39 protein-coding genes and 1 pseudogene are annotated in these 45,000 nt (G+C 57.0%); 14 read left to right on the forward strand and 26 right to left on the reverse strand.

Going from position 1 to position 45,000, the window contains the following annotated elements; all coding sequences use genetic code 11:
- Positions 1–1,955, reverse strand: a 1,955-nt coding sequence (gene glyS / locus VGC33_RS11580; protein ID WP_331120908.1) for a glycine--tRNA ligase subunit beta, incomplete at its 3' end; no start/stop codon positions are given.
- A gap of 10 nt (positions 1,956–1,965) precedes the next feature.
- On the reverse strand, positions 1,966–2,880 hold the full coding sequence (gene glyQ / locus VGC33_RS11585; RefSeq protein ID WP_331120909.1) for a glycine--tRNA ligase subunit alpha: 915 nt from the start codon (positions 2,878–2,880) through the stop codon (positions 1,966–1,968).
- Positions 2,881–2,973: 93 nt separating this feature from the next.
- Between glyQ and VGC33_RS11590 the strand changes: the two genes are divergently transcribed.
- From VGC33_RS11590 to VGC33_RS11630, 9 genes are all read left to right on the forward strand, one after another.
- Positions 2,974–3,405 (forward strand): N-acetyltransferase, encoded by a 432-nt coding sequence (locus tag VGC33_RS11590; protein ID WP_331120910.1) that lies wholly within the window; start codon positions 2,974–2,976, stop codon positions 3,403–3,405.
- A 233-nt stretch (positions 3,406–3,638) separates the two neighbouring features.
- Positions 3,639–4,673 (forward strand): LacI family DNA-binding transcriptional regulator, encoded by a 1,035-nt coding sequence (locus VGC33_RS11595; RefSeq protein WP_331120911.1) that lies wholly within the window; start codon positions 3,639–3,641, stop codon positions 4,671–4,673.
- 107 nt (positions 4,674–4,780) lie between these two features.
- Positions 4,781–5,089, forward strand: coding sequence for a BrnT family toxin (locus tag VGC33_RS11600; RefSeq protein ID WP_331120912.1), 309 nt, complete (start codon positions 4,781–4,783; stop codon positions 5,087–5,089).
- Positions 5,067–5,384, forward strand: a complete 318-nt coding sequence (locus tag VGC33_RS11605; RefSeq protein ID WP_331120913.1) for a BrnA antitoxin family protein — start codon at positions 5,067–5,069, stop codon at positions 5,382–5,384. Before VGC33_RS11600 ends, VGC33_RS11605 begins: the two co-directional genes overlap by 23 nt.
- A gap of 241 nt (positions 5,385–5,625) precedes the next feature.
- Positions 5,626–6,369 (forward strand): sugar phosphate isomerase/epimerase family protein, encoded by a 744-nt coding sequence (locus VGC33_RS11610; RefSeq protein ID WP_331120914.1) that lies wholly within the window; start codon positions 5,626–5,628, stop codon positions 6,367–6,369.
- A 251-nt stretch (positions 6,370–6,620) separates the two neighbouring features.
- A complete protein-coding gene (locus VGC33_RS11615) occupies positions 6,621–7,886 on the forward strand; it encodes an MFS transporter (RefSeq protein ID WP_331120915.1) in 1,266 nt (421 codons plus the stop codon).
- 93 nt (positions 7,887–7,979) lie between these two features.
- Positions 7,980–8,954: a glyoxylate/hydroxypyruvate reductase GhrB gene (ghrB, locus tag VGC33_RS11620; RefSeq protein ID WP_331120916.1), complete on the forward strand. Its 975-nt coding sequence runs from the start codon at positions 7,980–7,982 to the stop codon at positions 8,952–8,954.
- 158 nt (positions 8,955–9,112) lie between these two features.
- Positions 9,113–10,111 (forward strand): AI-2E family transporter, encoded by a 999-nt coding sequence (locus VGC33_RS11625; protein WP_331120917.1) that lies wholly within the window; start codon positions 9,113–9,115, stop codon positions 10,109–10,111.
- Between the two features lie 186 nt (positions 10,112–10,297).
- Complete coding sequence (locus tag VGC33_RS11630; protein WP_331120918.1) at positions 10,298–11,566, forward strand: valine--pyruvate transaminase; 1,269 nt, start codon at positions 10,298–10,300, stop codon at positions 11,564–11,566.
- Positions 11,567–11,707: 141 nt separating this feature from the next.
- On the opposite strand, the gene ibpB is transcribed toward VGC33_RS11630, so the two are convergent.
- Positions 11,708–12,172, reverse strand: coding sequence for a small heat shock chaperone IbpB (gene ibpB, locus VGC33_RS11635; RefSeq protein ID WP_331120919.1), 465 nt, complete (start codon positions 12,170–12,172; stop codon positions 11,708–11,710).
- Positions 12,173–12,287: 115 nt separating this feature from the next.
- Positions 12,288–12,701 (reverse strand): small heat shock chaperone IbpA, encoded by a 414-nt coding sequence (ibpA, locus tag VGC33_RS11640; protein WP_331120920.1) that lies wholly within the window; start codon positions 12,699–12,701, stop codon positions 12,288–12,290.
- Between the two features lie 288 nt (positions 12,702–12,989).
- Between ibpA and VGC33_RS11645 the strand changes: the two genes are divergently transcribed.
- Positions 12,990–13,340, forward strand: coding sequence for a YceK/YidQ family lipoprotein (locus tag VGC33_RS11645; protein ID WP_331120921.1), 351 nt, complete (start codon positions 12,990–12,992; stop codon positions 13,338–13,340).
- A 24-nt stretch (positions 13,341–13,364) separates the two neighbouring features.
- Here the strand turns inward: VGC33_RS11645 and VGC33_RS11650 are convergent, their stop codons facing one another.
- The 16 genes from VGC33_RS11650 to VGC33_RS11725 all read right to left on the reverse strand — a co-directional run bounded on the left by VGC33_RS11650 (position 13,365) and on the right by VGC33_RS11725 (position 32,159).
- Positions 13,365–14,414, reverse strand: a complete 1,050-nt coding sequence (locus VGC33_RS11650) for a LacI family DNA-binding transcriptional regulator (RefSeq protein ID WP_331120922.1) — start codon at positions 14,412–14,414, stop codon at positions 13,365–13,367.
- Positions 14,415–14,568: 154 nt separating this feature from the next.
- Positions 14,569–15,477 (reverse strand): N-acetylneuraminate lyase, encoded by a 909-nt coding sequence (locus VGC33_RS11655; RefSeq protein ID WP_331120923.1) that lies wholly within the window; start codon positions 15,475–15,477, stop codon positions 14,569–14,571.
- Positions 15,478–15,530: 53 nt separating this feature from the next.
- Positions 15,531–16,877, reverse strand: coding sequence for an MFS transporter (locus tag VGC33_RS11660; RefSeq protein WP_331120924.1), 1,347 nt, complete (start codon positions 16,875–16,877; stop codon positions 15,531–15,533).
- A 30-nt stretch (positions 16,878–16,907) separates the two neighbouring features.
- The gene (locus tag VGC33_RS11665) at positions 16,908–17,732 is read right to left on the reverse strand and encodes an SDR family oxidoreductase (RefSeq protein ID WP_331120925.1); all 825 of its coding nucleotides are present in this window, start codon (positions 17,730–17,732) and stop codon (positions 16,908–16,910) included.
- Positions 17,733–18,018: 286 nt separating this feature from the next.
- Entirely contained in the window at positions 18,019–19,368 is a 1,350-nt protein-coding gene (locus VGC33_RS11670; protein ID WP_331120926.1) for an MFS transporter, read from the reverse strand.
- A gap of 184 nt (positions 19,369–19,552) precedes the next feature.
- Positions 19,553–20,497 (reverse strand): dihydrodipicolinate synthase family protein, encoded by a 945-nt coding sequence (locus VGC33_RS11675; protein WP_331120927.1) that lies wholly within the window; start codon positions 20,495–20,497, stop codon positions 19,553–19,555.
- On the reverse strand, positions 20,494–22,155 hold the full coding sequence (locus VGC33_RS11680) for a signal transduction protein (protein ID WP_331120928.1): 1,662 nt from the start codon (positions 22,153–22,155) through the stop codon (positions 20,494–20,496). The genes VGC33_RS11675 and VGC33_RS11680 overlap by 4 nt, the downstream gene beginning before the upstream one ends.
- 25 nt (positions 22,156–22,180) lie before the next feature.
- Complete coding sequence (locus tag VGC33_RS11685; protein WP_331120929.1) at positions 22,181–23,770, reverse strand: FGGY-family carbohydrate kinase; 1,590 nt, start codon at positions 23,768–23,770, stop codon at positions 22,181–22,183.
- Positions 23,771–24,218: 448 nt separating this feature from the next.
- A complete protein-coding gene (locus tag VGC33_RS11690) occupies positions 24,219–25,157 on the reverse strand; it encodes a 2-hydroxyacid dehydrogenase (RefSeq protein WP_331120930.1) in 939 nt (312 codons plus the stop codon).
- A gap of 15 nt (positions 25,158–25,172) precedes the next feature.
- On the reverse strand, positions 25,173–26,486 hold the full coding sequence (locus VGC33_RS11695; protein ID WP_331120931.1) for an MFS transporter: 1,314 nt from the start codon (positions 26,484–26,486) through the stop codon (positions 25,173–25,175).
- A 127-nt stretch (positions 26,487–26,613) separates the two neighbouring features.
- Complete coding sequence (dgoD, locus tag VGC33_RS11700) at positions 26,614–27,762, reverse strand: galactonate dehydratase (protein ID WP_331120932.1); 1,149 nt, start codon at positions 27,760–27,762, stop codon at positions 26,614–26,616.
- Between the two features lie 278 nt (positions 27,763–28,040).
- A complete protein-coding gene (locus VGC33_RS11705) occupies positions 28,041–28,808 on the reverse strand; it encodes an SDR family oxidoreductase (RefSeq protein ID WP_331120933.1) in 768 nt (255 codons plus the stop codon).
- Positions 28,809–28,908: 100 nt separating this feature from the next.
- Entirely contained in the window at positions 28,909–29,532 is a 624-nt protein-coding gene (locus tag VGC33_RS11710; RefSeq protein WP_331120934.1) for a 2-dehydro-3-deoxy-6-phosphogalactonate aldolase, read from the reverse strand.
- Complete coding sequence (locus VGC33_RS11715; RefSeq protein ID WP_331120935.1) at positions 29,519–30,412, reverse strand: 2-dehydro-3-deoxygalactonokinase; 894 nt, start codon at positions 30,410–30,412, stop codon at positions 29,519–29,521. Before VGC33_RS11715 ends, VGC33_RS11710 begins: the two co-directional genes overlap by 14 nt.
- Positions 30,409–31,107, reverse strand: coding sequence for a FadR/GntR family transcriptional regulator (locus tag VGC33_RS11720; protein ID WP_331120936.1), 699 nt, complete (start codon positions 31,105–31,107; stop codon positions 30,409–30,411). The genes VGC33_RS11715 and VGC33_RS11720 overlap by 4 nt, the downstream gene beginning before the upstream one ends.
- Positions 31,108–31,466: 359 nt before the next feature.
- The gene (locus tag VGC33_RS11725) at positions 31,467–32,159 is read right to left on the reverse strand and encodes a FadR/GntR family transcriptional regulator (protein ID WP_331120937.1); all 693 of its coding nucleotides are present in this window, start codon (positions 32,157–32,159) and stop codon (positions 31,467–31,469) included.
- Between the two features lie 284 nt (positions 32,160–32,443).
- On the opposite strand from VGC33_RS11725, the gene VGC33_RS11730 reads away from it, so the two are divergent.
- Both VGC33_RS11730 and uxuA read left to right on the forward strand, forming a co-directional pair.
- Positions 32,444–33,751, forward strand: a complete 1,308-nt coding sequence (locus VGC33_RS11730) for an MFS transporter (protein ID WP_331120938.1) — start codon at positions 32,444–32,446, stop codon at positions 33,749–33,751.
- A 48-nt stretch (positions 33,752–33,799) separates the two neighbouring features.
- A complete protein-coding gene (gene uxuA / locus VGC33_RS11735) occupies positions 33,800–34,984 on the forward strand; it encodes a mannonate dehydratase (protein ID WP_331120939.1) in 1,185 nt (394 codons plus the stop codon).
- Positions 34,985–35,068: 84 nt separating this feature from the next.
- Here the strand turns inward: uxuA and yidA are convergent, their stop codons facing one another.
- From yidA to dnaA, 6 genes are all read right to left on the reverse strand, one after another.
- A complete protein-coding gene (gene yidA / locus VGC33_RS11740) occupies positions 35,069–35,884 on the reverse strand; it encodes a sugar-phosphatase (RefSeq protein ID WP_331120940.1) in 816 nt (271 codons plus the stop codon).
- Positions 35,885–36,048: 164 nt separating this feature from the next.
- Entirely contained in the window at positions 36,049–37,740 is a 1,692-nt protein-coding gene (locus VGC33_RS11745) for an ankyrin repeat domain-containing protein (protein ID WP_331120941.1), read from the reverse strand.
- A gap of 288 nt (positions 37,741–38,028) precedes the next feature.
- Positions 38,029–40,443, reverse strand: coding sequence for a DNA topoisomerase (ATP-hydrolyzing) subunit B (gene gyrB / locus VGC33_RS11750; protein ID WP_331120942.1), 2,415 nt, complete (start codon positions 40,441–40,443; stop codon positions 38,029–38,031).
- Positions 40,444–40,461: 18 nt separating this feature from the next.
- On the reverse strand, positions 40,462–41,556 hold the full coding sequence (gene recF, locus VGC33_RS11755) for a DNA replication/repair protein RecF (protein ID WP_331120943.1): 1,095 nt from the start codon (positions 41,554–41,556) through the stop codon (positions 40,462–40,464).
- 24 nt (positions 41,557–41,580) lie between these two features.
- Complete coding sequence (dnaN, locus tag VGC33_RS11760) at positions 41,581–42,681, reverse strand: DNA polymerase III subunit beta (RefSeq protein WP_331120944.1); 1,101 nt, start codon at positions 42,679–42,681, stop codon at positions 41,581–41,583.
- A 3-nt stretch (positions 42,682–42,684) separates the two neighbouring features.
- The gene (dnaA, locus tag VGC33_RS11765; protein ID WP_331120945.1) at positions 42,685–44,085 is read right to left on the reverse strand and encodes a chromosomal replication initiator protein DnaA; all 1,401 of its coding nucleotides are present in this window, start codon (positions 44,083–44,085) and stop codon (positions 42,685–42,687) included.
- 643 nt (positions 44,086–44,728) lie between these two features.
- On the opposite strand from dnaA, the gene rpmH reads away from it, so the two are divergent.
- Positions 44,729–44,872, forward strand: coding sequence for a 50S ribosomal protein L34 (gene rpmH, locus VGC33_RS11770; protein ID WP_162368595.1), 144 nt, complete (start codon positions 44,729–44,731; stop codon positions 44,870–44,872).
- Between the two features lie 17 nt (positions 44,873–44,889).
- Positions 44,890–45,000: pseudogene (gene rnpA / locus VGC33_RS11775) on the forward strand (ribonuclease P protein component); the annotation flags it as partial.

A 45,000-nucleotide genomic window follows, 5' to 3' on the forward strand; every position in this document is an offset into this window, starting at 1 on the left:
AAAAAGGCGTCCACCGGCTCGCGCAGGGTGGCCAGTTCGGCCAGCGCCTCCTGGTAGCGGCCCGCGGCAAACAGCGGCTCCAGCTTATCGCGCAGCACCGTAAGGTGCGTCGCCAGCTGGATCTCCGCCGCGTCTTTCAGCACCGAAGCCCGCACGTCGCCGTTCAGGGTGTCGGTGGCCTTGGCCAGGATATTGGACACGCGCTTGTTGGCGGCCGCCAACGCGGCGGCGGCGTCCAGGGTGCGGAAATAGGTGACCGCGCGCATGCGGGCGTCGAAATCCGCCGGCCGGGTAGGCCGGCGCGCCAGCACCGCCTGGATGGTGTCGACGCTGTGGCCCGCTTCCTGGTACCAGGCGCGGAAGCGGCCGAGCATAAAGTCGACCACATCATCCACCACCCGGGCATTGGTGAGTTTTTCACCGTACAGGCGCGCGGCTTCGGTGGCCAGGGCCGATAAATCCAGCGGCAGGTTGTTCTCGACGATAATGCGCAGCACGCCCAGCGCGGCGCGCCTGAGGGCAAACGGATCTTTATCGCCTTTCGGATGCTGGCCGATGCCGAAAATACCCGCCAGGGTATCCATTTTCTCGGCGATGGCCACCGCCGAGGATACCGGCGTAGACGGCAGGGCGTCGCCGGAGAAACGCGGCTGGTACTGTTCTTTCAGCGCCAGCGCCACGTCTTCCGGCTCGCCGTCGTGACGGGCGTAGTGCATGCCCATCACGCCCTGGGTATCGGTAAACTCAAACACCATATTGGTCACCAGGTCGCACTTGGACAGCAGCCCGGCGCGGGCGGCGTGCTCCACGTCGGCGCCAATCCGGCCGGCAACCCAGCCGGCAAGCGACTCGATACGATCGCTTTTATCGCGCACCGTGCCCAGTTGCTGCTGGAACAATACGGTATCCAGCCGGGGCAGCCGGTCTTCCAGGCGTGTTTTCAAATCGGTATGATAGAAAAATTCGGCGTCGGCCAAGCGTGGGCGCACCACTTTTTCATTGCCGGATATCACCTGGATCGGGTCTTTGGATTCGATATTGGAAACAAAGATGAAGTGCGGCAGCAGCTTGCCCTGGGCGTCGTACACCGGGAAGTATTTCTGATCGCCCTTCATGGTATAGACCAGCGCCTCGGCGGGAACGGCAAGGAATTTTTCCTCAAAGCGGGCGGTGAGCACCACCGGCCATTCCACCAGCGAGGTTACTTCTTCCAGCAGGCTGTCGGTCAAATCGGCAATGCCGCCGATTTCCCTGGCCGCCGCCTCGGCGTCGCGCTTGATCTGGGCCTTGCGCAGATCGTAATCAGCCATCACCTTGCCGCGTTCCAGCAGCAGGGCCGGGTATTGGTCCGCATTGTCCAGCGTCAGTTCGGCCTCGCCCATAAAACGATGGCCGCGCACGGTGCGGGCGGAGTCTATGCCCAATACCCGCCCCGGGATCAGCTCGTCGCCCAGCAGCAGGACGACGGTATGCACCGGGCGGATAAACTGCGTGTCGCTGTCGCCCCAGCGCATCATGCGCGGGATCGGCAGTTTAGCCAGCGCGGTGGTGACCATGCCCGGCAGCAGGTCCTGTGCGCGCTTGCCTTTGACCGACGCCCGGTAGAGCAGCCATTCGCCCTTGTCGGTCACCTGGCGCTCCGCCTGGTCGACGGTGATGCCGCAGCCGCGCGCCCAACCCTCGGCAGCCTTGGTGGGTTTACCTTCGGCGTCAAATGCCTGGGAAACGGCGGGACCGCGTTTTTCAATGTTGCTGTCGGCCTGGGTGGCGCCGAGATTGAGTACCTTGAGCGCCAGGCGGCGGGGCGAGGCGAACCATTTCACCTCGTCATGGGGCAGGCTGGCGCCGTCGAGTTCGGCGGTAAACAGGGTGGCGAACGACTGCGCCAACTGGCGAAGCGCCTTCGGCGGCAGCTCTTCCGTGCCGATTTCCACCAGGAAAGTGTGTTGCGTCATGGCCGGCCTCTTATTTCTCGTTCTTATTGCACATCGGAAAACCCAGGGCTTCACGGGAAGCGTAATACGCCTCGGCGACCGCCTTGGTCAGGGTACGGATCCGCAGGATATAGCGCTGACGTTCGGTAACCGATATGGCTTTGCGGGCATCCAATAAGTTAAAGCTGTGCGCCGCCTTGAGAATACGTTCATACGCCGGCAGCGGCAGGGGATTTTCCAGCGCCAGCAGCGTTTGCGCTTCTTTTTCGTACTGATCGAAGCAGACGAACAGGAAATCGACGTCGGCGTATTCAAAGTTATAGGTGGATTGCTCCACTTCGTTTTGATGGAATACGTCGCCGTAGGTGGTCTTGCCCAGCGGCCCGTCGCTCCAGGTCAGGTCATAGACGCTGTCCACGCCCTGCAGGTACATGGCCAGGCGTTCCAGGCCGTAGGTGATTTCGCCGGTCACCGGACGGCATTCCAGCCCGCCCACCTGCTGGAAGTAGGTGAACTGGGTCACTTCCATGCCGTTGAGCCACACTTCCCAGCCGAGTCCCCAGGCGCCGAGCGTCGGGTTTTCCCAGTTGTCCTCGACAAAGCGGATATCGTTAATGGTCGGATCCAGCCCGACTTCTTTCAGCGAGCCGAGATATAATTCCTGGATATTGTCCGGGGACGGCTTGATGATGACCTGAAACTGGTAATAGTGCTGCAGGCGGTTGGGGTTTTCGCCGTAACGGCCGTCGGTGGGACGGCGCGACGGCTGTACGTAGGCGGCGGCAATCGGCTCCGGTCCCAGCGCCCGCAGGCAGGTCATGGGATGGGAGGTGCCCGCGCCGACTTCCATATCCAGCGGTTGGATAATGGTGCAGCCTTGACGCGCCCAGTAGTCCTGTAAGGTCAGGATCAGGCCCTGAAAGGTCTTGGGATCAAACTTTTGCATGTTGAATTCGCACGCGATAAAAGTGGATATATTAAGAATGCGCCAGTATACCCTCTGGCGGTAAGATATACAGCCCAATTAAGGAGTAAGGCGATGATCCGGCCGTTACTGCCCGCCGATATGCCCGCGCTGCTGGCGCTGTGGCTGGACAGCACCACCCGCGCCCATCCGTTTATCCGCGCCGGCTACTGGCGCGAGAGCCTGCCGTTGGTGCGCGACGAATACCTGCCGCAAGCCCGCAGCTGGGTGGATGAGCGCGACGGCGTCATCACCGGTTTTATCAGCGTGCTGATGGACCAGTTCGTCGGCGCGGTTTTTGTCGCGCCCCGCTACCATCGCCAGGGCATCGGCCGGGGGCTGATGGCGCAGGCCAAGCGATGCTATCCGGTATTGTCACTCGAGGTCTACCGGTTAAACCGCGCCGCCTGTCATTTTTATTACCGCCAGGATTTTCGCGAAATCGGCCAGGCGTTCAACGCCGAAACCGGTCATGTGCTGCTGACCCTGCAATGGCGCGCCGGTTAAAAGCGGTTGTTACCGCACCAGGATTGGCTATGCTAACGCTAGCCCGCGGGTTATCCATCCGGTGCGAAAACGTTGCCCACGCATGCGCTGGCGCGGCAAACAAAAAATGCCGCCGGGACGAAGAGGCGTCATCCGCCGACGCACGTTGTTCAATGGATTAATCAGCGCCGCCGGGGCGCGGATACCTTTACCCGCCGCGCAGGCGTTTGAGTTTACATCAGGAGAGATACGTCGTGAGCCAGCAAAAAGGGACCCGCGCATCGGGACGCGCCACCATCAGCGATGTGGCCAAAGCCGCCAACAGCGGCAAGACCAGCGTGTCGCGTTATCTAAACGGCGAGCTGAACCTGCTTTCCGAGGATCTGAAGGCGCGCATCGAAGCGGCCATCCTGCAGCTCAACTACCGTCCCAGCCAAATGGCCCGCAGCCTGAAGGGGGGCCAGACGCGGCTTATCGGCCTGATCATCGCCGATATCACCAATCCCTATTCCGTTGACGTGATGCGCGGCATCGAGGCCGCGTGCCGCCGGCACGGTTTTACCCTGCTGGTATGCAACACCAATAATGAAGTGAATCAGGAACGGCATTATCTTCAATTACTTAACGGTTACCAGGTGGAGGGGATCGTGGTGAACGCGGTGGGCATGCATGAGGATGCGCTCGCCATGCTGCAGCAGTCTTTGCTGCCGATGGTGCTGATTGACCGCAAAATTCCCGGCTTCGCCTGCGACATGGTGGGCCTGGACAACCGCGAAGCGGCGACCCGCGCCACCGGGCATCTGATCGAGCAGGGGTTTGAAGCCATTATGTTCTTAAGCCAGCCCCTGGGCACGGTGAATACCCGCATCGAACGGCTTCAGGCCTTTCGCGCCTGCCTTGCGGCGCATCCGGATCTGGCGGCGGAAGAGGCGGAATGCGCGCTGGACGATACCGACGCCCTGGCGACCGTTATCCAGGACTTTAACCGCCGCCACCGCGGCATGCGCAAGGCCATACTATCGGCCAACGGCGCGCTGACGCTGCACATCGCCCGCACCCTGCGGCGCCAGGGCCTGCACTGGGGCAGCGATATCGGCCTGCTGGGTTTTGACGAACTGGAGTGGGCGGAGCTTGCCGGCGTGGGCATCACCACCTTCAAGCAGCCGACCTATCAAATCGGCTACGCCGCGCTGGAACAATTGTTAAAGCGCATCCAGGGCGCCGATGAGCCGGTCTGCGAACAGGCGTTCAAGGGCGAGCTGATCGTGCGGGGGTCAACTACCCGTTAACCCGCCGCATCGTTGTCTTTTACGCTAGAGTCCAGATTTTGACGAAAAAAAAATTTTACGAATAAAATTGAGTCATATAACAACAAAAATGTAGTTACAAAAAAGTAATGTGTTTAATTTTCGAATGGGACTACGCTAAAAATCAGATCAACGAGAAAAAGCAAGGACTTAGCTTTGAATTGGCCCGGCATGTGTTTGCAGGCCCCAGCGCATTATCCATCCAAGACCGGTTAGAAGGCGGGGAATGGCGTTGGCAGACACTCGGCATGATCGCCGGCCAGATTGTGTTACTGGTGGCCCGTACTGCCAGGGAGCGGGATGAGGGCGGCCAATGGGTTGAAGTCATTCGCGTCATATCCGCCCGTAAAGCGGATAAGAAAGAGAGGAACCGTTATGAAAAAGCAAAATTCAGTTAATACCGCTCATCACCACAGCATTCCTCCATTAACTGAGAATCAAAAGGTGGAACTGGCCGCGTTAGCCAAAAAAGATGATCATGATATTGATTATGGCGATGCCCCCTCGTTGGATGATGAGGTGTGGGCTAATGCATCCCAAGGCCGGTTTTATAAGCCCGTTAAAATTCAAAAAACGGTCAGAATCGATGCCGATGTATTGGCATGGCTGGAAAAATCCGGGACTAAGGGATATCAGACGCGTCTTAATGCAATTTTGAGGCGGGCCATGTTGGCCGAGTGTCAAGGCTACTGATTTTAAGCCCCTTAGCGGGCTTGCGCCCTGCGAACGTCGTCACCGTAGGGTAGTGGACCATGGTGTTACCCTAAAAATCTCTCTATGGGCTTGCCTGCACTCGCTTGACTCTCAAATAAACCCCACCTGGTTAAATTAGTGACACCGATCATAAATCTGACATAACGGACTTCTCAATGGAACCGGTACCATCTACCGTAAAACCATCAGCGCGGAAATGGTATCCGCCCGGGAGTCCAAGATGAAACATGATGTGTTTGTGGTCACCGCCGCGTATGGCAATGATACCGTACTCGCCATGGGCGGGCAGCATAAGCTGCTGCCGGGTATCGCCGGGTCGGGCGCCAGCGGGGTGGAAATACGCCGCGAGCTGCTGACGGAAACCGACCTCACCCGCCTGCCCGAACTGGCGCGGGCGATAAGCGGCCATGGTCTGCGCTGCTTTTATTCCGCGCCCGAGGCGTTGTTTGCCCCGGATGGCACGCCAAACACATTATTGCCGCAACTGCTCGCCGAAGCAGGCCGGCTTGGCGCCGAGCGGCTAAAATTATCCTTAGGCCACTATTCCCCCGCATTTGATATCGCCACCCTGGGCAGACTGCTGATGTCCCAGCCCGTGCGGCTGATGGTGGAGAACGACCAGACCGACTGCGGCGCGTTGGCCCCCATCAACGCATTTTTGCGCCAGGCCCGGGAGGCGCGGCTGCCGGTCGGCATGACGTTTGACATGGGCAACTGGCGTTGGGTGGGGGAAGATCCGCGCGCGGCGGCGGTGGCGCTGGCTCCCTTTGTCGATTATATCCATGTCAAGGTCGCGCTTTCGCTGGATAACGGCTGGCGCGCCGTACCGCCGCAAACCGACGGGCGGGACTGGCGCCGGGTGCTGGCAAGCCTGCCGGGCGATGTGCCGCGCGCTATCGAGTTCCCGCTGGAAGGAGAGGATTTGGCGGCGGTGACCCGCCATTTTGTCGCGCTATTGCAATAAACCCGATTAAACACGCCGCGTCGGTTGGCGATGGTCGGCGCGTCACGGGATTGTGGCGCGTTGCAGGACCGAATGTGGCAGGGGGATGGAACCGGTACCAAATTGCTTTTTTTACCAACGTGCGCCTTATGGATCGCCCGGCAAGCCAATGGCGCGCGGCGCAGGAAACACGACAACAACATCTGAACATCCGCCACTACCCTACCCTGCGGCGGTTGCGACAGCAGCACTATCAACGAAGGAATACGTCTATGAGCTTAGCTAAATTAGCACCAAAACGTTGGTGGTATATTATGCCGATTGTTTTTATCAGCTACAGTCTGGCATATCTCGACCGGGCCAACTTCAGTTTTGCCTCCGCCGCCGGTATTAACGATGACCTTGGAATAACCAAAGGGGTATCGTCATTATTGGGCGCGCTGTTTTTTCTCGGTTATTTCTTTTTCCAAATCCCCGGCGCCATATATGCCGAACGGCGCAGCGTCAAAACGCTGATTTTCTGGTGCCTGGTATTATGGGGCGGATTCGCCGCGCTCACGGGCATTGTCAGTAATATCCCCATGCTGATGGCGATACGCTTTGCGCTGGGCGTGGTGGAGGCGGCGGTAATGCCGGCGTTACTGATTTATATCAGTAACTGGTTTACCAAAGCCGAGCGTTCGAGGGCCAATACCTTCCTGATTCTCGGCAACCCGGTGACGGTTTTATGGATGTCGGTGGTCTCGGGGTATTTGATTAACGCCTTTGGCTGGCGGGAAATGTTTATTTTCGAAGGCATTCCGGCGGTTATCTGGGCATTTTGCTGGTGGCTATTGGTTAATGACAAACCCGCCCAGGCGAAATGGCTGTCGGAAGACGAAAAACAGGCGCTGCAACGGCAGTTGGCCAAGGAACAGGAAGGCATCAAAGCGGTACATAATTACGCCGAGGCGTTCCGTTCGCGTAATGTGATTATCCTGTGCATACAGTATTTCGCCTGGAGCATCGGGGTCTACGGATTTGTATTATGGTTGCCGTCCATATTGCGCAACGGCATGGAAATGGGCATGGTGCAGGCCGGCTGGTTGTCCGCGGTGCCTTACCTGGCGGCCACTATTGCCATGATTATCGTCTCCTGGGCGTCCGACAAATTACAGAAACGTAAAATCTTCGTCTGGCCGCTGCTTTTGATAGGCGCGCTGGCGTTTATCGGTTCCTATCTGCTGGGCGCCCACCACTTCTGGGGTTCCTATGCGCTGCTGGTGATTGCCGGCGCCGCCATGTATGCGCCCTACGGGCCATTCTTCGCCATAGTACCGGAAATGCTGCCGCGCAACGTCGCAGGCGGGGCCATGGCGCTGATTAACAGCATGGGCGCCCTCGGCTCGTTCGTCGGCTCCTGGGTGGTCGGTTACCTTAACGGCGCCACCGGCTCGCCTTCCGCTTCCTATATCTTTATGGCGGTGGCGTTGCTGGTATCGGTATGGCTGACATTAATTGTCAAACCGGCGGAGAACAGGGTGCCGCGCATGGCGTAAAGCCGCCGTTGCCTGTTCCGTTAACAGGCAAAAATGGTATGCTGATAATAATTGATAGATGACTAATGACATGGCCTGCCAACGGAGATGATGATGAAACCTGCCGTAGTATTGTATAAAAAGTTGCCCGACGATCTGCGCCAACGTTTGGATGAGCATTTCAACGTTTCCGAAATCGAGAACCTGGGCGCGGAAACTATCCGCAAGCATGCGGAAATATTACAACAGGCCCAGGGTATTATCGGCTCCGGCGGTAAATTTGATAACACGTTGCTCGACCTGCTGCCCAACCTCAGGGCCGCGTCGACCATTTCCGCCGGCTACGATCAGTTTGACGTCGACGAGCTGAACGCGCGCGGCATTGTGCTGATGCACACCCCCAATGCCCTGACGGAAACCGTGGCCGACCTGCTGATGGGGCTGGTGCTGGCCACCGCGCGGCGCCTGGTGGATCTGGCGGAAAGAACCCGGGCGGGCAAATGGAAGGCCAGCGTAGACAGCACCTGGTACGGCACGGATGTGCATCATAAGACCCTGGGCGTGGTGGGTATGGGACGTATCGGCATGGCGCTGGCCCAACGTGCGCGCCTGGGCTTTTCCATGCCGGTGTTGTATAACGCCCGTCGCCGGCACGCCGAAGCGGAAAGCCGTTTTGACGCGGAGTATTGCGATCTGGATACCCTGCTGGCCCGGTCGGATTTTGTCTGTATTATCCTGCCGCTGAGCGATGAAACCCACCATCTGATCGGCCGCGAAAAACTGGCCTTAATGAAACCCGGCGCCATTCTTATCAACGCCGGACGCGGGCCGGTAGTAGACGAGGCGGCGCTTATCGAGGCGCTGGAAAACCACGCCATACGCGGCGCCGGGCTGGATGTCTACGAGCAGGAGCCGCTGCCGGCGACCTCGCCTCTGCTGCGCCTGCCGAACGTGGTAGCCTTGCCGCATGTCGGCTCCGCCACCGATGAAACCCGTTACCAAATGGCCGCCACCGCGGTGGATAATCTGATCGCCGCCCTGACCGGCCGGGTAAAGGAAAACTGCGTTAATCCCCAGGTCATCAAATAACTGCTGCGCCCGCCGTTCTTTCGTATCGATTCCCCGCCCTCCGGGGCGGGAAAAGCGTATCATGGCAACTAAAATAAATGCTGCCGGCATCAGCGCTAAGCTATGCTTTTCTTTGGTATGCGATAAAATGGAATCAAGCGGTATGGAAAGGAACAATAATGACCATTAGTCATACTCACATTAAAATCAGCACCTTTGTGCTGATGCTGCTGTTTATTGCGATCATTATCCCTTTGCACTTATTTCCCTGTTTTGTCGCGGGGTTTCTGGCGTATGAAATTATCTTCGCGCTGACCCCTTGGTTTGAGCGCATTATCGGTGGCCGTGCCCGCTGGGTAGTGGTAAGCATCATCGCCGTGGTGGTGGTGGTGGTAATGACGCTGTCCATCGTCAGCCTGGTGAGCTTCCTGACCTCTAATATTCAGCGCGGAATTGATTTAACCGCCGAGACCAACCGTATTTTTTCCGGGGTAAAAAACCGTCTGCCTGATATATTGCCCGCCTACCTGCCGGACAGCGCTGAAGAACTGAAAAACCAGGTATTCGCCGTGGTGGAAAAAAACCTGATTACCATCCGCAATATGGGGCGCAGCTTTTTACACGGCCTGATAACCATATTGATAGGGCTGATTATCGGCGCGATAATCTCGCTGAATAAACCGTCGGGACGCACCACCTACTTTCGCGAACAACTGCTGCAGCGCGTGCAAAATTTATCCAGCTCTTTTCGTAATATCGTTTTTGCCCAGATAAAAATATCCCTGGTCAATACCATACTGACCTCGATCCTGCTGCTGGTGGTCTTTCCGCTGTTCAAGGTGCACCTGCCCTTATCCAAGACACTGGTGGTGGCCACGTTTATCTTTGGCCTGCTGCCGATAATCGGCAACCTGATCTCCAACTTCCTGATGATTATCTCGGCGCTCTCCGTCTCGCTGCCGATAGCGGGCGTGGTGCTGGTGTACTTGATGTTGATACACAAGCTGGAATATTTCCTTAACGCCGAGATTGTCGGCAACCGCATCCAGGCCAAATCCTGGGAACTGCTGCTGGCCATGCTGGTGTTTGAAGCGGCGTTCGGACTGGAAGGCCTGGTTGCCGCGCCTATCTATTACGCCTACCTGAAGACCGAACTGCGTTATCTCGACCTGATCTAGGACCGGGGAATGGCGGGTGAACAGAGGGACCGACCGCGCAATGGTTTGCCAGGCAGGATGCGCAAATAATCCGGTTTACCCCATGGCTTTTCCTTGCCATAGTAGGCTTTCGGCAGCAGTTGCCCGGCATGGCGCCAAGGTCATGGCGGCACTCAGGCTAACGTCAACATTATTCAAACACATATTATGACCTATTCGCTTTTCGGTGAAAAATTTACCCGCCATTCCGGCATCAGCCAGCTGATGGCCGATATGAACGACGGCCTGCGCACGCCGGACGCCATTATGCTCGGCGGTGGCAATCCCGCCGCCATCCCGGAGATGGACCGTTACTTCCAGGCGTTGTGCCAGTCCATGTTGACCGACGGCGCCCTGGCCGAAGCGCTGTGCAACTATGACGGCCCGCAGGGGAAAAATGCGCTGCTGACCGCGCTGGCGGCCATGCTGCGCCAGGAACTGGGATGGCCGGTCAGCGCGCGAAATATCGCGCTGACCAACGGCAGCCAAAGCGCTTTTTTTTACCTGTTCAACCTGTTTGCCGGGCGCGGCCGGGACGGCGCCCTGCGGCGGGTGCTGTTTCCCCTGGCGCCGGAATACCTGGGTTATGCCGACGCCGGGCTTGAGGACGATATGTTCGTCGCCGCCAAGCCGACCATTGAGCAACTGCCGGACGGCCAGTTTAAATATCATGTGGATTTCGAGAATTTGCAGGTGGGTGAAGATATCGGGCTGATTTGCATTTCCAGGCCGACCAATCCCACCGGCAACGTCATTACCGATCAGGAGCTGTTGCGCCTTGACGCGCTGGCCCGCCGGCACCAGGTGCCGCTGCTGATTGATAATGCCTACGGTCTGCCGTTTCCCGGCATTATCTTCAGCCAGGCCACGCCGTTATGGAATCCCAATATTATCCTGGGCATGAGCCTGTCCAAGCTGGGGCTGCCGGGTGCGCGCTGCGGTATGGTGATTGCCAATGAAGACGTTATCGACGCCATCAGCAATATCAACGGCATAATCAGCCTGGCGCCGGGCGGCCTCGGCCCGGCGCTGGCCGCCGAGATGATCCGCCGCGGCGATTTAATGCGCCTGTCGCAAACGGTCATCCGCCCGTTCTATCAGCAGCGGGTGCTGCAGACCATCGCCACCCTGCGCCGCTACCTGCCGCCGGAGCGGTGCCTGATCCACAAACCGGAGGGGGCGATCTTCCTCTGGCTGTGGTTCCAGAACCTGCCGATTACCACCGAGGCGCTCTACCAGCGGCTTAAACAGCGCGGCGTCCTGATGGTGCCGGGGCATTATTTTTTCCCCGGGCTGGCAACCGACTGGCCGCATGCGCATCAATGCATGCGGATGAACTACGTGCCCGACGCCGGCAAAATTGAGCGCGGCATCGCTATATTGGCGCAAGAGGTGGAACGGGCGTTCCAGGAAACAGCGGCGGCAACCGGCCGCTAGCGCGGGGGATGCCGCCGCCGGCCGCCGGCAAAACCCGCCCCCTTTACCCGCAGACGCGCGTGGCGGGGTCAGTCGTTAGCCACGGTTTTTACCAACGAAAACGCCGCGCGGGTCTACCGCGCGGCGCTATTTTTACCGGAATTATTGCCGATCGGCCGTTGCGCCGTCAGCCTGATGCTCAAGCACCTGGGGCTGGGCGTTACCAATGGCTATCTTGCGCGGTTGCAGGGATTCCGGCACATGGCGTTCAAGCGCGATATGCAGCAACCCGTTGAGGAATTCCGCCTGCGTCACCGACATATGTTCCGCCAGGGTAAAGCTTAGGGAAAATTCCTTGCAGACCAGGCCCTGGTGCAAATATTCCACCTGCCGTTCGGCCAGGGCGGGTTTTCCGGCAATGGTCAGGCGCGTCCCTTCCACCTCAAGGGTCAGCTCTTCCTGCTTAAAACCCGCCAGCGCCAAAGTGATGCGATAATGGTTATCATCGCTTTTTTCAATGTTATACGGCGGGAAGGTAAAAGCTTCCTGATTGCCCTGCATGGAGCTGGCTAATTTATCAAAACCAATCCACTGACGCAGTAAAGGTGACAGATCATAATTACGCATGGTATCAACTCCTTCTATGAAGCGAGATTATTTTTCCCCAGCCCGCGGCTGGGATAGCCCCCGGTTAAGGCGGGCGGATGTTATTACATTAACGCGGCGGCCGGCCGCGATCGGTTTAATTGATTTCGATACGCCGCGGCTTCAATGTTTCCGGCACAACGCGTTCTAAATCAATATAGAGCAGGCCGTTTTCCAGATTCGCGCGTTTAATTTGGATGTGCTCGGCCAACTGGAATTTGCGCTCGAAATTGCGTTCGGCAATGCCCTGGTATAAATAGTTCCGCTCGGCGGGTTCTTGCGCATGGGCGCCTTTAACCGTTAATAAATTATCATGGGCGGTAATATCCAGCTCATTTTCGGCGAAACCGGCTACGGCAATGGCGATGCGATACTGGTTTTCATTTACCAGTTCAACATTGTAGGGAGGATAGCCGCCGTTGCTCTGGCTTTGTCCTGATTCGAGCAGATTTACCAGCCGATCAAAACCGATAGCGGAACGGTACAGGGGTGACAGATCATAATTACGCATAAAAAAGCCTCCAACATTCAGCGAGGTGACAAACAACCTTCCGGATGGACAGGTCAGTGACCTAAATACCCTTACGGCATACTTATCTACGGTCACATATATAAAATGGAGACGGTGGCCGCTTTTTCAAGCGAGGCCAAGAAAAAAATTTTCACTGTTTAACGAAAACTACAAGTCGCGCGCTCAATATCCATTACAATGATAGCGGTGGGAGCAGGTATTTAACAAAATACCCGGCGGGATGCTTAGCGTTAGTAAAATTACAACCCTAATGGATGTACAAGGACTATGTTAAAACAAGCATTTTTCATTGTGACAACAGGCTGTGCTTTGCTGGTCAGCAATGGATGTTCGAGCGTGATGAGCCACACCGGGCCAAGCCAGGGCTATTATCCGGGTACCCGCGGTAGTATAAAAATCATCGAGGATAAAGATACCAGTTGGGCCATGGTGCCGCTGGTGGCCATCGATCTGCCGTTCTCCGCGGTGCTCGATACCCTGCTGCTGCCTTATGATTACCTGCGCAAGGACAGTGATAAATCCGCCGACTCCCCCCGCGAGCGTATGCTGCATGGCGGCGTCAATAGCCCCGGCGGTTCTCCGCATAAAAACAAGGCCGGCGGCGCTCATCCGCTATAATATCCCGCCGGCGAAATGGAAGGCTCACGTTGGCCCGGCCGGGTTTTCATTACCCTGGTCCTGTTGACAGAACGCCGCCCGCCGGCGGTGCTTCAGCGTCATGGGGATAACCGACTTGACCGGCGCCGTTTCCCCTTCCATGGCCTGCGTCATCGCCCGGAACGCATGCTCGACCCAGGCATCTTCGTCCTGGCGCATCGACCAGGTGTTATTGGGGAGAAAACCCAGCATGGGGTGCTCATCGAAAGTACCGATATTCATCCCGGCGGGTATATAGCCATAATGCTCGCGCAGTACGTTAAGCGCCCCTTCCAGAACCGGCAGCGACGAGGCGATAAAGGCCGGCGGCGCGTCCCGGTGCTGTTCGAAAAAACGCTGCATCAGCAATTGGCCGTCTTCGCGCCGGTTATGCTGGGCGGTCAAAACCCAGTCCGCGTTTTCGCTGATGCCATGGCCGGCCAGCGCGTTGATAAACCCCTGCAAACGCTGTTTTATGGTCGGCTGCTGCATATCGCCGGCCATAAAAAACAACGGTAACGTCCCGGCATCAATCATGGCATGGGTTAACGCCGCGCTGCCGTTGACGTTATCGCTGACCACCAGCGACACCTGGCTATCGCTGAAATCGCGGTCGAGAAACACCAGGGGTTTGGTAAAACGCTTGATATGGTGATTCTGCGCCTGCAGTGACGAGGGCACCACGAACAACCCGTCGACATTACGTTGCTGCATGGTTTCCACCAGGGTATTTTCGCGCTCGGCATCGCTATAGGTACAGCTGGTGGTCAGCTGATATCCCGCTTCGCGGCAGCGTATTTCCAGCTTTTCCGCCAAGGTGGAGAAAAACAGGTTGGATAACCTGGGTATGATAAGGCCCAGGGTATCGGTTTTATTCAGCTTCAGGCTGCGGGCGGCGTGATTGATGGTATAACCGTATTCGCCCACGTAGCTGTCAATCTTGCTTTGCGTTTTGGCGCTGATACGGTATTGCCCGCCTTTACCGTTAAGCACAAGGCGAACGGTGGTGATTGAAATACCCAGCGCTTTGGCTATCTGCTCTACGGTCTTGGCCATCGTATTGGTGGATCCTATTAGCAAAACTCTTCGGATAAAGCAGTATAACGGACTGGCTAACTCGAATCAGCGGATAATTGCGCCAAATGCCTGCGCTTTGCTCAACAGAAGGTGATTTCCCTCTTTCGGGCAGGCGCCGACACCTCCTTTGGGGTCAGATATGGATCCCTTGTTCCCGCGCTTCCCGCGTCAGCAGCCGGGCAATATCGCCCAGCGGCTCGTGAAAAGCGGCCGCCACCGGCGCGAAGGGGGCGCGGCAGCGGGCGCTGGCGATGATGCCCATGTCGCGCAGGATAAATTTCAGCGCCGGGAATACGCTCGCCCGCACCAGCACGTCGATAACGCTATTGCATTGCGCCTGCAGGCCCCGGGCCTCGTCCTGGCGTCCCGCGCGCAACGCCTGCCATAACGCGCGGTAGCGCCAGCCCATGATATTAAAGGTACTGCCGACGCCGCCGTCGGCGCCGGTGCTGATGCCCGCCAGGAAGACCTCGTCATAACCGTTCAGTATCAGCGTTTGCGGAAATCGGCGCCTGATCTGTTCGGTTTGATACATATCAAGCGAAGTCTGCTTAAGGCCGATAATTCCCGGCGTCTCCAGCAGTTCCCGCAGGGAGTCCATGGCAAACGTTACCCCGCTCATCGCCGGGATATTGTAGACAATCAGCGGCACGCCCTGCGCCGCGGCCACGATATCCCGATAGTAGCCGATGATTTCCCGCGGCTGGTAAGGAAAATAAATCGGCGGGATGGCGGAAATGGCGTCATAACCGGCCGCGGCGCACACCGCCGCCAACCGTTGGCTTTCCCGGGTGCTGATGGCGCCCACATGGCCCACCAGGCGGCGTTTGCCGCCGCAGCGCCGGGCGACGAAGTTCAGGATTGCTTCCCGCTCCCCGGTGCTTTGCAATAGCGACTCGCCGGTGGATCCGCCGACGTAAATACCGTCGAGCGGTTGTTGCATAATGACCTCGAGCAGCCGCTCAAGGCTTGGAAAATCAATGGCGTCGTCCTCGGTAAAAGGCGTCGCCAGCGCGGCGTAAAGCCCGGCAAGTGCTGTCATAAAAGCCTCTAATCGGCGTTGATTAATAAAAAATGTTGTCGTTTAAACCAGGCTCAGCGCGTTATTTTCACCGACAGATCCGCCCGGTAGCTTTCCTTGGTGATGCACACGCAGCAGATGGTAATGGTCGCCATCACCGCCAGGAATAGCGACACCGGCCAGGAATCGCCGCCGGACCAGGCGATTAACAGGGTCGCGATCATCGGCGTCAGACCGCCGACGATATTGGCCAGTTGGAAACCCAGCGACACGCCGGTATAACGCACGTTAGTGTCGAATAATTCCGCAAAAAAGGCCGGCTGCACGCTAAACATCATGCCCAGGCCGACGGAGTAACAAAACGTGGTGGCGAAATAGAACATTTTCACCGAGCCGGTATCGATCATCCAAAACAGCGGGAACGCGAAAATCAGCGTAATGGCCGCGCCGGCGAGGTACACCGGCCGCCGGCCGATTTTATCCGACAGATACCCAAAGAACGGGAAGGTAAAAATACCGACGAAGCTTGCCAGCAATAAGCCGTTAAGGGCGGTCTCGCGGCTGAAGTTTAATTGCCGGGTGACATAGGACATAAAAAACGCCACCGTCAGCCAGCCGAGCACAATTTCGCCCATGCGCATGCCCATGGCGGTCAGCACCGCGCGCCAATGGTATTTCATTACCGCGATAATCGGGAACTCATGCTTCTGGTTCTTGGCTTCGCCTTCGGTAAAGACCGGCGTTTCCTCAATCTTGGCGCGGATATACAGGCCGACAAACATCAGGGCGATGCTGAGCAGGAACGGAATACGCCAGCCCCAGCTCATCAGCTGCGGCTCCGGCAGCCAGGCAACGATGGCAAACACCGCCGTGGCGATAAATAACCCCAGCACGTTGCCCAACTGGACAAAGGTGCCGAAAAAACCGCGTCGGTGCACCGGCGCGTACTCGGTGACCATGGTTGTGGCGCCGCCCCATTCGCCGCCGATGGCGAATCCCTGGCACAGGCGCAGGAAGATAAGCAGCAACGGCGCTAGATTGCCGATGGCGTCGTAGGTGGGCACCAGGCCGATACAGAACGTCGATCCCCCCATGATCATCAACGACAGCACCAGCGATTTTTTACGGCCGATTTTATCGCCGAAATGACCAAAAACGATGGCGCCGATGGGCCGGCTGACAAAGGTAATGGACAGCGTAAGCAACGACACAATCAAGCCCATAAACGGCGTAAGCGTGGGAAAGAACAATTTCGGGAAAACCAGCGCGGCGGCGGTACCATAAATAAAGAAATCATAAAATTCAATGGTGGTGCCGCTCAGGCCCGAACCCAGCACGGTCATCAATTTTTTATTGTGCGCTTTTTTTGCGTCAGCGCTGGCGCCGGTATCGGTCACGGTTGAATCAGTTAAGATAGACATAACTCATTCCTTTTATGGTGTAGGGGATCATTACCAGGCGGACCAGCCGCCGTCGACGGTCAGGTTCGAACCCGTCATATAAAGTGAAGCATCGGACGCCAGGAAGATAATGGCGCCGTTATATTCCTCCGGCCGGGCCATGCGCCCGATGGGAATGCGGTTACAATAATTTTCCACAAACTCTTTATCCTGATCGGCGCGGAACACACCGGACGGCGTCAGGGTATTGACTCGCACCCCTTTTTTGCCCCAATAGGTGCCCAAATAACGGGTGAGGTTATAAATGCCGGATTTGGATGCGCAATACGCCACCGGCTTGGTAAAGGCGCGGCCGGTTTTCTCTTCTTTATAGGCGTAAATATCCTGTACCGGCGACAGCATGCCGTAAATAGAGCCGACGTTGATAATCGACCCCCTGCCCGCCTGCGCCATGGCGCCGCCCACTACCTGGCAGCAGAGGAAAACGCCGGTCAGGTTGACATCAATCACCTCGCGCCATACCTCCTCGGGAAACTGCTCAAACGGCCCGCTGACCTCGGGCGGTGCGCTGGGCTGGGTATCGATGCCGGCGTTGTTGATAAGCACATGCGGCACGCAAAAACGGCGTTGCGTCTCGTCCAGCGCGTTCAGCAGGGACTGCCGGTCGGTGACATCCGCCCGCAGGGTAATCACCTTTTCCGCCAGTTCCACGCCAAAGGCCGCGCGCACTTGCTCCGCCGGGATGGCCTTACGGCTCCAGATAGCCACGCTTGCGCCCTGCGCCAATAACGCACGGGTAAACTCCTGACCCAACTGACCAAATCCGCCGGTGATGACCGCGGTTTTATGTTCCAGAGAAAAAAGAGTGTCTGACATGCATTGGCCTCAATCATAAGTGCGGTTAAGGGCGGGATGGGGCTGCCCTCGTTTTGCTAAGTCGAGTTAGCAATGTATCTAATGGCCCCTGCGCTGGCAAAGTGTTTTGTTAAGTTTTGTGATGCGGATCTAATCGAATATGTTAATACGATGATGCTCTTTTGCTGCGAACGGGCGCGAAACGCCGCCGGCCGCCGTATAGATGACGGCGGCCGGCAAAGGGTAACGATAAGGTGGCCGCAAGCCTGTTTTGGACCACAATCGGCGGCTGCGGCAGCCCCCGGAATCAGTGGTCGAGCGTCAGGTCGCGGCGCGAGGTTTCCGGCGCGCGCCAGGCGGCATAGGCGGCCACGAGCGCGGCAATCACCACATATGTCGCCACATAGGTCCAGTCGTCATGATCAAGCGCCGTCAATCCCTTGGCGATAAACGGGGTAAACCCACCGGCGACGATTGCGCCCAACTGGGCGCCGATGGAGGCGCCGCTGTAGCGCACCTTGGGACCGAACAGTTCGGTAAAAAAGGCCGGTTGTACGGCGTTAATCGAGTTATGGGCGATATTGATAAGCAGGATATACCCCAATACCATCAGCACAAAAGAGCCGCTTTCCAGTAACCAGAAAAACGGAAACGCCATGGCGGCGGCGAACAGCGCGCCGAAAATATAGATTGGCCGCCGGCCGACCTTATCGGACAACATGCCGAAAAACGCATGCATCGGAAACGCCAGCACGCAGGTGGTCATCACCACGTTTAGCATGGTCTGTTTATTCACCCCCAGCTGGGAGGTGGCGTAAGAAACGGCAAACACCGTGGCGAGAAAGAACGGCACGCTTTCGGCAAAGCGCAACACCATGATAAGCAGGATACTGCGCCATTGGTGTCGTACCACTTCCACCACCGGGCTGGTGGTTTTTTCGCCGGGCGCGGCGGTGGCTTTCTGCCGTTCGCGCTGCTGCACCGTTTTAAACACCGGCGTTTCTTCCAGGCGGCGGCGCATATACAGGCCGACCAGCACCAGCGCGAAGCTCAGCATAAAGGGAATGCGCCAGCCCCATGACAGCAGCTGATCTTCCGGCAACAGCGTAATGAGCGCAAAAATGCCGGTGGCCAGCAGTTGGCCGGAAAATCCGCCGGTTTGCGGGATGGATCCCAACAAGCCGCGCAGGTTGGCCGGCGCGCTTTCCACCACCATCAACATGGCGCCGCCCCACTCGCCACCCACCAGGAAACCCTGGGCAAAGCGCAGCACCACCAGCAGGATGGGCGCCCAAACGCCGATTTGCGCCCAGGTGGGCAGGCAGCCGACCAGAAACGTCGCCACGCCCATGCCGCCCAGGGTAATCATCAAGGTGTATTTACGGCCCAGGGTATCGCCCATATGGCCAAAGAATATGCCGCCCAGCGGCCGGGCGATAAACCCGACCCCAAAGGTGGCGAACGAAGCCAGCATCGCCGCCAACGGGCTGATGGTCGGGAAAAATATCTTGCCGAACACCAGGGCGCTGGCCAGGCCGTACAGCAGGAAGTCATAAAATTCGATGGTATTGCCAATCCAGCTGGAGATCACCACCCGGCGGATATTCGACCTGTCGAGCAGCTTGCGGTCCTGGGTTATATCAAGAGAAATAGACATGGGTTCCTCATTATTTCTTATCTGCCCCACCTGGGCGGGACATGTTATGGGTGGTGGCGCGCTGTCGCGCGCCACGGGCGTAGGGCAAATCTCGTCTTAAAACTCTTGTGGCCGGCGTATCGCCGCCGGACCGCTATAACCGTCGCCGATCCGAACGCCGGCCGGTTACTCGCCGGCGCCGGAATTACTGTCGGAGCGCCTGTAGCCGTATCTCGTCGCCCAGGCGCGCCATGCTGTCGACCGCCGCCGGGAAAAAGCTATCGTTAAACGCGCCGATGCCGCGTACCCGGCACTGCATGGTGGTAAAATTGCCGAGTTTCCGCTGCCAGTATTTAGCGCAGGCGGGATAATCCAGGCTCTCGATCATCGCGGCGGTGGCGAGATAATCGGCTACCCGCCGCGCCTGCTGCGGCTGGCTACGCCAGTTTTCAAACAGCCAGACATAGAGCTGCGGATGAAAATTCGCCATTACCCCGCTGTAGGCGTGGCAACCCGCCATCCAGGATGCCAGCAGGGTTTGGCTGTTGGCGTTGGCCAAATGCAGCCGGGTGCCTTGGGTCAGCGCCAGCCGGCGCTCCATGGTGGGTAAATGGCAACTGGTGTCCTTGATAAAGGAGTAGCGATCGCTTGCCGCGCACCATTGGACGATATCATCCGACAACAGGCGCTTATACGGCCAGGGACACTCGTAAATACCCAAATCCACCGTCGCCGGCAGCTGTTGCGTCAGTTGTTGCAGGGTCGCCAGCGTTTTTTCATCACTCTCGCCTTGCAGCGCCAGGCGGTTGCTTATCAGGATCAGGCCGTCGATGCCGGTCTGCGCCATGGCGCCGAGCTGTTCCACCTGCTGGCTCAGCCCGCTGGCGGTATGTCCCGAGGCAACCACCGGCACACGGCCGTCCACCTGGGCGACGATGCGACCGACCAGTTCGCGTGATTCCTTATCACTAAGGAAAAACATCTCGCTCGACTGACAATCGGCGAACAGGCCGTGCACCCCGGCCGCCAGATACCACTCCACCAGCTTTTCAAGCGATACCCAGTCTATCTCGCCACGCTCGTCAAACGGCGTTAGCATCACCGGCCAGATGCCGGTGTATTTTTCCTCGTCCCGCGCCGGTCGCGTCATGCCCGTGACCCCGCCAGCAGATCGACCGCGCTGCCCGCCGCCCTTACCCGGATGCCGAGCGTCAAGGCCTGGGCGACAAACGCCTGGTACACCTCCGCCAGCAGATCCTGATCGACATAGGCCAGGGTCAAATGGTTGCTTTGATGGCCCGCCATCAGGTCGTCGCGTCCGATGCCGTCCAGCACCGCATTCAGCAACGGCCACTCATAGTTGGTGGCGCGGCGGCGGCGTTCGAATTCCTCCGGCGGCAGCTCAACGGCGGTACCGGTGCCCATATGCATCACCACTTCCGTGCCTTCATAGTGGGCGCGCGCCCAGATAAACCGCCCGGCCTTGCCCTGCCCGGCGATGGTCGAGCCGCCATAGGGGAAAAACATCGACGGCTGACGATAACCGGTGGCGCCGGCAATGCCGCCCTTCAGTTGGGCGAACGGCACCGCGCCGGAAATTTCCAGATCCCAGAAGAAAGTGCCCTGGTACTCGCTGCCCCAGCGGATATCGTGCAAGGTGGTCTCGGCGGGCAGTCCCAGCCCGTCCAACAGGCGCCACATCATCACCTGCGGGATGGCGCTGCCCATATCCACTTCATTGATGCAGGGTATGGCTTTACCCGGCCAGATAATGTCGCCCCGCTCGTCGGGAATGGGGAAACGCTCGGCATTGCCGATAGCGCCTTCGGCAAAATCGGACGCGGCGCAGCAATCCTTCAGCCCTTGCTGATACTGCACCCCAACCGCCGACAGGCCGAAGCGTTGCACAAAGCGCGCCATGGCAATCATCATCGCGCACTGCTCCAGTACCTGCGGCCGGGTCAGTTCTTTGGCGCCGTCGGTGCCGAATTCAAATTTCATGCCCCGCTGCTCATACCAGGCCAGGCATTCCTCGCGCAATGACGCCGGCACCTTGGCCATTTCCACCAACAGCGCCGATTGCGACAGGGATTCCAGCGGAATACCGGCATTCACCAGCGCTTGCTGCGGAAATACGCCATTAATCATGCCCATGCAAAAGGTGTCGAACAGGCCGATAACCGCCTTATGGCGCAGGATATATTCTCCCGCCTCGCGACCGATTTGCCCGGCCGGGCTCGCCATCAGCGCATGGGTCGGCGCGATATCGCGCAAATAGCCGGTTTTATGGCTTAGCGCGCCGTCACGCAGCCAGGTGCCTAATCCCTGGTAAAACAGCTCGTCGTCGAAATTCTCCGACCACAGCCTGGAATAGGAAGCGCCCAGGCTGGTCAGGGTACCCGCCATGCAAAGCATGCCCACCAGGCCCGGCCAGGTGCCGTCGAAATTGGCCAGCAATAAGACCGGTCCGCGATGATGCGCCAGAGAAGGCGCGATATGATGGGAATACTGCCAGGCGGTCAGCAGCACGATGACCGGCGCGTCGGGATCGATGGCGGCAAACAGATCGCTGCCTTCTTTCTGACTGCTGATAAAGCCATGGCCGCGATCGGCGTGGATTGGATGGGCGCGCTTGATGCGATAACCCAGCTTTTCCAGCGCCGCCTGCAATTTTTGCTCATAATCCTGCTGGGTCGGCCAGCAGGTGACGTTGGCCGGTTCACGCAAATCGGCATTGGCGACCAGCAACACTTCCTGACGGCCCGCGTGGATCATCGCCGGTGAAGGCGGAAGGGTAAATTTCAGCATGGTTTGCTCCTGGTGAATAATAAGGTCAGCGCCAAACGCGCATCTCGTCTTCGGCTCGCTGCGCATCGTCATATAGCCGCAGGTAAACCTGGTATTTCGCCTGGTGGAACGCCGCGCTGCCCGCATCGGCGCGAATGACCTCGCCGGGACGCACCAGCGCCCGCGCCGCATCGGTCAGGGTGGGAAAAGCGCCGGCCGCCACCGCGCCCAGCAAGGCGGCGCCCAGGGTCACGGCGTCATCCTCGGCCGACAGCTCGATGTCGCAGCCGGTCACATTGGCGTATTCCCGTAGCCACAAGGGGTTTCTCGTCGCCCCGCCGCAAATCAGCAGCCGGGTAATATGATGACCGGCCTGGTTCATGGCCGCGATAATATGGCGGGTGCCGTAGGCAATGGCCTGCAGGGTGGCCAGGTAAAGTCGGGCCAGCGCATCCGGCCCCTGCTCCAGGGTCAGGCCGATTACCGCGCCGCGGGCAAGGGGATTGGCCCTGGGGGAACGGTTGCCGTGGTGATCCGCCAGCACATGCAAATGCCGGGTGGGCAGCGGATCGCGCCGCTCAAGATCGTCGACCCACTCATTCAACAATGCATATTCGCTGCATCCGCGCGCTTGGGCCTGCTGTTGCAGCAACGGCCAGGCGGCGTGCCCATGCAGCGTCCATTCCACCAGCGCGCCGGCGGCGCTCTGGCCACCCTCGCTCAGCCACCAGTCCGGCAGCATCGCGCCCCAATAGGGCCCCCAAACGCCCGGCACATGAACCTCCCGCCGATTCACCAGCATATGGCAGTTCGACGTACCGCTGATAATGGCCAGTGCGCCTTCTGGACGGGTAGCGACCAGCGCCAGTCCCCCGGCGTGGGCGTCGATAATACCGCCCGCCACGGTAACGGCGGTGGTCAGCCCGCACTCGCGCGCCGCCCGATCGCTTAATTGCCCCGCGGGCCGGCCAAGGCCCAGGATCAGCGGCGGCACCTTCTTAAGCAGGTCTTCCAGGTCAATCGCCCGCAGCAGCGGAGCGCTGAATTGGTTTTCATGGGCCAGGTAATTCCATTTACAGGTCAGCGTGCAGATGCTGGCGGCATCTATTCCCGTGGCGCGCCAGACCAGAAAATCAGCCAGATCGAACAATCGCCAGGCCCGCTGGTAACGCTCGGGGAAATGACGCTTCAGCCACAGGACTTTCGGCAACTCCATTTCCACGCTCACCTCGCCGCCGACATAATCCAGCGCCCGATCGCCGGTGGCGTTGATTTCCTGCGCCTCGCGCACCGCCCGATGATCCATCCACATGATGATATCGTGCCCGGCGGCGTCGTCTTGCGCGACCGAAATGCCCTCGCCGGCGCTATCCACGACCACCAGCGAACAGGTCGCGTCAAACGCCAGGGAAACCACTGATTCAGGCGCCACGCCCGCGGCGCTCACCGCCTCTTTAATCGCCGAGCAGGCCTGCGACCAAATTTCATGTGAGGATTGTTCGACCACATCCGGACGGGGATGGAACTGGCTAATCGGGCGCACGGCAAAGGCCAGCCGGGTGCCACGTTCGTCAAATACCCCGGCCCGCACGCTTGCCGATCCCACGTCCACGCCGATAAAGCACTGGTCTTTCATGCTCTCACCCCCTTTGCTAAGTCGAGTTAGCAATTTAAGCAAAGCTATCGGCGGTGACAAATGATTTTTATGTGAATTGTGAGCTGGATCGGCTAGGTAAGGATAAATCGATGATAAATAATAATTAAAAGCGGACTGATATATTCATACGCGCTTGCTGCCGGCTGGCGGCGGGTTTTATGGCGCTTCGGCGAGGGTTTTCATGTGGCTGGCGGCGGGTTTTATGGCGCTTCGGCGAAGGTTTTCATGTGGCTGGCGGCGGGCTTTATGGCGCTTCGGCCAGGGTTTCGCTTGCCTTGTGTTCGGTGGTTATAGGTATTGCCGGGTGCCGGCAGGTGGTGCGCCGCCGCGCGGTCCCCGGCATCGCCCATCACGGCTGGCGGACCGCCCGGTTAGCGCTCCCGGCGCCACCGGGCTTTTACCGCTCCCGGCGGCTCATCCAGCCTAATCAGTAAGGGGTCACCGGCGTCAGCAGCGGTTTGCCCGCCATAAACGCCGCGATATTATCGAACACCAGATCCGACATCGCACGCCGCGTCTCATGGGTTGCGCTGGCCATATGCGGCGTAATCACCACATTCGGCCGGTTAAACAACGCCGCGGGCACCTCCGGCTCCTGATTGAACACATCCAGCCCCACGCCGCCGATGGTCCCCCGTTCCAGGGCTTCGATCAGATCCCCCTCATCCACGACAGAACCCCGGGCGATATTAATCAAAATCCCCTCGGCGCCAAGCGCGGCCAGCACTGCGGCATTCACCAGCGAGCGGGTCTTCTCCCCGCCGTTAACGCAAACCACCAAAAAATCGCTCGCCGCCGCCAGCTCCGCCACCGAGCGATAAAACGGCCACGCGCTGTCCGGCAGCTGACGATAATCATGATAGGAAATGGCCATATCAAAGGCCGCCGCCCGCCGGGCAATCGCCTGGCCGATACGCCCCATGCCGATAATCCCCAACCGGCCGCCGGACACTTTTTTCGTCCAGGGATAACCCCCGTCGCGCCAGCCGCCGCGTTCGATAAAACGCTGCGCGCCGACAATCTGCCTTGAGGTCGCCAACAGCAGCCCCATCGCCATATCCGCCACGTCGTCGGTCAGCACGTCGGGGGTATTGCACACCGCAATGCCGCGGCGGGCGGCGGCGGCCACGTCAATACCATCATAACCCACGCCGAAATCGGCAATCAGCTCAAGCTTGGGAAACTGGGCGATAAACGACTCGGTAATGGTGGATTCACCATTCACCACCAGCACCCTGGCCTGCTGCGCGGCCGTTAACCGCGCCGGCTCCGGCAACTGTGCGTAATCCGCCATAGTAAACTGGTGTTCCAGCCGGCGCGTCAACGCATCGGGTAATCCGGCGGCCTTGATAACGGAATAATTCATAATGCTTACCTGCAATTAATGAGACAACGGTGACACGGCGTCCGGGGCAACCAACGGCGCCCGGGTCCGGCCGACAAAAATACCCACCACGCCGCCAATCACCAGCGCAATGGCGATAATCATCAGCCCGTAATGATAGCTATTGGTCAAGTCCTTGATTTTCCCCAGCAACGGCGGCAGGCCAAGACCGGCGAAATTAGCGATGGCGTTGATAAAGGCAATGGAAGCCGCCGCCGCCACTCCGGTCAGTTTCTCGGTGGTGACCGCCCAGAATATCGGCGTCAGGGCAAAGTTAAAGCCCACCGTCAATACCAGCAGGATATACGCCAGCCATAAATTCGCGGTAAAGATGGAAATGCCCAGCAGCACACCGGAGATAATCAGCGGCACGCCCAAATGCAGCGCGCGCTCTTTGGTTTTATCCGAATGACGGCCGTTGAGATACATAAACAGACAGGCGAAGACAAAAGGCACCGCCGCCAGCACGCTGATAACAAAATTGCTCTTGTCCGCCACCATGCTTTTCAGGATCAGCGGCAGGAATAAGGTAATGCCGATGGAGCAAAACGCCTGCAGGAACCACACCAGGCTTAACAACCACACCACTTTATTTTTAAAGGCGCTGCCCCAGGAATGGTTTTTGCCCACTTCCGCGCCGGCGTTGTCCGCCGCCAGGGTCGCCTTCAGCCAGCTTTTTTGTTCCGGGCTAAGCCAATGGGCTTTCTCCGGGCTGTCCGAGAGATAAAACAGCACCATCACGCCCATCACCACCGCCGGGATGCCTTCGATAAAAAACAGCCAGCGCCATCCCTCGATACCCCCCAGGCCGTGCAGGCCCAGCAGACTACCGGAAACCGGCAGGCCGATAATCGACGCCAGGACCGATCCCATATAAAAAAACGACATGGCCCTGGCCCGATTACTTTTCGGGAACCAGCAGGAAATATAATAAATTATCCCAGGAGCAAAACCCGCTTCCGCCATCCCCAGCAGGAAACGCATCACATAGAGCTGAGTCGGGGTATGGATAAAGCCCATGCCGGTACTGACCAGCCCCCAGGTAATCATGATGCGCGCTATCCATAATTTAGCGCCCACCTTGGTCATCATGATATTACTGGGCACTTCAAATAAAATGTAGGAAATATAAAACATCCCCACACCCAGGCCATACATGCTGGTGGTTAATCCCAGGTCGGCATTCATCTGTAGCGCCGCTACGGAAATATTGGTTTTATCCAGATTGGAAATAAAATAGCACAGTATAATAAACGGGATTATTTTTAAATTCAGTTTGGCAAGGGTAGAGGTACTCAAATCGATATTCATATCATCACCTTTATGCCACGCTCAGTTCAGAAGCTAATGAAGTCTGTCTGGGCGTGGTGAAGCAACGCGGGATATTATTGCCTGATATTATGGCATTATAATTAAGGCGCTTATTTTGTGCGGATAATCACCACTCCGCCACCGCGCCATCAGGATAACGCCATACCGGATTACGCCATTCGCCGGCGTTTTTACTGCGTTCAATTACCAGTTCTTCATTAATTTCCACGCCCAGACCCGGTTTATTCAGTGGATAGAAATAACCGTCGGTCATTTTGAAGTCGTCTTTATTGACGACGTAATCCAGCAGCTCGGCGCCCTGGTTATAATGAATACCCATGCTTTGCTCCTGCAACACCGCGTTGTAGGAGACAAAATCCACCGCCAGGCAGGATGCCAGGGCGATAGGACCCAGCGGACAATGCGGCGCCAGCGTCACATCATAGGCTTCCGCCATCGAGGCGATTTTCAGGCATTCGGTGATGCCGCCGGCGTGGGACAGGTCGGGCTGGGCGATGGCCAGGCCGCCGGCCGCCAAAATGCGTTTAAATTCAAAGCGCGAGAACATCCGCTCGCCGGCGGCGATGGGGATCGAGGTTTGCGCCGCCAGGCGCGGATAATACTCCGCCTGTTCCGCCAGCACCGGTTCCTCGATAAACAACGGCCGGTAAGGCTCCAACTCCTTAATCAGCAGTTTCGCCATCGGCGCGTTAACCCGCCCGTGGAAGTCCAGGCCAAACTCGATATCATTGCCCATGGCCTCGCGCACCTGCGCCGCCACCGCCACCGCCGCGTCCACTTTGCGCGAACTGTCGAGCAGGCCCATCTCTTCGCAGCCGTTCAGCTTAAACGTATCAAAACCAATCCCGGCCAGCTTTTTCATACCGGCAATCACATCGGCCGGCCTGTCGCCGCCCACCCAGCTGTAGGCTTTGATGCGATCGCGTACCAGGCCGCCCAGCAGTTGATATACCGGCACGCCAAGCGCCTTGCCTTTAATATCCCACAACGCCTGATCGATGCCGGCGATGGCGCTCATCAAAATCGGCCCGCCGCGGTAAAAACCGGCGCGATACATCGTCTGCCAAATATCATTGATCCGCGCCGGGTCCTGGCCGATAACGTACTCGCCCAGTTCATGCACCGCGGCCTCCACGCTTTTGGCCCGGCCTTCAATCACCGGTTCGCCCCAGCCGACGATGCCCTCGTCGGTCTCGATTTTCAGGAACATCCAGCGCGGCGGCAGCCGGTAGGTGGTGAGTTTGGTCACTTTCATACTCTGTCTTCCTCTCAAGCCTGACTTTAATGACTCCAGCCTGCGGTGTCGCGCAGCGCTATAGTGTCGATAATTGTAGCACCAGCATTTAATATTGTACTACAATCTAGATCACACTTTAGACAATCCACCGCCGGTAAATCGCCGGCGTCAAGGGCCGGGCGACGGTGTATCCGAATTAAAGGCATAAAAAAGCCGGTCATATTCTGACCGGCGTGGCGGGAAAGCACTGCGCATTCAGGTTAATACCCTACCCGGCGCCCGAACGCGCCGCAAGGCTAGAGCACGGAAAGCCATCCGCCGTCGACGTAGATAATCTGTCCGCTGACGTAATCGGATGCGGATGAGGCGAGATATACGGCGGTGCCGATAAGCTCCTCCGGTTTACCCCAGCGTTTTGACGGATTGCTGCTTTTAACCCAAGCGTCGAATTCCGCGTTATTCACCAGGTCGGTGTTCATCTCGGTAATAAAATAGCCCGGTCCGATGCCGTTGGCCTGGATATTATGCCCGGCCCATTCCGCCGCCATGGCGCGGGTCAGCATCTTGATGCCGCCTTTCGCCGCGGTATAGGGCGCCACGGTGGCGCGCGCCGCCTCGCTGGTCAATGAACAGATATTGATGATTTTGCCGCCGGCGCCTCTGGCCATCATTCTGGATGCCGCCTCGCGGGAGACAATAAAGGCGCTGGTCAGGTTGGTGTCAATCACCCGCCGCCAGTCGGCAAGCGTCAGCTCCACCAGCGGCTGGCGATGCTGGATGCCGGCATTGTTAATCAGGATATCAACCTGCTCGCCTTCGTCGTCCAATTGGGCAAACACCGCCGCCACCTGCTGCTCGTCGGTGACGTCAAACACCATGCCGCGCACATCAAGCCCCTGCCCGCTAAGCTTATCCACCGCCGCCGCCAGTGTATCCTCATGCCGGCCGTTAAGGATGACGGCGGCGCCGGCCTCCGCCAGGCCCGTGGCATAGGCAAAACCCAGGCCGCGCGCCGATCCGGTGACCAGCGCGGTGCGCCCGGATAAATCAAATAAACCCGCCATGATATTCTCCCTCTCCGGTTAATGGTAAACAGCCAGGGTTCTTAGCCGGGCGCAAGCATCAGGGCAAGAGCCGGCCTGCCGCCGGTGTCTGCCGTGCGATCTAGCGTGCCTGCGTCGCTGCCCGGTAAGCGGCGACAAAGGCCGCTGCCTGCTCCCGCGTGCGGCTTACCGGCTGGCCGGCGCGGTAAAGATCGCCGCCCAGTCCCGCGCCGATACAGCCGGCCTTCAGGTACAGATGCAGGTTTTCCGGCGTGATGCCGCCGACCGCGAATACCGGTATTTCCGGCGGCAGCACCGCTTTCAGCGCTTTGATATAATCCGGGCCGAACGATACGGATGGGAAAATTTTCAGCGCCTGCGCGCCGGCGTCCAGGGCGGTAAAGGCCTCCGTGGCGGTGGCGCAGCCGGGGCATACCATCATGCCGAGGCTCACGCCGCGGCGGATCACCTCGGGCTGGATATTGGGCGTTACCAGCAGCTTGCCGCCCAGGGCCGCCAGCTCATCCACCAGATGGGGTTTAAGCACCGTGCCGCCGCCGATCAGGGCGCGATCGCCATAGGTCCGCACCGTCTTGCCGATGCTGTCCTGCCACTGCGGCGAATTAAGCGGGATCTCAACCGCCTCGAATCCCTCAGCCAGCAACGCTTCTACATGTTCCAGCACTTCGCCGGGGGTGATGCCGCGCAGTATGGCGATCAGGGGTAGCTTATCATTCCAGTTCATTGACTATGCTCCGTATGCCGGCCTGGAATGACGCGTCGCCATCCAGTAACCGGTGATTAAGGCCCGCATAAAGCAGCGCCTGTTGATAACGGGCGGCAAGGGCCGGATTGCCGATAACCGCAACGGTTTCGCCGCGCTCGATGTCCCAGCCGCGCTGCATTTGCGCCACTTCATTTCCAATCAGCAAGCCTGATAGCCACTCGCCGACCACGCTGTTGTCCAATTGGCCCAGAACATGGGCGGCGCGGGTTTCAAACAGGCAGCGCAGGATGTGTGTTTCCCGAAATCCCAGCTCCAGCCCTTGCCGGAAAACATCCGGGTCTGGCCTTTGCTCGCCTATGCCCACGCCCACCAGCGAGTGTTTGAGCAACAAATGATGTAGTTCGCCGGTCATGACGGTACGAAAATCATCAATTACGCCGTCATTGATGCGTACCCATTTGCTGTGGGTACCGGGCATCAGGTACAAGGTAGCGGGCTCAGAGCGATAGGCGCCCAGCAGTTGGGTCTCTTCGCCGCGCATTACGTTGCAATTGTCGGCGCTGACAATGCTGATGCCGGGAATAACCCAGGCGGCGCGCGGCGCGGCCTGGGCCACCCGAGTCAGCCGTCCGGCCAGACTGGTCAGCCGTGTCGGGCACGGCAGATAAGGCACCGGCACCCAGCCCGCGTTGCTGCCCACCATGCCGGCCATCACTACCGGCACATCATGCTGTTGCCAGGGCGCCAATATCTCGTGGAACACCTGCTCCGCCGTGCGCCCGCCCAAGCGGGTCACCCCGGCCTCGGAGCGCTGGCTGGCCGCCAGCTCGCCGTTCAGATACAGCCAGGCGCGCAGATTTGTCGATCCCCAATCGATGGCGATATAACTCTTGTTCATGTAATGTCCTTCAGCCTTTTGGTCGAGCTGGCAATCATGGTGATCGCCGCCTGCTCCGCCGCCACGGAGTCCTGATGCCTGATGGCATCGTACAAATTCTGGTGCTCCCGTAGCGTGCGGGGCATATTGCCCTCATCCGCCATATAGGTGCGCTCGAACACCGCGCGCTGCAACGAACTGATGGCGACGCCCAGCTGTTGCAGCACCGGGTTATGCACCGCGCTGAGCACCGCCTGGTGGTAGCGGATATCCGCTTCGTTAAAGGCGTCGCGATCGTGACTGTTGGCAATCATCTCGTTTAGCGCCGTCTCGATAACCGCCAGCTCGCCTGAGGTGGCCCGTTCCGCCGCCCAGCGCGCGATGGTGGGTTCCACCAGATGGCGCACCTCGGTAAGCGAAGCGATAAGCCGCGGGTCGTAATCCAGCGCCAGCACCCACTGCAACACGTCGGTATCCAGGTAATTCCACTTATTGCGCGCGCTGACGAAAGCGCCGCGATAACGAATAATTTCAATCAAATTCTTCGCCATCAGGGCGCGCAGCACTTCACGGATAATATTGCGCGAGGTGTCGAACTCTTCGCACAGCTCCGCTTCCGCGGGCAGGCCGGTGCCGGGGATATATTTACCGCTAACGATCTGCTGGCCCATTTCATGAATGATGCGATCGGTTTTACTGAGTGCCTGACGGTCCATAACATTCCCCATAAGGTGATAAAAATAACGCCACTTTATCATTTCCGGGTGTTATATCGCGGTACTGCTGCACAATTTTAACCATAGCGGTGATAATCCGGCAATCATTGTAGCACCATATTTTTATATTGTACTACAATGTGGATCACATTTTAGACCAGCCGCCGACGGAAATCGCCGGGGCAAACCGCGGGTCCGCGAAGGGTGCGCGGGGGTAAAAAGCAGGCAACATCATACAAGGTGTTAACGCCATGTCCGCCGCCCTGGCAGCGCGGTGTCCACAGCGGGCTATTGCGGCCCGGCGTCAAACCGGCTGATATCGCCACCCTGAGCCGGCATTGCAGGGTTACCGGCGTTGCCTATTTATCGTCATCGAATAGGCGATCGTAAACGTGCTGTAAATGCAGCTCCATACATTGCCGCGCCCGCGCGGCGTCGCGCTCGATTATCGCCATGGCGATATCATTATGATCGCGATTCATGGAGAGCGGAAAATCGTTATCGGCATAATGGCTTTCCAGGCGAACGAAACGCGAGCTTTTACGTTTGTTCCACAGATATTCCATCATATCGCGGAGCACCTCATTGCCGGTCATTTCAGCGATCAGCACATGAAAACGCTTATCCTCGCGCAGGAATTTTTCATCGTTGACGTGCAGCTGGGTTAAATCGTGGGTCACTTCCCGAAGCTCGGCCCGCTGGTCGTCGGTTCCATTGCGCGCGGCCAGTTCCGCCAGCATCGATTCGAAGAGTTGCCGCGCCTTGATCAGGGATTTCAGGCTGAACTCTTCATCGGCGTGGGGCTGGGCGACGGTGGGCAGGGGATTGGCCACAAAGACGCCGTTGCCGGTGCGGATTTCCACCCAGCCGGTTATTTCCAGCGCTATCAGCGCCTCGCGGATGGAAGAACGGCTGACGCCGAGCTGTTTGGCTAATTCGCGTTCGGCGGGGATCATCTCGCCGGGCTTAAACTGGCCGGTGTTGATACAGCCTATCAGCAGATTGGAAATCTGCCGGTAAAGACGTTCCACTTTAAGCGTAGGTAATTCCATATTCCCTCCAGCGCAAAACCCGTTCCGCCGCCACATCAGCCGGTAAATTGGCGAGAGCTTAGCACAGCGCCCCCGGCGGCAAAAAAAAATAATCGTCACCAACGTTACCGTTTTAGACGATTAATGAGATCTACATCACGGAAATCAAGCATATGTTAAGGAATAGTAATGAGGTCCAGTGGCCTGACCACCAGACCTTCAGTCCTTTTCCCTGTAGCCATCGTGAAGTGAATCTCTTACAGGGTCAATAAGACAACACAAAAATCGCTGTTGAGGATCCTTGTATGCCAGCCATTGCCCTTGATCAGTCGCAACCGTTGCAAAAAACGGCCCGGATCAAAAAGATCCAAACTGTCTCGCTGATTTTATTATTTATCGCCGGGATCATTAACTTTCTCGATCGCGGCTCCTTGTCCGTTGCCAACCAGGCGATCCGCGGCGATCTGGGGTTATCCGCCACCGAATTCGGCGTTCTGCTGTCGGCTTTTTCGTTATCCTACGGCATAGCCCAGTTGCCAAGCGGCATTCTGCTCGACCGTTTCGGCCCGCGCATCGTGCTCGGCGGCGGCCTGTTCTTCTGGTCGCTGATGCAGGCGCTGGCCGGCTCGGTCAACTCTTTCTCCCATTTTATCATGCTGCGCGTCGGCCTGGGCATCGGCGAAGCGCCGTTCATGCCCAGCGGCGTGAAAGTGATCGGCGACTGGTTCCACCCCAAGGAACGCGGCGTGCCGGTAGGCATCTTTAATTCCTCCACCACCCTCGGCCAGGCTTTTGCCCCGCCGATCCTGGTCGCGCTCCTGCTGGCGTTCGGCTGGCGCTCAATGTTCGTTATGATTGGCGTCGCCGGTATTGTCATCGCCTTGTGCTGGTGTGCATGGTATCGCAATCGTGAACGTTTCCCCCTTACCGCCGAGGAACAGCAGTACCTCGACGCCTCCGCCACGCCGCGCAACATCACCCGCCTGACTTTCAGCGAATGGGGCTCGTTGTTTAAACGCCGTACGGTATGGGGCATGATCCTGGGTTTCAGCGGGGTGAACTATACCGGTTGGCTATACCTGTCGTGGCTGCCCGGCTACCTGCAGGCTGAACGCGGGCTGAGCCTGGTCAATACCGGCTGGGTTGCGGCGATTCCGTTCCTGTTCGGCTCCGTAGGCATGCTGGTCAACGGCATGGTGGCCGATCGGCTGGCCAAAAAAGGCTATTCCCTGATTAAAAGCCGCAAGACGCTTATCTGCATCGGCCTGGTATGTTCCGCCGCCTGCACCCTGCTGGTGGTACAATCCACCTCAACCGCCATGGCGGTGGCCTTTATCAGCCTGGCGCTGTTTTTTATCCATTTCGCCGGCACCTCCGCCTGGGGATTGGTTCAGGTTATGGCGCCGTCGCGCATGGTGGCGTCGGTCAGCAGCATCCAGAACTTCGGCAGCTTTATTTGCGCCTCTTTTGCGCCAATTGTGACCGGCTGGGTAGTAGATACCACCCACTCGTTTAATCTGGCTTTGATTATCTGTTCATGCGTCACTTTTGCCGGCGCGTTATCGTATTTCTTTATCGTTAAAAACCCGATTGAAGAACAATCCGTCGCGTAGCCTGATGCGGCCAAAGGCCCGGCTACGCTAAACAGAAAGGAGTTAATTATGGAACACACATGGCGCTGGTACGGCCCTAACGATCCGGTATCGCTGGACGACGCCCGCCAGGCGGGAGCCACCGGCATCGTTACCGCCCTGCACCATATTCCCAACGGCGAAGTCTGGACCGTCGAGGAAATCAAAAAACGCCAGGCCATCCTGGCGGAAAAAGGACTGGTATGGTCGGTAGTTGAAAGTGTGCCGGTACATGAGGATATCAAGACCCATACCGGCAATTATCGCCAGTATCTCGCCAATTATCAGCAATCCCTGCGCAACCTGGGCGCCTGCGGCATCGATACCGTTTGCTATAACTTCATGCCGATACTGGACTGGACCCGTACCGATCTGGCTTACCCGATGCCCGACGGATCCAAGGCGTTGCGCTTCGATGCCATCGCCTTTGCGGCGTTCGAACTGCATATCCTCAAGCGCCCCGGCGCCAGGGAAGATTATGACGCCGGCGAACAACGCCAGGCGGCGGACTATTTTGCCGCCATGAGCCAAGAGCAAATCGATCGGTTGACCGCCAATATCATCGCCGGCCTGCCGGGCGCCGAGGAGGGCTATACGCTGGAGCAGTTCCTGGCCCAGCTGGCGCGCTACGACGGCATTGATAAAGCGAAACTGCGCGAACATATGGCCGAGTTCCTTAAGGCCATCGTGCCGGCGGCACAGGAATCCGGCATCGTGATGGCGGTCCATCCGGACGATCCGCCGCGCCCGATCCTCGGCCTGCCGCGCATCGTCTCCACCATCGAGGACATGCAATGGCTAAAAGACACCGTAGACAGCATCAATAACGGGTTTTGCATGTGCACCGGCTCCTACGGCGTGCGCGCCGATAACGACCTGGTCAAAATGGCCGAGACCTTTGCCGACCGTATCCATTTTGCCCACCTGCGCGCCACCCGCCGGGAAGAAAATCCGAAAAGCTTTCATGAGGCCGATCACCTGGACGGCGACGTGGATATGGTCGGGGTGGTGAAAGCCATACTGGCCGAAGAACAGCGCCGCCGCAGGCAGGGCAATACGCGCGCCATTCCCATGCGCCCGGACCACGGCCACCAGATGCTGGACGATCTGAAGAAAAAAACCAACCCCGGTTATTCGGCCATCGGCCGGCTGCGGGGACTGGCGGAGGTGCGCGGGGTAGAATTGGCACTGAAGCAGACGTTTTTCAACGACTAAGGCATTTCGCCTCTGGATGCCGCCCGTTCCCGGCTGGGGGCGGGCATTAACACCAACAAAACGTTATCCCCGTAAAGCCGCATATCACAGGTCAAGCACGAGTTTCCGAATAGCCACCGCCACGCCGTCTTCTCTATTGGACTTGGTCACAAACTGGCTGGCCGCCTTGATCTCGTCGATGGCATTGCCCATGGCCACGCCGGTGCCGGCATAGTTGATCATCGCCAGGTCGTTGGCCTGATCGCCGATGGTCATCACCTCATCGGCATTAATGTGCAAATGCTCCGCCAGCGCTTTAACGCCTTCGCCTTTATTGGCCTGTTTATTCAGCAATTCAAGATAATATTCAGCGCTTTTCATAATGGTGTAACGTTCATAGGCTTCCGCGGGCATGTGGCTAATCGCCCGATCGAGTATCGCGGGCGGGTCAATCATCATGACCTTGGGAAAGCGCATGCCGGGGTCCATCTCATCCACCCGTCGATATTTTAACGGTATTCCGGTCAAATAGGACTCATGGACCGTATAAGGACTGATATCACGGTTAGCGGTGTAGCAGTTATCGAAATCCAGAGCGTGGAAATGAACCTCCAAACGGCGCGACAGTGCCTCCAGATAGCGGTAGTCGTCTATATCCAGCGTGCTCTGCGCGATGCATTCACCGTCCACCGTGCGCTGCACCAGGGCGCCGTTATTGGTGATGCAATATTGCCCTTCGCCCAGCAAATCAAGTTCCAGTAGATAGCGCTGAATACCGATAAAAGGCCTGCCGGTGGCCAGCGCCACATAAACGCCTTTTTCACGCGCCGCGCCGATCGCCTGGCCGACCGCCGGCGTAATTTCATGCGCGGGATTGAGCAGCGTTCCGTCCATATCGATTGCTATCAGTTTTATCGCCATTTTATCCTCGTTGCTTTATATCGTCACGATCGGTAAAGGGCGATGAACCGCCACTTCCCGATTAGCGCGCTAACTGTACAAGAATAGCGCAATTCGATGATATAAAAATAGCGATTTTTGAAACCGGGCGAACGTGCTTATCGCCTTTTCAGACGCTTTGGCGATTAGCCTCCCTTATTATTAACGCCGGTCAGGACATTACCGGTTTCTTTAGACACCTCTTTTCTGTGATTAAGGGGCGTAGAATGGTTATTCAATAATATTAAAATATCTCTATGTTGTTTTTCAACCGCCAAGGCGGATGCCGTAAAACCATTGTTTTCTAGAACATTAATATCAATATTCTTACATTCCAATAATTGCCGCACCATAAATATTGAATCCTGCATCACCGCCTGCATCAGAGCGGTGACACCAAAGTTATTTTTACAATTTATAATATCATACTGTTGATGAGCTATATGATGATAAGCCTCAAGGTCGTTATGAAAAACAGCGGCATGAAGAAACGTATTGCCATTGCTATCTTTATCGCTGGCCTGTACCTTACCTTTCATAAAATAAATTTTATACAATGCAAACATCTTTGGTTGCAAGTAGTCATTAAAAACGCCGTGGATATTCCCACACCAGTCAAAATGATAATCACTGAGCAATAAGTCAGACGGTGTGTTTATAATAGCATAGCGTAATAATCTGTCATTTAATGCTCCCTTGGCCCCTATCAAACGCAATGCCTCTAATGTTAAAGGTCCTCTGAAGCGTCCATCGTAGTCAACCCAAAAAAAATCTTCCAATGACCTTACCCTAATTCTACCGATGATAAGCGCATCAGCAATATGAAATAAAATTTCTTTATTATTCTCCACTGCCAATGCTTCGGCCAGAGCGCCATAAAGGCCATCGACGTCCTTTAGCAGGAAAAGGAAGTTGTTAGCGATATTGTGCGCCAGAACGGTATTAAGATCGATGGGTGGATTTGAAGATTGCGCGAACTTTATGACTGCCTCATGACCACGCTGGCTCAGATACCGCATCCCTTCGACGTCTTCGTGATGCGTTGGCTCATTGATTATTTCCTCAATGCTTTGGCGCATCATATTACCAATGTCTTTAATAATACTGACGATATTCAATAACCGGTTAAGCCGTTCGAGCACGATAATGACATAATATTCCGTCTCTTTTTTAAGATAGTTAGCCGGATTTTTATTTTTAATTAAATAAGAATATAACCATTTAAACTTTATAAAATGATATTTGTACGCATCAATATACCGTTCTATTTTGGCCTCATCACTATTTTTATGATGGTAGAGGACATGCTGTGACAGCACCAATTCTATGATCTCCAGCCTTCTGTTATCAACATGCCAACTGATATTTTTCTTAAGGCTGTTGACCGATGATGATGCATAAAAAATATTAGTTATAACAACCCGAACTCCATGCGTTAACTCAGTAAAAATAGGGCAAAGGAGAGACCTAAGGGTATCTTCATCGGCGGGCATACAGCTTAACGTCATCTGGCTGATGCCTTGTAAACAACGACCCAGGTCGGTGTAAACCAATTTTTTTAAATCGTGATCCAAATATTGATAATGAAGTAAGCTATCACAAAAAAAATTGATGCTTTCATCCACGCCATTACTCAGCTTCAAAAATACCGCAATTGTGAATAAATCATATTTCGTTTGATCTATATAGGCTTCATAGTCCCTGCTGCTTTCAAAATTTTCAATGCGACCGTATCTTTCCGGCGAGTAATATATTCTTTCCACCGGCTGCGGCGGTGCCTGTGTGGTTGACATTATGGCCAGGCGGGGAAAATAAATAGGCACGGTGATAACCTTCATAATCTCTCCTGTTGTGATATTTTATCTCAAACGTAGAACGATAAATGATAGCTTTCCAATAGATTGAAACGGATGGATAGCCTGCATATTAACGCCCCGCCATTATACTGTGACTTACTAATAGTGAATTCAAGGCGCGATCGGGCCGCAGGTAGTCTCTTTTCAACCTGTTGCTGTTTTATTTATTATTTGATCCTGTTCTCGACGAGTATGCGCTGGCTATAAAAACCGGCAAAAAAAATGCCCGTGAAGCCAAGGGTCCACGGGCATTATAATTTCACAGCGCCATCAGATATCGATATTGGCTGCTTTTAGCGCATTTTCTTCAATAAAAGCGCGGCGAGGCTCCACCGCATCGCCCATCAGCGTGGTAAACAGCAGGTCGGCGGCAATGGCGTCTTTTACCGTGACGCGCAGCATGCGGCGGCTTTCCGGGTCCATGGTGGTTTCCCACAATTGCTCCGGATTCATTTCGCCCAGGCCTTTATAACGCTGGATAGCCAGACCGCGGCGGGATTCCTTCACCAGCCATTCCAGCGCCTGTTCGAAGGTGGTCACCGTCAAACGGCGTTCGCCGCGTTCCACAAAGGCGTCCTCTTCCACCAGACCGCGCAATTTTTCACCCAGCGTACAGAGCTTGCGGTATTCGCCGCCGTGGACAAATTCAAAATCCAGCGCATAGTCGGTATCAACACCGTGTGTACGGATGCGCAGCACCGCCTCATACTGCTGGCGCTCGCGGTTTTCACGCACTTCAAAGCTGTAGTTGCTGCCATGCTTTTCGTTCTGGTTCAGGTCGGTCACCAGCGCGGCAATCCAGGTGGTAACACGGTCCCGGTCGGCCAAATCCGCTTCATTCAGCGACGGCTGGTAGATCAGGTGGTTAAGCAGCGCACGCGGGTAGCGGCGCTCCATGCGGCCGATCATTTTCTGTACCGCATAGTGCTCGGCCACCAGGCTTTCCAGCGGCGCGCCGGCAAGCGAAGGGGCGTGTTCGTTGGTATGCAGGGCGGCGCCGTCCATCGCCAGGGCAATCTGGTATTGGTCCATGGCGTCATCGTCCTTGATATACTGCTCCTGCTTGCCTTTTTTCACCTTGTACAGCGGCGGCTGGGCGATAAACACATGGCCGCGCTCGATGATTTCCGGCATCTGGCGATAAAAGAACGTCAGCAGCAGGGTGCGGATATGGGAACCGTCGACGTCGGCATCGGTCATGATGATGATATTGTGATAGCGCAGTTTGTCGGGATTATACTCATCCCGGCCGATGCCGCAGCCCAGCGCGGTAATCAGCGTGGCGACCTCCTGCGAGGAGAGCATCTTGTCGAAGCGCGCTTTCTCTACATTGAGGATTTTGCCCTTCAGCGGCAAAATCGCCTGGTTTTTACGGTTACGGCCCTGCTTGGCGGAGCCGCCTGCCGAGTCCCCTTCCACCAGGTACAGTTCGGATAGCGCCGGATCGCGCTCCTGGCAATCGGCCAGCTTGCCCGGCAGCCCGGCCAGGTCAAGCGCGCCTTTACGGCGGGTCATTTCACGCGCTTTGCGCGCGGCTTCACGCGCGCGGGCGGCGTCGATAATTTTGCCCACCACGATTTTGGCGTCGGTGGGATTTTCCAGCAAATAGGCCACCAGACGCTCGTTCATCTGCGTTTCCACCGCGGTTTTCACTTCCGACGACACCAGCTTGTCCTTGGTCTGGGAAGAGAACTTGGGATCGGGCACTTTCACCGACACCACGGCGATCAGGCCTTCGCGGGCATCATCGCCGGTGGCGCTGACCTTGGCCTTTTTGCTGTAGCCTTCTTTATCCATATACGAGTTCAGGGTACGGGTCATGGCGGCGCGGAAGCCGACCAGATGCGTACCGCCGTCCCGCTGTGGAATATTATTGGTAAAGCAATAAATATTTTCCTGAAAACCGTCATTCCATTGCAGCGCGATTTCCACGCCGATACCGTCTTTTTCCGTGGAAAAATAGAATACGGTGGGATGGATCGGGGTTTTGTTTTTGCTCAGATATTCCACAAAAGCCTTGATGCCGCCCTGGTAGTGGAAGTGATCTTCTTTATCGTTACGCTTGTCCTTGAGGCGGATGGACACGCCGGAATTCAGGAAGGACAGCTCGCGCAGGCGCTTGGCCAGGATTTCATATTGAAATTCAACGTTATTGGTAAAAGTGGCGAAACTCGGCCAAAAACGGATGGTGGTGCCGGTCTGGTCGGTTTCACCGACCACCGCCAGCGGCGCCTGCGGAATGCCGCCCAGGTAGGTCTGCTCATGGACCCGGCCTTCGCGCCTGACCACCAGCTCCAGCTTTTCCGAGAGGGCGTTGACGACGGAAATACCCACGCCGTGCAACCCGCCGGACACTTTATAGGAGTTATCATCAAATTTACCGCCGGCGTGCAGCACGGTCATGATAACTTCAGCGGCGGAGATACCTTCTTCTTCATGGATACCGGTGGGAATGCCGCGCCCGTCGTCCTGCACCGATACGGAGTTGTCTTCGTGGATCACGACCACGATTTCTTTGCAATGGCCGGCGAGGGCTTCGTCAATTGAGTTATCCACAACCTCGAATACCATATGGTGCAGACCGGTGCCGTCATCCGTATCACCGATGTACATCCCCGGGCGTTTACGCACCGCGTCCAGGCCTTTGAGTACTTTGATACTTGAGGAGTCATAAGAATTCGACATCAACGTTTCTCGCTCATTTTAAACTTCGGATTGAATACTTATTTTACCTTGTTCCACCTGGAACATCTTGCCCTTTTCATCCGTAATATCACGGATTTGTTCAGCGCTCAGGGCGCTGACAAACACCTGCGCCCGGGTGGCTTTCAGGCGCTCCGCCAGTAACCGGCGCCGGCCGGCATCCAGCTCGGAAGCGAAGTCATCTATCAGGTAGAGACACCGCCGCCCGCTCTGGCGGGTTAGGAACTCACCCTGCGCCAGACGCAGGGCGCACATCAATAATTTAAGCTGGCCGCGCGAAAGAATATCCTCCACCGGCACACCCTCGGCGCGGATGCGAAAATCCGCCTTGTGCGGACCGGATGCAGTATAGGTCAAGGCCCGATCGCGCTCAAACTGGCGCTCCAGCAGTTCGCCGTAGTCGCTCTCGCGATCCCACCCGCGCTGGAAGCTGAAATCCAAATGGAATTCGGGTAAAAACTGGGCGCAGGTGGCGGTAATATCCACCGCTATCGCCGCGCTATAGTCGGCGCGCCACTGGCTTATTCTGGCGGCCAGCGGAATCAGCTCCTGGTCCCAGGCGCGCAGCTGCGCGTAACGGCTGACCTGGCGCAGCGCCGCATTGCGCTGGCGAAGCAAACGCTTAAGGTTGCTCCAGGCGTTGAAAAAATCGGGATCGTGATGAAAACACCCCCAGTCCATAAAGGCGCGGCGGTATTTCGGCCCCCCGTTCAGCAGGGTGAAACCTTCGGGGGTGATCAGTTGCATCGGCAGCAGTTGGGCCAGCTCGGCGATTTTATGGCCGTCGCTGCCGTCGATACGCACCCGGCTGTCACCCTGGCGGCTTTTACTCAAGCCCACCGAACATTGGCGATCCTCCGCCGTATGGCCGTCTATGCGCCCATGCAGGGTGAATTCCGGCTGCTCATGGCGAATGACGCGGCCAATCTGCAAACTACGGAACGCCCGGCCGTGCCCGAGGGTGTAAATGGCTTCCAGCACGCTGGTCTTACCGCTGCCGTTGGCGCCGACCAGAAAATTAAAATCGGCCGCCAGGGCCAGGTCGGCGGATTCGATATTGCGAAAATCACGGATAAGCAGGCGGGACAAGGCCATTTAACACACTACCTTACCACATCTCTAGAGACGCATCGGCATAACAACATACGCTGCCGCCTGGCTGGCGCAGTCTTCGATCTGCACGCTGGACACCCCATCGGTAAGCAATAATCGGACGTTTTCGCTTTTCAGGGCATTGAGCACGTCCAGTACGTAGCTGACGTTAAAGCCGATTTCCATTTCCGTGCCCTGGTAGTCCACGTCCAGTATTTCCTCGGCTTCTTCCTGCTCGGGATTGTTGGCGGTGATTTTCAGCTGATTGGCGCTCAGGTACAGCCGCACGCCGCGGAATTTTTCGTTGGAGAGGATGGCGGCGCGGGCAAAAGCCTGCTTTAGCACGTCACAGCCGGCTTCGAGCGTTTTATCGGGGTTCTTGGGCAATACGCGGCGATAATCCGGGAAGCGGCCGTCAACCAGCTTGGAGGTAAAGATATAATCACCGACGGTGGCGCGGATATTATTGGTGCCTATCTGCAGTTTCAGCGGCGTGTCGCCGCCGTCCAGCATTCTAACCAGCTCCATCACGCCTTTGCGCGGCACGATCACCGAATGGGTGGGCAACTGCTGCCCGACCGGCATCGAACACACCGCCAGGCGATGGCCGTCGGTGGCCACGGTGCGCAATTCCTCGCCTTCGGTTTCAAACAGCATGCCGTTCAGGTAATAACGCACGTCCTGATGGGCCATGGAAAACTGGGTCGATTCAATCAGGCGCTTCAGCGTGGACTGCGGCAGGGTGAATTCGACATCACTCTGCCAGTCGTCCAGGTTGGGAAAATCCGCCGCCGGCAGGGTAGACAGTGAAAAGCGGCTGCGCCCCGAGCGAATCAGCATGCGATCGCTTTCCAATATTACCGTGATCTCGGCGCCATCGGGCAGGCCGCGGCAAATATCAAAAAATTTCCGCGCGGGCACGGTGGTCGCGCCCGGTTCATGGGAGGCGGCCAGAGCCACTTTCGCCACCATCTCCATTTCCAGATCGGTGCCGGTCAGCGACAGGCTGTCCCCTTCGACCTGCAATAACAAATTGCCCAGGATCGGCAGGGTGGGACGGCCGCCCAGGGGGCTGCTGACCTGTTGCAGTGGTTTAAGCAGATGCTCTCGTTCAACGATAAATTTCATAGTTTAGGAAGATAATGTTCTGATTAAGTTGGAGTAATCTTCTTTGATATCGTGGCTTTCTTCACGCAGCTGCTCGATTTTCCGGCAAGCGTGCAGCACCGTCGTATGGTCGCGCCCGCCAAAAGCGTCGCCGATTTCCGGCAGGCTATGGTTGGTCAATTCTTTCGACAACGCCATCGCCATTTGCCGGGGACGGGCCACGGAGCGCGATCGCCGCTTCGACAGCAGATCGGCCACCTTGATTTTATAATATTCCGCCACGGTTTTCTGGATATTATCGATGGTGACCAGTTTTTCCTGCAGGGCCAGCAGATCGCGCAGCGCCTCGCGCACAAAATCAATGGTAATGGCGCGGCCGGTAAAGTTGGCGTTGGCAATCACCCGGTTCAGCGCGCCTTCCAGCTCACGCACGTTGGAGCGCAGCCGCTTGGCGATAAAAAAAGCCACTTCCCCCGGCAGGCGAATATCGTTTTCGTCGGCTTTTTTCATCAGGATCGCCACCCGGGTTTCCAGCTCCGGCGGCTCGATCGCGACCGTCAGTCCCCAGCCAAAACGCGACTTCAGACGATCCTCCACTCCATTGATCTCTTTAGGGTAGCGATCGGATGTCAAAATGATTTGCTGATTGCCTTCCAAAAGTGCGTTGAAGGTATGGAAAAACTCTTCCTGCGAGCGCTCTTTATTGGCAAAAAACTGGATATCATCGATAAGCAGGGCGTCGACGGAGCGATAGTAGCGTTTGAACTCTTCGATCGCGTTGTTTTGCAAGGCTTTTACCATATCCTGCACAAAACGTTCTGAATGCATGTAGACCACGCGGGCATTGGCTTTACGCGCCATGATGCCGTTGCCCACCGCCTGCAGCAGATGGGTCTTGCCCAGACCGGTTCCGCCGTACAAAAACAGCGGATTGTAGGCGCCGCCGGGATTATCCGCCACCTGCCGCGCCGCCGCGCGCGCCAGCTGATTGGATTTACCCTCGACGAAATTGTCGAAATTATGCTTAGGATTCAGATTCGAACGGTAGGACAATTCAGGCTGTACCGGCGAACTGTCCCAGCTTGGCCGCGCCGGCCTGGGACGGGCGGCCTGCACCGGCGCTTCGCTTGCATAGCTGACCGGCTGCTGGTGGGCCGCCGCCGCCGCCACCGACAGGGGCGGCTTGCTGCCGACTTCGAAACGCAGCAAAGGCGCATCGGTTCCGCAAAAATCGTTTAATAACCCATTGATATTATTCAGATACTTATCGCGCACCCAATCCAGGACAAAACGATTCGGAGCATATAGCGCCAGCGTGTTGTCGTTGAGCTCCGCCTGCAAAGGGCGAATCCACATACTGAACTCTGTGGCAGGTAACTCATCCTGTAGTCGGGCAAGGCATTGCTGCCAAAGCGAAAGTGACACGGCGGACTCCAATCGAACAAGATCAACAAAAGAAAAGAAACGCAACTGTATGATTCGGGATCATCTTTTTGACACCGGCTACCGCGATGGCAACCCGCGAACCGCCTTTAACGGTTTACCACGACGAAATCCTCTGGGGATCCCGGTCAGGGACTGCGGATCATAACGCAAAGCGCGTCTAAGATCCTCCTCTTCTACACAGTTTTGATCCTTTTTATCCACAGGCTGTCAGGGGCGGGAATGAGTGTAACTGATTCTCCATCCGCTGGATAAAATGTAACTCTTATATCAGTGAAATTAAGCATAGTCTGATTTTCAACCAATGCCCTGCTTCGCGGGATCCTAATATTAATGCACTTGATCCCGGCAGATCCTTGCGCTTTGCCCCGGAACCCGTATAATTCTCAGCCCTACGCGTGACACCTGGTCCGCTTGTCTGGTTTCGCAGGATTTCCAGACGGGATTGCCGGGATGGGCACGGGTATCCAGGTGGGTAAAACGTGATGAGAATTGACTCAGGACTGTACAATTATTACAATCCCCGCCTCTTTGTCCTTTGATGCGATTGAGGCGTCGGTCTTTTTCACGCCGAGTAGCCAAACGCGTTTACTGTGAAGTCACACATTGTTAGGTATAAATCGCTATGAAACGCACTTTCCAACCGTCCGTCTTGAAACGCAACCGTACCCACGGTTTCCGTACTCGTATGGCAACGAAGAATGGTCGTCTGGTTTTGGCACGTCGCCGTGCTAAAGGCCGTACACGTCTGTCCGTATCTTCTAAGTAATAAAGCTAACCCCCCCGGTGGTTAAGCTAGCATTTCCCAGGGAGTTACGGTTGTTAACTCCCAATCATTTTACTTTCGTCTTCCAGCAGCCACAACGGGCCGGCACGCCGCAAATCACCATCCTCGGC

It is taken from the genome of Acerihabitans sp., assembly GCF_036398755.1.
Lineage (GTDB): Bacteria > Pseudomonadota > Gammaproteobacteria > Enterobacterales > Enterobacteriaceae > Acerihabitans.

Coding starts and splice junctions, on each gene's coding strand:
- VGC33_RS11665 (WP_331120925.1), bottom strand. CDS start 17,732: ATGTCAGACACTCTTTTTTCTCTGGAACATAAAACCGCGGTCATCACC.
- VGC33_RS11660 (WP_331120924.1), bottom strand. CDS start 16,877: ATGTCTATCTTAACTGATTCAACCGTGACCGATACCGGCGCCAGCGCT.
- VGC33_RS11590 (WP_331120910.1), top strand. CDS start 2,974: ATGATCCGGCCGTTACTGCCCGCCGATATGCCCGCGCTGCTGGCGCTG.
- VGC33_RS11675 (WP_331120927.1), bottom strand. CDS start 20,497: ATGACGCGACCGGCGCGGGACGAGGAAAAATACACCGGCATCTGGCCG.
- VGC33_RS11715 (WP_331120935.1), bottom strand. CDS start 30,412: ATGAACAAGAGTTATATCGCCATCGATTGGGGATCGACAAATCTGCGC.
- dgoD (WP_331120932.1), bottom strand. CDS start 27,762: ATGAAAGTGACCAAACTCACCACCTACCGGCTGCCGCCGCGCTGGATG.
- VGC33_RS11600 (WP_331120912.1), top strand. CDS start 4,781: ATGTGTTTAATTTTCGAATGGGACTACGCTAAAAATCAGATCAACGAG.
- VGC33_RS11655 (WP_331120923.1), bottom strand. CDS start 15,477: ATGACAGCACTTGCCGGGCTTTACGCCGCGCTGGCGACGCCTTTTACC.
- VGC33_RS11625 (WP_331120917.1), top strand. CDS start 9,113: ATGACCATTAGTCATACTCACATTAAAATCAGCACCTTTGTGCTGATG.
- VGC33_RS11695 (WP_331120931.1), bottom strand. CDS start 26,486: ATGAATATCGATTTGAGTACCTCTACCCTTGCCAAACTGAATTTAAAA.
- VGC33_RS11605 (WP_331120913.1), top strand. CDS start 5,067: ATGAAAAAGCAAAATTCAGTTAATACCGCTCATCACCACAGCATTCCT.
- VGC33_RS11610 (WP_331120914.1), top strand. CDS start 5,626: ATGAAACATGATGTGTTTGTGGTCACCGCCGCGTATGGCAATGATACC.
- VGC33_RS11710 (WP_331120934.1), bottom strand. CDS start 29,532: ATGAACTGGAATGATAAGCTACCCCTGATCGCCATACTGCGCGGCATC.
- ibpA (WP_331120920.1), bottom strand. CDS start 12,701: ATGCGTAATTATGATCTGTCACCCCTGTACCGTTCCGCTATCGGTTTT.
- dnaN (WP_331120944.1), bottom strand. CDS start 42,681: ATGAAATTTATCGTTGAACGAGAGCATCTGCTTAAACCACTGCAACAG.
- VGC33_RS11725 (WP_331120937.1), bottom strand. CDS start 32,159: ATGGAATTACCTACGCTTAAAGTGGAACGTCTTTACCGGCAGATTTCC.
- VGC33_RS11690 (WP_331120930.1), bottom strand. CDS start 25,157: ATGAATTATTCCGTTATCAAGGCCGCCGGATTACCCGATGCGTTGACG.
- yidA (WP_331120940.1), bottom strand. CDS start 35,884: ATGGCGATAAAACTGATAGCAATCGATATGGACGGAACGCTGCTCAAT.
- ghrB (WP_331120916.1), top strand. CDS start 7,980: ATGAAACCTGCCGTAGTATTGTATAAAAAGTTGCCCGACGATCTGCGC.
- recF (WP_331120943.1), bottom strand. CDS start 41,556: ATGGCCTTGTCCCGCCTGCTTATCCGTGATTTTCGCAATATCGAATCC.
- VGC33_RS11720 (WP_331120936.1), bottom strand. CDS start 31,107: ATGGACCGTCAGGCACTCAGTAAAACCGATCGCATCATTCATGAAATG.
- VGC33_RS11745 (WP_331120941.1), bottom strand. CDS start 37,740: ATGAAGGTTATCACCGTGCCTATTTATTTTCCCCGCCTGGCCATAATG.
- VGC33_RS11630 (WP_331120918.1), top strand. CDS start 10,298: ATGACCTATTCGCTTTTCGGTGAAAAATTTACCCGCCATTCCGGCATC.
- VGC33_RS11645 (WP_331120921.1), top strand. CDS start 12,990: ATGTTAAAACAAGCATTTTTCATTGTGACAACAGGCTGTGCTTTGCTG.
- VGC33_RS11670 (WP_331120926.1), bottom strand. CDS start 19,368: ATGTCTATTTCTCTTGATATAACCCAGGACCGCAAGCTGCTCGACAGG.
- glyQ (WP_331120909.1), bottom strand. CDS start 2,880: ATGCAAAAGTTTGATCCCAAGACCTTTCAGGGCCTGATCCTGACCTTA.
- rpmH (WP_162368595.1), top strand. CDS start 44,729: ATGAAACGCACTTTCCAACCGTCCGTCTTGAAACGCAACCGTACCCAC.
- ibpB (WP_331120919.1), bottom strand. CDS start 12,172: ATGCGTAATTATGATCTGTCACCTTTACTGCGTCAGTGGATTGGTTTT.
- VGC33_RS11730 (WP_331120938.1), top strand. CDS start 32,444: ATGCCAGCCATTGCCCTTGATCAGTCGCAACCGTTGCAAAAAACGGCC.
- VGC33_RS11615 (WP_331120915.1), top strand. CDS start 6,621: ATGAGCTTAGCTAAATTAGCACCAAAACGTTGGTGGTATATTATGCCG.
- VGC33_RS11685 (WP_331120929.1), bottom strand. CDS start 23,770: ATGAAAGACCAGTGCTTTATCGGCGTGGACGTGGGATCGGCAAGCGTG.
- gyrB (WP_331120942.1), bottom strand. CDS start 40,443: ATGTCGAATTCTTATGACTCCTCAAGTATCAAAGTACTCAAAGGCCTG.
- VGC33_RS11705 (WP_331120933.1), bottom strand. CDS start 28,808: ATGGCGGGTTTATTTGATTTATCCGGGCGCACCGCGCTGGTCACCGGA.
- uxuA (WP_331120939.1), top strand. CDS start 33,800: ATGGAACACACATGGCGCTGGTACGGCCCTAACGATCCGGTATCGCTG.
- VGC33_RS11680 (WP_331120928.1), bottom strand. CDS start 22,155: ATGCTGAAATTTACCCTTCCGCCTTCACCGGCGATGATCCACGCGGGC.
- VGC33_RS11650 (WP_331120922.1), bottom strand. CDS start 14,414: ATGGCCAAGACCGTAGAGCAGATAGCCAAAGCGCTGGGTATTTCAATC.